The 56,633-nt window shown below is 61.7% G+C and carries 51 protein-coding genes and 1 pseudogene (2 of these 52 running past the window's edge); 32 read left to right on the forward strand and 20 right to left on the reverse strand.

Features of this window, described 5'->3' with window-relative positions; translation table 11 throughout:
* Positions 1–132: pseudogene (locus PDMSB3_RS03380) on the forward strand (GTP 3',8-cyclase MoaA); its annotated part reaches 84 nt to the left of the window's first position; the annotation flags it as partial.
* A gap of 91 nt (positions 133–223) precedes the next feature.
* Here the strand turns inward: PDMSB3_RS03380 and PDMSB3_RS03385 are convergent.
* Positions 224–1,648 (reverse strand): aminotransferase-like domain-containing protein, encoded by a 1,425-nt coding sequence (locus PDMSB3_RS03385; protein ID WP_165184625.1) that lies wholly within the window; start codon positions 1,646–1,648, stop codon positions 224–226.
* Between the two features lie 268 nt (positions 1,649–1,916).
* Here PDMSB3_RS03385 and PDMSB3_RS03390 point away from each other — a divergent pair, with 268 nt between their 5' ends.
* A complete protein-coding gene (locus tag PDMSB3_RS03390; RefSeq protein ID WP_165184628.1) occupies positions 1,917–2,906 on the forward strand; it encodes a LysR family transcriptional regulator in 990 nt (329 codons plus the stop codon).
* A gap of 101 nt (positions 2,907–3,007) precedes the next feature.
* Here PDMSB3_RS03390 and PDMSB3_RS03395 read toward each other — a convergent pair whose 3' ends face one another.
* Both PDMSB3_RS03395 and PDMSB3_RS03400 read right to left on the reverse strand, forming a co-directional pair.
* Positions 3,008–3,811, reverse strand: a complete 804-nt coding sequence (locus PDMSB3_RS03395; protein WP_165184630.1) for a family 1 encapsulin nanocompartment shell protein — start codon at positions 3,809–3,811, stop codon at positions 3,008–3,010.
* A complete protein-coding gene (locus PDMSB3_RS03400; RefSeq protein ID WP_165184632.1) occupies positions 3,804–4,862 on the reverse strand; it encodes a Dyp-type peroxidase in 1,059 nt (352 codons plus the stop codon). The genes PDMSB3_RS03395 and PDMSB3_RS03400 overlap by 8 nt, the downstream gene beginning before the upstream one ends.
* Positions 4,863–5,378: 516 nt before the next feature.
* Here PDMSB3_RS03400 and PDMSB3_RS03405 point away from each other — a divergent pair.
* Positions 5,379–5,819, forward strand: a complete 441-nt coding sequence (locus tag PDMSB3_RS03405) for an ester cyclase (protein WP_165184635.1) — start codon at positions 5,379–5,381, stop codon at positions 5,817–5,819.
* 227 nt (positions 5,820–6,046) lie between these two features.
* Here PDMSB3_RS03405 and PDMSB3_RS03410 read toward each other — a convergent pair whose 3' ends face one another.
* A complete protein-coding gene (locus tag PDMSB3_RS03410; RefSeq protein ID WP_007179027.1) occupies positions 6,047–6,256 on the reverse strand; it encodes a hypothetical protein in 210 nt (69 codons plus the stop codon).
* A gap of 85 nt (positions 6,257–6,341) precedes the next feature.
* On the reverse strand, positions 6,342–6,491 hold the full coding sequence (locus PDMSB3_RS03415; protein ID WP_007179026.1) for a hypothetical protein: 150 nt from the start codon (positions 6,489–6,491) through the stop codon (positions 6,342–6,344).
* 504 nt (positions 6,492–6,995) lie between these two features.
* On the opposite strand from PDMSB3_RS03415, the gene PDMSB3_RS03420 reads away from it, so the two are divergent.
* Positions 6,996–9,371, forward strand: a complete 2,376-nt coding sequence (locus PDMSB3_RS03420; RefSeq protein WP_165184638.1) for an HAD-IC family P-type ATPase — start codon at positions 6,996–6,998, stop codon at positions 9,369–9,371.
* A gap of 81 nt (positions 9,372–9,452) precedes the next feature.
* Here the strand turns inward: PDMSB3_RS03420 and PDMSB3_RS03425 are convergent, their stop codons facing one another.
* Positions 9,453–10,538 (reverse strand): lysylphosphatidylglycerol synthase transmembrane domain-containing protein, encoded by a 1,086-nt coding sequence (locus PDMSB3_RS03425; protein ID WP_165184640.1) that lies wholly within the window; start codon positions 10,536–10,538, stop codon positions 9,453–9,455.
* Positions 10,539–10,687: 149 nt separating this feature from the next.
* On the reverse strand, positions 10,688–11,251 hold the full coding sequence (locus tag PDMSB3_RS03430; RefSeq protein WP_165184643.1) for a universal stress protein: 564 nt from the start codon (positions 11,249–11,251) through the stop codon (positions 10,688–10,690).
* A gap of 394 nt (positions 11,252–11,645) precedes the next feature.
* Between PDMSB3_RS03430 and PDMSB3_RS03435 the strand changes: the two genes are divergently transcribed.
* Both PDMSB3_RS03435 and PDMSB3_RS03440 read left to right on the forward strand, forming a co-directional pair.
* Positions 11,646–13,031, forward strand: coding sequence for a glutamate decarboxylase (locus tag PDMSB3_RS03435; protein WP_197740202.1), 1,386 nt, complete (start codon positions 11,646–11,648; stop codon positions 13,029–13,031).
* A 27-nt stretch (positions 13,032–13,058) separates the two neighbouring features.
* Complete coding sequence (locus PDMSB3_RS03440) at positions 13,059–14,579, forward strand: amino acid permease (protein ID WP_165184646.1); 1,521 nt, start codon at positions 13,059–13,061, stop codon at positions 14,577–14,579.
* Between the two features lie 112 nt (positions 14,580–14,691).
* Here PDMSB3_RS03440 and PDMSB3_RS03445 read toward each other — a convergent pair whose 3' ends face one another.
* The 5 genes from PDMSB3_RS03445 to PDMSB3_RS03465 form a co-directional block, all read right to left on the reverse strand.
* On the reverse strand, positions 14,692–15,243 hold the full coding sequence (locus tag PDMSB3_RS03445; protein WP_165184650.1) for a general stress protein: 552 nt from the start codon (positions 15,241–15,243) through the stop codon (positions 14,692–14,694).
* A 77-nt stretch (positions 15,244–15,320) separates the two neighbouring features.
* Complete coding sequence (locus PDMSB3_RS03450) at positions 15,321–15,494, reverse strand: hypothetical protein (RefSeq protein ID WP_165184653.1); 174 nt, start codon at positions 15,492–15,494, stop codon at positions 15,321–15,323.
* Between the two features lie 149 nt (positions 15,495–15,643).
* Positions 15,644–15,877: a hypothetical protein gene (locus tag PDMSB3_RS03455; protein WP_165184656.1), complete on the reverse strand. Its 234-nt coding sequence runs from the start codon at positions 15,875–15,877 to the stop codon at positions 15,644–15,646.
* A gap of 94 nt (positions 15,878–15,971) precedes the next feature.
* Complete coding sequence (locus tag PDMSB3_RS03460; RefSeq protein ID WP_165184660.1) at positions 15,972–16,778, reverse strand: PRC-barrel domain-containing protein; 807 nt, start codon at positions 16,776–16,778, stop codon at positions 15,972–15,974.
* 75 nt (positions 16,779–16,853) lie between these two features.
* Positions 16,854–17,444: a BPSL1445 family SYLF domain-containing lipoprotein gene (locus PDMSB3_RS03465; protein WP_165184664.1), complete on the reverse strand. Its 591-nt coding sequence runs from the start codon at positions 17,442–17,444 to the stop codon at positions 16,854–16,856.
* Positions 17,445–17,902: 458 nt separating this feature from the next.
* On the opposite strand from PDMSB3_RS03465, the gene PDMSB3_RS03470 reads away from it, so the two are divergent.
* The gene (locus PDMSB3_RS03470) at positions 17,903–18,742 is read left to right on the forward strand and encodes a sensor histidine kinase (protein ID WP_165184668.1); all 840 of its coding nucleotides are present in this window, start codon (positions 17,903–17,905) and stop codon (positions 18,740–18,742) included.
* A gap of 360 nt (positions 18,743–19,102) precedes the next feature.
* Positions 19,103–19,822, forward strand: a complete 720-nt coding sequence (locus tag PDMSB3_RS03475; RefSeq protein ID WP_165184672.1) for a Crp/Fnr family transcriptional regulator — start codon at positions 19,103–19,105, stop codon at positions 19,820–19,822.
* A 146-nt stretch (positions 19,823–19,968) separates the two neighbouring features.
* Here the strand turns inward: PDMSB3_RS03475 and PDMSB3_RS03480 are convergent, their stop codons facing one another.
* Positions 19,969–20,373, reverse strand: a complete 405-nt coding sequence (locus PDMSB3_RS03480) for a DUF2471 domain-containing protein (protein WP_165184674.1) — start codon at positions 20,371–20,373, stop codon at positions 19,969–19,971.
* A gap of 38 nt (positions 20,374–20,411) precedes the next feature.
* The gene (locus tag PDMSB3_RS03485) at positions 20,412–20,693 is read right to left on the reverse strand and encodes a hypothetical protein (RefSeq protein WP_165184677.1); all 282 of its coding nucleotides are present in this window, start codon (positions 20,691–20,693) and stop codon (positions 20,412–20,414) included.
* 97 nt (positions 20,694–20,790) lie between these two features.
* Here PDMSB3_RS03485 and PDMSB3_RS03490 point away from each other — a divergent pair, with 97 nt between their 5' ends.
* From PDMSB3_RS03490 to groL, 3 genes are all read left to right on the forward strand, one after another.
* On the forward strand, positions 20,791–20,931 hold the full coding sequence (locus PDMSB3_RS03490; RefSeq protein ID WP_165184680.1) for a hypothetical protein: 141 nt from the start codon (positions 20,791–20,793) through the stop codon (positions 20,929–20,931).
* An 820-nt stretch (positions 20,932–21,751) separates the two neighbouring features.
* The gene (gene groES / locus PDMSB3_RS03495) at positions 21,752–22,042 is read left to right on the forward strand and encodes a co-chaperone GroES (protein WP_007178996.1); all 291 of its coding nucleotides are present in this window, start codon (positions 21,752–21,754) and stop codon (positions 22,040–22,042) included.
* A 54-nt stretch (positions 22,043–22,096) separates the two neighbouring features.
* Complete coding sequence (gene groL, locus PDMSB3_RS03500; RefSeq protein WP_165184682.1) at positions 22,097–23,737, forward strand: chaperonin GroEL; 1,641 nt, start codon at positions 22,097–22,099, stop codon at positions 23,735–23,737.
* 187 nt (positions 23,738–23,924) lie between these two features.
* On the opposite strand, the gene PDMSB3_RS03505 is transcribed toward groL, so the two are convergent.
* Positions 23,925–24,785: a hydroxymethylpyrimidine/phosphomethylpyrimidine kinase gene (locus tag PDMSB3_RS03505; RefSeq protein ID WP_165184685.1), complete on the reverse strand. Its 861-nt coding sequence runs from the start codon at positions 24,783–24,785 to the stop codon at positions 23,925–23,927.
* A gap of 290 nt (positions 24,786–25,075) precedes the next feature.
* Between PDMSB3_RS03505 and PDMSB3_RS03510 the strand changes: the two genes are divergently transcribed.
* The 8 genes from PDMSB3_RS03510 (at position 25,076) to PDMSB3_RS03545 (ending at position 32,381) form a co-directional block, all read left to right on the forward strand.
* Positions 25,076–25,246 (forward strand): rubredoxin, encoded by a 171-nt coding sequence (locus tag PDMSB3_RS03510; protein ID WP_007178992.1) that lies wholly within the window; start codon positions 25,076–25,078, stop codon positions 25,244–25,246.
* A 269-nt stretch (positions 25,247–25,515) separates the two neighbouring features.
* The gene (locus PDMSB3_RS03515) at positions 25,516–26,928 is read left to right on the forward strand and encodes a hypothetical protein (RefSeq protein ID WP_165184688.1); all 1,413 of its coding nucleotides are present in this window, start codon (positions 25,516–25,518) and stop codon (positions 26,926–26,928) included.
* 299 nt (positions 26,929–27,227) lie between these two features.
* Complete coding sequence (locus PDMSB3_RS03520) at positions 27,228–27,806, forward strand: YqgE/AlgH family protein (RefSeq protein ID WP_007178990.1); 579 nt, start codon at positions 27,228–27,230, stop codon at positions 27,804–27,806.
* Complete coding sequence (gene ruvX / locus PDMSB3_RS03525) at positions 27,803–28,243, forward strand: Holliday junction resolvase RuvX (RefSeq protein WP_165184691.1); 441 nt, start codon at positions 27,803–27,805, stop codon at positions 28,241–28,243. The genes PDMSB3_RS03520 and ruvX overlap by 4 nt, the downstream gene beginning before the upstream one ends.
* A complete protein-coding gene (pyrR, locus tag PDMSB3_RS03530; protein WP_165184693.1) occupies positions 28,230–28,784 on the forward strand; it encodes a bifunctional pyr operon transcriptional regulator/uracil phosphoribosyltransferase PyrR in 555 nt (184 codons plus the stop codon). The genes ruvX and pyrR overlap by 14 nt, the downstream gene beginning before the upstream one ends.
* Before the next feature lie 207 nt (positions 28,785–28,991).
* Complete coding sequence (locus tag PDMSB3_RS03535; protein WP_134456999.1) at positions 28,992–30,017, forward strand: aspartate carbamoyltransferase catalytic subunit; 1,026 nt, start codon at positions 28,992–28,994, stop codon at positions 30,015–30,017.
* A gap of 122 nt (positions 30,018–30,139) precedes the next feature.
* Positions 30,140–31,420 (forward strand): dihydroorotase, encoded by a 1,281-nt coding sequence (locus PDMSB3_RS03540; protein ID WP_165184696.1) that lies wholly within the window; start codon positions 30,140–30,142, stop codon positions 31,418–31,420.
* A 73-nt stretch (positions 31,421–31,493) separates the two neighbouring features.
* A complete protein-coding gene (locus tag PDMSB3_RS03545) occupies positions 31,494–32,381 on the forward strand; it encodes a lysophospholipid acyltransferase family protein (RefSeq protein ID WP_165184699.1) in 888 nt (295 codons plus the stop codon).
* A 21-nt stretch (positions 32,382–32,402) separates the two neighbouring features.
* Here the strand turns inward: PDMSB3_RS03545 and PDMSB3_RS03550 are convergent, their stop codons facing one another.
* Entirely contained in the window at positions 32,403–33,281 is an 879-nt protein-coding gene (locus tag PDMSB3_RS03550) for a symmetrical bis(5'-nucleosyl)-tetraphosphatase (protein ID WP_165184701.1), read from the reverse strand.
* Positions 33,282–33,485: 204 nt separating this feature from the next.
* On the opposite strand from PDMSB3_RS03550, the gene PDMSB3_RS03555 reads away from it, so the two are divergent.
* From PDMSB3_RS03555 to wecB, 12 genes are all read left to right on the forward strand, one after another.
* A complete protein-coding gene (locus PDMSB3_RS03555) occupies positions 33,486–34,397 on the forward strand; it encodes a GDP-mannose 4,6-dehydratase (RefSeq protein ID WP_165184704.1) in 912 nt (303 codons plus the stop codon).
* Between the two features lie 462 nt (positions 34,398–34,859).
* Entirely contained in the window at positions 34,860–35,921 is a 1,062-nt protein-coding gene (gene rfbB / locus PDMSB3_RS03560) for a dTDP-glucose 4,6-dehydratase (RefSeq protein WP_165184707.1), read from the forward strand.
* Positions 35,922–35,931: 10 nt separating this feature from the next.
* Entirely contained in the window at positions 35,932–36,825 is an 894-nt protein-coding gene (rfbA, locus tag PDMSB3_RS03565; RefSeq protein ID WP_007176994.1) for a glucose-1-phosphate thymidylyltransferase RfbA, read from the forward strand.
* Positions 36,810–37,361: a dTDP-4-dehydrorhamnose 3,5-epimerase gene (rfbC, locus tag PDMSB3_RS03570; protein WP_165184710.1), complete on the forward strand. Its 552-nt coding sequence runs from the start codon at positions 36,810–36,812 to the stop codon at positions 37,359–37,361. The genes rfbA and rfbC overlap by 16 nt, the downstream gene beginning before the upstream one ends.
* Positions 37,362–37,372: 11 nt before the next feature.
* The gene (rfbD, locus tag PDMSB3_RS03575) at positions 37,373–38,269 is read left to right on the forward strand and encodes a dTDP-4-dehydrorhamnose reductase (protein WP_165184712.1); all 897 of its coding nucleotides are present in this window, start codon (positions 37,373–37,375) and stop codon (positions 38,267–38,269) included.
* On the forward strand, positions 38,266–39,162 hold the full coding sequence (locus tag PDMSB3_RS03580) for a glycosyltransferase family 2 protein (RefSeq protein WP_165184715.1): 897 nt from the start codon (positions 38,266–38,268) through the stop codon (positions 39,160–39,162). Before rfbD ends, PDMSB3_RS03580 begins: the two co-directional genes overlap by 4 nt.
* Positions 39,163–39,248: 86 nt before the next feature.
* Positions 39,249–41,420 carry a glycosyltransferase family 2 protein gene (locus tag PDMSB3_RS03585; protein ID WP_232064097.1) on the forward strand — a complete coding sequence of 724 codons (2,172 nt, stop codon included), beginning with the start codon at positions 39,249–39,251 and terminating at the stop codon, positions 41,418–41,420.
* Between the two features lie 195 nt (positions 41,421–41,615).
* Positions 41,616–42,404 (forward strand): ABC transporter permease, encoded by a 789-nt coding sequence (locus PDMSB3_RS03590; RefSeq protein WP_165184718.1) that lies wholly within the window; start codon positions 41,616–41,618, stop codon positions 42,402–42,404.
* A gap of 59 nt (positions 42,405–42,463) precedes the next feature.
* Positions 42,464–44,917, forward strand: coding sequence for a glycosyltransferase (locus PDMSB3_RS03595; RefSeq protein ID WP_165184721.1), 2,454 nt, complete (start codon positions 42,464–42,466; stop codon positions 44,915–44,917).
* A gap of 85 nt (positions 44,918–45,002) precedes the next feature.
* Positions 45,003–46,478 (forward strand): ABC transporter ATP-binding protein, encoded by a 1,476-nt coding sequence (locus tag PDMSB3_RS03600; protein ID WP_407670522.1) that lies wholly within the window; start codon positions 45,003–45,005, stop codon positions 46,476–46,478.
* Positions 46,479–46,563: 85 nt separating this feature from the next.
* Entirely contained in the window at positions 46,564–50,631 is a 4,068-nt protein-coding gene (locus PDMSB3_RS03605; protein ID WP_165184724.1) for a glycosyltransferase, read from the forward strand.
* A 27-nt stretch (positions 50,632–50,658) separates the two neighbouring features.
* Complete coding sequence (gene wecB / locus PDMSB3_RS03610) at positions 50,659–51,795, forward strand: non-hydrolyzing UDP-N-acetylglucosamine 2-epimerase (protein ID WP_165184726.1); 1,137 nt, start codon at positions 50,659–50,661, stop codon at positions 51,793–51,795.
* A gap of 30 nt (positions 51,796–51,825) precedes the next feature.
* On the opposite strand, the gene PDMSB3_RS03615 is transcribed toward wecB, so the two are convergent.
* A complete protein-coding gene (locus PDMSB3_RS03615) occupies positions 51,826–52,935 on the reverse strand; it encodes an acyltransferase family protein (RefSeq protein WP_165184729.1) in 1,110 nt (369 codons plus the stop codon).
* A gap of 247 nt (positions 52,936–53,182) precedes the next feature.
* Here PDMSB3_RS03615 and PDMSB3_RS03620 point away from each other — a divergent pair, with 247 nt between their 5' ends.
* Positions 53,183–54,343 carry an acyltransferase family protein gene (locus tag PDMSB3_RS03620; RefSeq protein ID WP_165184731.1) on the forward strand — a complete coding sequence of 387 codons (1,161 nt, stop codon included), beginning with the start codon at positions 53,183–53,185 and terminating at the stop codon, positions 54,341–54,343.
* A gap of 183 nt (positions 54,344–54,526) precedes the next feature.
* Here PDMSB3_RS03620 and PDMSB3_RS03625 read toward each other — a convergent pair whose 3' ends face one another.
* The 3 genes in view from PDMSB3_RS03625 to PDMSB3_RS03635 are tightly spaced (at most 13 nt apart) and all read right to left on the reverse strand, a layout consistent with a single transcriptional unit that may run on beyond the window.
* Positions 54,527–54,952: a GtrA family protein gene (locus tag PDMSB3_RS03625; protein ID WP_165184734.1), complete on the reverse strand. Its 426-nt coding sequence runs from the start codon at positions 54,950–54,952 to the stop codon at positions 54,527–54,529.
* A complete protein-coding gene (locus tag PDMSB3_RS03630) occupies positions 54,949–56,232 on the reverse strand; it encodes an NAD(P)/FAD-dependent oxidoreductase (protein ID WP_165184737.1) in 1,284 nt (427 codons plus the stop codon). The genes PDMSB3_RS03625 and PDMSB3_RS03630 overlap by 4 nt, the downstream gene beginning before the upstream one ends.
* 13 nt (positions 56,233–56,245) lie before the next feature.
* A protein-coding gene (locus tag PDMSB3_RS03635; protein ID WP_165184740.1) for an NAD-dependent epimerase/dehydratase family protein crosses the window boundary here: on the reverse strand, positions 56,246–56,633 show its 3' end. The gene runs 551 nt beyond the window's last position; only the last 388 of its 939 coding nucleotides appear in the window; the start codon falls outside the window, past its right edge — the gene reads right to left on this strand; the stop codon is at positions 56,246–56,248.

The raw sequence follows: 56,633 nt of genomic DNA on the forward strand, positions 1-56,633 counted from the left end.
CAGCTGGCGGAGCGCGTGCGCAGCCGGTGGATGCAACGCGACGACCGCTACTCGGAACTTCGCTCGACACAGCGCAAGCCGGCATCGGGAAAAGTCTATCCCACGGTGCGCATGTTGCTGGTCGGCGGCTGAGGGCTCGTCAATCGTTGTGAAAAAACGCAGGGCACAACGTGGAGAGTGGCGAGTCGCCATGACCGCGCCGCAGCCCACGGCCTGCGTGCCACTAGCGCGCGCACATCGAGACGAGCTTGCCGACGGTGATCACGGCCTGCTCGATTTCGCTCGACCACGGGCTGCTGTAATTGAGGCGGATGAAATTCCGGTAGGTCGTCTCCGAAACCGAGAACATATAGCCCGGTCCGATCGTGATGCCCTGGTCGAGAGCGAGTTTATAGAGCCGCATTGCGTCGACCTTCGGCGGCAATTCGACCCACAGCACGTACCCGCCCGCGGGGTTGGACATGCGTGTGCCCTCGGGAAAGAAGCGCGAGACGATCGCCTTCATGAGATTGGCCTGCTGCGCATACGCTTTGCGCACCTTGCGCAGATGATGTTCGAAGCCATCGCGTTCGAGGAATTCCGCGATCGCCAGTTGCGGGATAGACGGAGAGGTCAACGTGTTCAGAAACTTGAGCTTCTCGACCTGATCGCGATAGCGCCCCGGCAACGCCCAGCCGATCCGGTACGCGGAGGTCAGGCTCTTCGAGAAAGAGGAGCAATGAAGCACGAGCCCCTTCGTATCGAACGACTTCAACGAGCTCGGGTGCGAACTGCCAAAGTGCAGTTCATTGTAGACACCGTTCTCGATGACCGGAATGTCCCGCTTCGTCAGGAGTTCGACCAGTTCGCGCTTGCGTTCGTCGGGCATCAGAAAGCCCAGCGGATTCTGGAAGTTCGGCATGACCATGCAGGCGGCGATGGGTTGCGATTCCACGATCGCGGCAAGCGCGCCAATATCGATGCCGTGTTCCGGATGAGTCGACACCTCGATCGCTTTCATGCCCATCCGTTCGATCGCGTGGAGCATCGCGTAGAACGTCGGTGACTCGACAGCGATCACGTCGCCGGGTTTCGCGACCGCCTGAAGGCAGAGATTGATCGCCTCTGTCGCGCCGACCGTGATGACGATCTCGTTCGGATCGACGGCCATGCCATTCTCGAGGTAGCGACGCGCGATCTGGCGCACGAGCTTCGCATTGCCGGGGGGCAGCGCGTCCGTCACGCCCCATTGCGCCTTGCCGCGCCCCGCATCGTAGGCGTACCGGTTGATCCTTTCGAATGGAAACAGACTGGGGTCGGGGTAGGGCGAACCGAGCGGCACCGCGTCGTCCACCCCGATCGAGCGCAGCGTCGAGAGCACCAGCCGGCTGACGTCGACAGGCGACGAAATCGGGATCGGTTTCGACGGACGGAGTTCCAGCGCCTTACGCTCGCCCTCGTCGCGGCGATTGACGAAATAGCCCGACTGGGGCCGGCTTGTCACAAGGCCACGGCTTTCGAGCAGCAGATACGCACGGATCGCCGTGGTGACACTGATCCGATGCTGCCGGCTGATCTGCCGCACTGACGGCAGGCGTTCGCCATGACGGTACACGCCTTGCCGGATCGATGTTTCGATGTCGTCTGCAAGCTTCTCATAGAGATTCATCGGACGATTCCTTTGGTACTTTGCCGCGGCATAGTGGCGCGCCCAGTGCGAGGCTTCCGGCCAACTGTACTGGCGCGAGCCGGGCCGATGTGTGCACTCTGCGATCGACGGCATCCCCTTACTCTGTCCTCCATCGAATGCACGTCGCCGGATCCCGAGGTTGGGATTCCGTGACACGTCAGGATTGGAGCCCAAGCATGGAAGACGCAAAACGGAAGCGAAGAACCCAAGCCTACCGGCAGATCGCCGCCAAGGCAGGACAGACACCATGAATCTGCTGGAAGCCATGCGTATCTACGTCAGGGTGGTTGAGCGAGGGAGTATCTCCAGCGCGGCAAGAGACCTCGATATCGGTCAACCTGCCGCGAGCGAGCGTATCGATCGGCTCGAGAAGTACCTTGGCTGCCGGTTGCTGCTCCGCAGCGCGCGCGCACTCAATTGCACGCCCGATGGCGTGACCTTCTACGAGCGCAGCAAGAGGATTCTGAACGCGGTGGAGCAGGCGGTCGCCGAAGTGTCGAATGAAGAACAGGCCCTCAGGGGAACGGTTCGCATCGCGGCGCCTCACTGCTTTGGCGAGACGGTCGTGCCGCACGCGTTGACCCTGGTTCGCGCGGCCTATCCCCAACTGGATCTCGAACTGATCCTGAACGACAGGACCGTCGACCTCGTCACCGAAGGTGTGGACGTTTCCTTTCGTCTTGGGCAACTCGGAGAAGGAGCGTTCATTGCCTGTCAGCTCGGTCAGGTTGGGCGCGTTCTCGTGGCGGCGCCGGAGTATCTGAGCCGGCATGGTCCGGTTGCCGAACCGTCCGACCTGGTCAAGCACCCGTTCATCCGGCTCCAGGGCATGTTCGGCACGGACCAGTTGCCGCTCAGGCGCATGGAGAATGTCGTGGAGAGCGCGCCGATTCATACCGTGGTCAAAACCAGTCATTGGCGGCCCGTGTATGAAATGATCGTCTCGGGCGCCGGCATTGGGCTGCTGGAAGAACCCGCCTGCGTCGATGCGCTTGCAGACGGCCGCCTCGTGCGCATACTGCCGCGATTCGATGCGCTCCCTTTCGATCTGCATGTGCTGACCCAGGCGCAACGTCCTGTGCCGGCACGGGTACGGACGGTTGTGACGATGCTGAAGACGTGCATTCAGGAAATCCTGCTGGGCGTACACGTCGATAGCAGAAGAGTGGCGAGCCGCTTTGAAGTACTGCCGGAGGATGAGGCGTCCGCGCTCCTCAAGTCATCGTTGCGAGCGTGAGCCCGCAACGATGACGGGCGCTCAGCTGCCGGTTCTGGCCAGCAGCGCTTGACCGGCAGAGCACGCGGTCGAGCGAGGCCATTACCGGCGCATTGAGCGGCTTATTCCGCTTGCGTCACCGAAACCGATGCTTCGCTCGTCAGCATCAGGAACGTCAGCGTTTCGCGCAGATAGAGACGCACCACAGTGTCGGTATGGCTCGTGTAGCCGATCGACAGATCTTCGCCGAGGTGTAGCTCGAAGTCGCCGCCGCGCGTGGACAGCACGCTGCCGCCGGCGAGCGCCGGTGCCCAGATGATGTCGCCATTCACGATCCGCTTGATGTGCTCGATAACCGGATAGCCCTGGTCGCGTGCCTCACCCAATGCGGTGTACGCATCGGCGCCGAGCAGGACGGAATACGGGCCGTCCACGCCGGCGAGCCGCAGTTGTTCGAGCGCGTTGCTGATGGCGTTCGGATAGTCGCTGACGTCGGCCGGCAGCGCAAGCGGCGGGTTCGACGAGCCGTCGCGAATCCCGCCGATGCCGGCAGCCTGATAGCCGTCGAAGATCGCGCGATCTTCGGCGTAGGCGAGTTGCTTCGCTGCTTCTTTCGCGGGCTGCCAGTCGGCATCTTTCGCGCCGCGCACCACACTGTCTATCGCCTCGCGCTGCAATTCGAACGGCACGGTCAACTCGACGAGGCTCTTTACCTCGGACAGTTTCGCCACGACGCCCTGCTGCGGCGCCGTGATCGCGGTCTGATGCCCGGTGCCGACGCCGGAGAGTTCCGTGCCGCCAGGGCCCTTGACGTCGACCACGCGACGGCCGGCGACGCTGCGCCTGAAGGTGCGCGCCACTTCATCTTCGATCTGCGACCAGGCCGCACGGGAGATGGGGGCGAGCTCGCGATGCAGGTTATTCATATTGGGAGATTCCCTTGAGAGAGCCAATGTTCAACGAGCCGCCTTCCTGCGGCTCTGCGGACGAAGACGTATCGGACTGTTGCCCGCCATCGGCAGCGGTCGCTTGCGGATCGCGGTCTGCGAGTGCCTCGAGCAGGGTAGCCGATGGGACGAAGAAGAGGCCGCCGGTAACCGCGCGGCTATAGTCGAGCAGCCGGTCGTAGTTGCCCGGCGGGCGCCCGACGAACATGTTTTCCAGCATCTGCTCGGTCGGTGCGGGCGAGCGGGCATAACCGATGAAGTAGGTGCCGAACTCGCCTGCGCCGGGCCTGCCGAACGGCATGTTGTCGCGCAGTATCTTCACTTCCTCGCCGTTCTCGGTGAGGGTGGTGAGCGAACTGTGCGAGCAGGACGGCTTCACCGCTTCATCGAGTTCGATGTCGGACAATTTGGTGCGGCCGATAATGCGCTCCTGAGTCTCGACGGAGAGCGCATTCCAGCCGGCCATGTCGTGCAGGTACTTCTGCACGATAACGTAACTGCCGCCCTCGAACTCGGGATCCTCATCGGCAATCAGCGTGAATTCTTCAGCGGTGCGACCCACCGGATTTTCCGTGCCGTCGACGAAGCCCACCATCGCGCGCATGTCGAAGTTGCGAAAGCCGTGAACTTCGTCGACTACCGTGACTGCGTCGCCGAGCGCTCCCAGCAGTTGCGTGGCGAGCTCGAAACAGAGATCCATGTGCTCGGCGCGAATATGCAGCAGGATGTCGCCGGGGGTCGCTACAGCCAGGCGCTCGCCCGAGCCGAATTCCCGGAACGGGTGCAGGCCTGCGGGGCGCGGGGCACCGAATAGCGTATCCCATGCGCCGGAGCCGAAGCCGCATACGCACGACAGATCGCCGGAGGGGACCCGCCTGCCGACCGAGCGCACGAGGGCGGCAACGTCGCCGCACCATGCACGCACCTTGTCTGCGTGATCGCGGCCGGCTTCGATCGTCGCGACAATGAAGATCGCGCTACGGGTGACGTCATTACAAATGGCTTGCGGCTCTGGGATGTCTTTGGGCATCGGGTTGGGTATGGGTAGGTCGTTGCGAATTCCGACAGCAGTACTGCGAATGCGTTTCCGACTGCGCGATCACCTGCCCGAGGCAGCCAGGAATGGTTCGTTCGATTGACTGAAGCAGGTTTGCCGCGGTGTCCGTCTCAGGCATCCGTATAGCGTTGGCTTACCGCTATGAGGAGCGTAGCTGCGCAACGTGACTGCACGACGAAGTTGGCGTTCACGATTTTCACAGATCTTATACCGCCGCGGCACTTTATGGAAACTCCATAAAGGCATTGGCGTTCAATTTCTATAAGCGTGTCTTGTCGGTACCGCATGGCGATACCACTACTGCTTTCCGATACTTGATATCGGAATCCGCGGCTTCTTATTTTCTGTCACATGGTTATTCGAATGCATTGCGCCGGACAGCAGGTCCCAACGCGGGGCGCGTTGCTGGATTCCACACGGAAAACGTGTAGTATTGTTCGGTCCACGCCTTGCCGTGCGCATTCGTCCATTCGCCAGGAGTATTGGATTATGACCCTGCCCGCCGACGAACATCTCACTCGTCAAACGATCGAAGGGTTCTATCGCGCCATCGAGCAGAAGAGCGTCGCATTGCTGCGGCAGGTCGTCACCCCGGATTGGGAATATATTCCCGAGCCCGTCGGGGCTGCCGCGGGACCTGACCAGATGGTGCAGTTCTTCGAGAACATCGCTAAAGCAATTCCCGACATGAAAATCACTATTCTCGACGTCCTCGTTCATGGCGATCGGGTCGGCGTGCGCGCGGAAATCAGCGGCACTCAAACAGGGACATTACTTGGCATTGCCGCGAGTTCCAAACACATCAGATTCGCGATTCACTCTTTCCACCAGATGCGCGGAAATCTGATTGCGAAAACATGGCATCTGGAGGACTGGCTGTCTGTGTTCCGGCAACTTGGAGCGTTACCCCAGACTCTCGAGCGGCCTTGAGCGCGCAGACTGCACAGACCCGCGCAGACCCGTGTAGACCAAAGGGGACGTCATGTCACAGATAAGTCGCGACAACCGGAAAGCATCTCGTCAGAGCGTGCTCTGGTTCGTTGCATTGTGGGTGCTCGGAGTCGCTGGCGCCGCGCTGCTCGCGCTACCGTTTCATCTTCTTGTCGCTGCGGCGCTGCATCGGTAATCGCGCCGGATGGCGGTTACCCGGTCTGCCTTTACGGCAGGCGGATCGCGTCGTCGATCTGGTCGATCATCGACAACAGGCGTGTGACTCGCCGGGCACCATCAGGAAGCGATCCCTGCTCTGTTTCGAGCGCTGTAATGCGCTGCCGCCAATAGCCTAGTCCAAGCGCACTGTTGGCAACGAGTTGCGGGAATATGTGTTCTAGGTGAGCGAGATCCTGTTCCAGCTGATGATGCGACACGTCGGTCCTTGCTATGGAGGTGAATCCGGAGCGCCCCACCTGGCGGCGTTCGTCTTTTCCCGCCCAATGAATCTTCCTGTCCGACTCAACTTCCTTCCAGCGCCACTGAATAGCGCCACTTGCTGGCGTTGGAATCAATGCGGGCATCGTTGACGCGCCGCTGTTCCGCCCGTGCCTGGTCCGCCTGTTCGAGCATGAGTGCTTGTGCCTGACGCGACAGGGCATACTCGCTCATGCCGCCGCTCGTACGTGGTGCAACTTTGGTTTGTGATCGCATGGTCATTCCGAGAACAAAGGGGCGCTGAACGCGTCCCGTACTCCGACTGTATACCCTTCGGTCGCTGCAAGCACGCTTTCCTTTGCAACGGTTGCAACCATTGGCACCGGAACGGCCATTTCCCATTCGCCGCGAACGCGAAACGCAGGTGTCATCGGCGTTGCCAACAATTCGTAGCCCGAAGTGCGCATCCCGGGTATGACCGCAGATGCAAACTGTCATGAGGACGCCAAGGCAGGCAGGGCGATGAGCAAGACGGATTTCAGCCGGGTACGCCACCGTACCGACTTCCGGTCGCTGTACGGGCACCGTTGGCCGGCAGGCCCGGCCTCGCGCAGGTGGCTATAGCAAACCAGCTATAGCAAAGGGAACGCGCTCGCGTGTGAAGCATTCGCCCGGCACGCTCAAATGCGTGCGAGAAACGCTCAACGTCAACTACCGCTTCGACCCGGGAGAATCAACGTGACATCCGCTGTCGTGCCGGCGCCGATCCCTGAAGCGGCAAGCCAGCCGGACGCCGTGCCCGGCACCGGTTTGAGCAGCACTGAAGCACGCCGTCGGCTTGCCGAGTCGGGCGCTAACACGCTCCCCGATACGGCGGCGAGCACGTGGCGCATGATGCTTGGGAAATTCTGGGCGCCCGTGCCGTGGATGCTGGAAGCGGCCGTGGTTTTGCAATGCGTGCTCGGCCGTTTCGTCGAAGCCGGAATCATTGCCGGACTGCTGGTATTCAACGCCATTCTGGGTGTTTTCCAGGAAAGCCGGGCACAGGCCACACTGGCCGCATTGAAGTCGCGCCTCGCCATGAATGCCTCCGTGCTGCGCGACGGGGCATGGTCGATCGTCCCGGCAGCGGATCTGGTCAAGGGCGATGTCGTCAAGCTCTCGCTCGGCGGCGTGGTGGCGGCGGATATGCGGATCGTCTCCGGCAATGCGCTGCTCGACCATTCGATGCTGACCGGCGAATCCGTACCTATCGAAGCCACGTCCGGCACTCAGACGTTTGCCGGCGCGCTGGTGCGGCGCGGAGAGGCATTGGCACTCGTGATGGCCACCGGTACGCACACGCGTTTTGGCCGGACCGCGGAACTGGTCCGTACCGCGCATATAGCGAGTTCTCAGCAAACAGCCGTGCTGCTGGTGGTCCGCAATCTCGCCGCATTCAGCGTGGCCGTGATCGCGTTGCTGGTGGGCTACGCGTTATATCTGCACATGCCGCTCGCCGACATCGTGCCGTTGATCCTGACAGCGGTGCTGGCGTCGATTCCCGTTGCGCTGCCCGCTACCTTCACGCTGTCGGCCGCGCTCGGCGCGCGTGCGCTCGCGGCGCAGGGTGTGCTGTCGACCCGGCTGTCCGCCGTCGATGAGGCCGGCACGATGGACGTGCTGTGCGCCGACAAAACCGGCACGCTGACCTGCAATGCGCTGACCGTGAGCACCGTTGCGCCGATGCCGGGCTTCGACATGAACCGCGTGCTGATACTGGCGGCACTGGCGAGCGCTGCCGGCAGCCAGGATCCCGTCGACAAAGCGATTCTCGATGCGGCGGCGCGCGTTGCGCCTACTCCCGAGGACAGCGTGCTGAAACTGGTCGCGCTCAAGCCATTCGATCCGTCGACCAGGACGTCCGAAGCGAGCGTCAGCGATCCTTCGCATGCGATCCAGCGGATCGTCAAAGGGGCATCCGCAGCCGTGATCTCGCTTTCGCAAGCTTCGCCGGAGGCCGCGGCGCGGACGGCGGAACTTGAAGGGCAGGGCCTGCGCGTGCTGGCGGTAGCGGCGGGCACGGCCGATGCCTTGCAGGTGGTTGGACTCGTCGCGCTGAGCGACCCGCCGCGCGCCGATTCGGCTGCATTCATCGAGGAATTGCACGGGCTCGGCGTGCGCGTGGTGATGGTATCGGGCGATGCCCCGGCCACGGCCGCGAGCGTCGCGCAGGCAATCGGACTCACCGGTCCGGTTTGCCCGCCGGGCAGCATGCCCGATCGGGCCGACCCGCAGTCGTTTGCCGTGTTCGCCGGTGTCCTGCCGGAAGACAAATACAAGCTCGTGAAGGCGTTCCAGCAGACCGGCCATACCGTAGGCATGTGCGGTGACGGCGCCAACGACGCGCCCGCGCTGCGCCAGGCTCAGATCGGCATCGCGGTTTCGACCGCCACGGATGTTGCCCGCTCTGCCGCCGGCATGGTGCTCACCGAAGCCGGGCTGGGCGGCATCGTCACGGCGGTCACGGAGGGCCGCCTCACGTTCCAGCGCATCCTCACCTACATGCTGAATTCGGTCCTCAAGAAGATCGCCACCGCGTTCATGCTGGTGATCGGCCTGCTGGTTACCGGGCACGCCATTCTGACTCCGCTGCTGATGGTGATTCTGATGATCGCGGGTGACTTTCTCGCGATGTCGCTCACCACCGATCGCGTCGAGCCGTCTCCGTCGCCGAATGTCTGGCGCATTTCGAATCTGACCGTGGTCGGTGTGTTCGTCGGGTTCGCGCTCGTGGCGTTCTGCAGCGGTGTGCTCGCGCTCGGCAAGTTTGCGATGGGCCTGAATCTCGACGCCTTGCGCACACTGACCTTCGTGCTCCTCGTGTTCGGTGGGCAGGCCACGTTATACGCGATCCGGCACCGGCGGCACATGTGGGGTACGCGGCCGAGTGTGTGGGTGATGGCGTCGTCGGTTGCGGATGTGCTGATTGCCGCCGGCCTTGCGATCGGCGGAATCGCGATGACGGCGCTGCCGCCGATGCTGATTGGCGGGGTGTTGGCGGCCACAGTGGTTTTCGCTTTCGTGCTCGCGGCCGCCAAAATCCCGCTGTTTGCGCGGCTGAAGATCAGTTAGACGTTGCATGAATCCGCGCCGCGTGTGGTGTCGTGTCGCGTCGTGAATGGACCCGATCACCTCGAATGCGATCCGCGCCGCCTAATGAAGCCGAATCTCCCGGCGAGCCAGCCAGATGCCGGGCAGCATCGGTAGCCAGAAGGTCAGCGCGCGCAACAGAAGCGTGGCGGCGAGCGCCGCCTCCACCGACACGCCGAGCAGATTCAGCATTCCCACGGAGGTGGCTTCGAAGGTCCCCAGGCCGACCGGAATCGGACCGATGGTGGCCACCATCGACGCAATGATGAAGCTCACGAACACGACCCAAAGCGGCGGCACTTCGCCGATCGCATTGAACGCGAGCCAGAGCGTCAGGGCATCGCAGACGAAGATGGCCAGTTGCAGCCCGACAGTTTGCAGTAGCAGGCGCGGGCTGCGTAGAAGATGAGTGGGCGCGTCGGTCAATTGTCGAAGCAGGGTGGTGACGCCCAGCCACTTGCTGAGCCACGCGATCGGCGCACGTTGGCCCCATTGTTTGAGTCCCAGCACGGCGGCCGGCACCGCTACGGTGACCACTACGAAGACCGCCACGCCGATGACCAATGCCGTGTTCAGCCGGTGCTGCCACCACAGCATGCCGGCGCTTGCGAGCACCACGAGCAGATAGGCGATGTCGTAGGACACCATGCCGACCAGCATGGCCGCCATCGCTATTCCGGCCGGGACGTGCCGGCCGGTCAGGCCACGCACCATCAGCATCGTGCCGCTGATGCCGCCGCTCGGCAACACCTGATCCGTGAATACCTTGGCGATGCCGAGTGGTGTCAAGGTGCGCAGGGACAGAGGATGTCCGGCCTCGCGCAAAGTCTGGCGCCATACGAACGCCGCGCTGACATACGTGCCGCATTGAACGGCGAGTGCGACCAGCATCCAGCCGGGGCGCGCCGAGCGTATCAGTTCGGCCATCTTCTGCAGTGAGCCGAGGTGCAGCACCACCAGGATGACGGCGATACAGCCCATCACTCCGACGACCCAGACCATGACTGAGCGCAGCCGCGATGTTTTGCCGAGCAGGCCAGGCGCGATACGCACGAGGCCGGTCTCGACGCCAGGCTTCGCCGGGGGCGGCAACGCGCCGCTTTCCGGCATGAGCGGGGTGCTGGCGGAGCGGCGCTGCGGAGTGCTCATGGGTCGGGACGCGTCGGGACGCAATAGAAGGTGCTGCAGGAGTGCGAGCCCGGACGCGCAGCCGCGCTTCGCTCCAGCGCCGAAATGATTCTAAAGCAGGTTGCTCGCGGGATGGCGTACGGGACGACTGGCGAGCGCGCTCGAGTCGATCATTGCGGCTGGGCGTCGCCACCATGCATGTGGCCGCCGCTAACGGGCAATTCGTACATCGCCGCGGCGACGTCGGCGTGTCCCGGTCGCGCGGCCTGCGCGACCGGGGTCTGCGCTTGCCGGCTCGGCACCAGCAATACCGGCAGGCTCGCACTGCGCACCACGCGCTCGGCCACGCTGCCTAGAAACAGTCGCTTGAAACCTCGTCGGCCATGTGTGCCGAGCACCAGCAGGTCCGCATTGAATTCGTTGGCCGAAATGCGGATCCGCTCCGAGATGTCTTCGCCGATCGGCGCGACCTCGACGATGCGCGGCTCGCCGGCCACGTTCTCATGTTTCATGCGCGCCAGTGCATCCGCCAGCAACTGCTGGCCTTCCTGCATGGAGGCGTCGCGCAAGGCGGTCGGATCGTAGCCGGACGCGTCGTACGCCATCAACGGGTTGTCGATGACATAGAGCGGCCGCAATTGTGCGCCATTGTCGCGAGCGAGTTGCAACGCGGTGTCGAACGCATGTCCAGACGTCTCGCTGCCATCGATCGCTACCAGAATGCGTTTATACATATTGGCCTCCAGGAATTCGTGCGGACCGCGAGCATCGTCGCCGGGACTGGATTGCCCGCGCCCGGCGCGCCGCAGTCCGAACCTTGCCGTCGACGACGACGGGCTTCTGCAGACAGTTTACTCCGCCGGTCACGGACTTCGACAGCGTAACAGCCGGTCGGAAACAGCGCGGTGAGTGGCGCTACCTTGCGCTCAATGACGGCGTAACGCAATGAACGCATGGCCGCGACGCCGCAATGCGGTACGGCACCGTACCGACTTCGATCGCCGTGGCGCGCACCGTGGGCGTGGAAGTTTTTCTGCCGACCTGACATCTTCATTTCATTCGCTCCGGTATTCGTCACGGGATCGTCACGAGCCGGGCGCGCTCACTTCAAATCAGGAGCTTCACGCCATGACTTTTCTCAAATCACCACCGCCCACGCCCGAGGACGTCGCCGATGAATACGCCGCGACGATCTCGGGTTCATCGCTGCCCAAGTACCGGATTCCGGAGGCGTCGTCCGATCGCCGCGCGGTATTCGATCTGGTGCGCGACGAACTGTTCATGGACGGCAATTCACGGCAGAACGTCGCGACGTTCTGCACCACGTATGCCGACGACGAAGTGCGTCACCTGATGGATCTGTCCATCGACAAGAACATGATCGACAAGGACGAGTATCCGCAAACGGCGGAGATCGAAATGCGCTGCGTGCACATGCTCGCGGATCTGTGGCATGCCAGCAAGGCATGGAAGACCACCGGATGTTCGACCACGGGTTCGAGCGAAGCTTGCATGCTCGGCGGTCTCGCGCTCAAGTGGCAATGGAAAAAGCGCAGGGAGGCGCAGGGCAAGCCGACCGACAAGCCGAACTTCGTGTGCGGCCCGGTGCAGGTGTGCTGGGCCAAATTCGCCCGCTACTTCGACGTCGAGATGCGCCAGGTGCCATTGCGCGGCGACGCGACCGGGCTAACGCCGGAAGATCTGGCCGAGTATTGCGACGAGAACACGATCGGCGTCGTAGCCACACTCGGCATCACCTTCACCTGCGTCTACGAACCGGTAAAGGCGCTGGCAGGCGCACTCGACGCGTTGCAAGCCAATGTCGGACTGGATATTCCGATTCACGTCGACGCTGCCAGCGGCGGCTTCGTCGCGCCGTTCATCCAGCCGGACCTCGAATGGGACTTCAGCGTGCCGCGCGTGAAATCCATCAACGCGTCGGGCCACAAATACGGACTCGCGCCGCTCGGGGTCGGCTGGATAGTCTGGCGCAGCACTCAGGATCTGCCCGACGAACTGATTTTCCGCGTCGATTATCTGGGCGGCGACATGCCGACGTTCGCATTGAATTTCTCCCGTCCGGCCGGACAGATCATCGCGCAGTACTACATGCTGCTGCGCCTGGGCCGTGAAGGCTACCGACGGATCCAGCAGGAATGCGCCGACACCGCGCAGGCGCTGGCCGACGGGCTGGCGAAGATCGACCAGCTGGAAATGATCTACGACGGGCGCGGCGCGCTGCCGGCTGTCTGCTACAAGCTGAAGCATCCGGAAACAGCGGGCTTCACGCTATTCGACCTGTCCGATCAGGTACGCATGCGCGGCTGGCAGATCGCCTCGTACGAACTGCCGGCAGGGCGCGAGGACACCATCGTGCAACGCGTGTTGATCCGGCGTGGTGTGACGCGCGACATGGCGGCGATGCTGCTTGAGGACATCAGGCACGCCATCGGGCATCTGACGAAGAATCCGGTGCTGCATTCGAGCGCCGGTCCGACCTTCCACCACAATTGATATCGCCTGTTCACAGGGGCACACGAAATGGACAACACAGTCACCGCCGCGGCCGCACCGCCGGCAGCGGATGCCGCAAAACGCGGCAAATATCTGAGCGTGACGGCGATCGGTCTGATGACGGCCGCTGCCGTGGTCACGAGTCTGCGCGGACTTCCTTTGCTGGCGAAGGAGGAGATGACGATGTTCGTCTATCTCGCCTTCACCGTCGTTTTCTATCTGATTCCCGCGTCGCTGATTTCCGCCGAACTGGGCGGCGCGTTCGCCGACCGGCCCGGCGGCATCTACACGTGGGTCGCGGAGGCGTTCGGCACGCGCTGGGGTTTTCTCGCGATCTGGCTGCAATGGATCCAGAACGTCGTATGGTATCCGGTTGCGCTGACCTTCGGCGCGGCGGCGCTCGCCTATACGATCGGCCGGCCGGAACTGGCGAAGAACGGCGCCTATGTCGGCATCTTCTGCATCGTCGCATATTGGCTCGCGACGTGGGTCGTGCTGCAAGGCGTCGAAGTCTTCGCGAGGATCGCCAACTGGACCTTCGTGATCGGCACCATCGTGCCGGGCCTCGTGCTGCTCGCGCTGCTGGGCTACTGGATCAGCAGTGGACACCCGCTCGGCTGGCAACACCTGAACGATGCGGCTCTCTCGCAAGACGGTCACGCGCGCTTCTGGCCCGCGATTCACGGCTTCGGCACGATCTCGTTTCTGGCCGGCATCATGTTACTGTTTGCCGGTGTGGAGGTGCAGGCGGTTCATGTGATCGACATGCGCAGCCCGAGTCGCGGTTATCCCGCGGCGATCGGACTGGGTGCGCTGATTTCGGTGCTGATTTTCGCACTCGGCGCGCTGCCGATTGCAGCGATCTTGCCGTACGAGAAGATATCGCTGCAATCCGGCGTGTTCGACGCATTCAGCGCGGTGCTGGTGGACATCTGGCACATGAACTGGGCTGTGTCGGCGTTGTCGCTGCTGGTCGGCGTCGGAGCGATCAGTGGTGTGCTGGCCTGGCTCGGCAGTCCGTCGCGCGGCCTGCTTGAAACCGCGCACGAAGGCGAATTGCCGCCGATCCTTCAGGCGAAGAATCGCAAGGGTATGCCCACTCATATTCTGCTGGTGCAAGGTCTGATCGTGACGGTCATTTCGTGCTTCTACTTCGTGATCCGTGATGTGTCGGTCGCATTCTTTCTGATCTCCGCCATGACGATCGCGCTCTACCTGATCGCCTACATGCTGATGTACGCGGCGGCGATCCGGCTGCGCTATTCGGCACCGGCTTTGCCGCGCCCGTTCACGGTGCCCGGCGGTTTTGCCGGCATGTGGCTGACCGCCGGCATCGGCTTTGCCGGGGTGCTGTTCAGCTTCGTCGTGTCGTTCTTCCCGCCGGATCAGTTGCCGGTCGGTTCGCCCTGGCTTTATACGGGACTGGTCGTCATCGGCATTGTGGTGTTCGCGGGGATTCCCCTGATCATCCACCACGTGCGCCGCAGCGATTGGGCGAGCGTGCATGACGCGCCGCGCGTTCCTCCGGCCGTGATCCCGGTGGAATAGGTGCGCGCGGGCGTCGCCATGTCGGGTGAGCCAGGTGAAGCTGCCTGACTGGACCTCGGGTCAGCGTGTCCATGAGTGTCCATAAGCAAGGCCTCTCCTGGCTGCCGGGCCGTCAGGCGGTTTCGTGAGTGGTGGGTGCGGTGGGCGTGAGTCCTTCGTGCGAATCGAGGCGCGTGGGTTGATGGAGCGCGAGAACGGCCTTTGCGCGCGCCATTTCATCAGGCGTGCCGTGACCCATCACGATGAATCCGTCGGCCTTGATGGCGGCCTCGTAATGGATCACGCTGTCCTTGGGCAGCCCCATATGCACGAGCGTCGCACCCAAAGCACTGAGGGCGCCGACAACGACCGCCCCTTCGACAGCCGACACGATCATGACGGCGAGATGACCCAGCACGACGACCGGGCCGAGCACCGGAATAGTCAGGAATACGCCGCCCATCAGCAAGCCCCACAGGCCGCCCCAGAACGCGCCGTATTTGCCCCACATTTTCATGCGGTCGCCGACCGTGTAGAGACCGACGATCTTTTCCTCGGTGTGATAACCCTTGCCGATCACACTGAAATTCTTCATGTCGAAGCCGCCGTCTATCAGCTTGCGCACGGCGGCGTCGGCATTATGGTGGTCATCGAAGACCGCGATTACGACATCATAGGGAGTCATGCGGGTTGTCCTTGAAAGATGAGCGGTACGCAGACCATTGCGTCATGCACAATGGGGATTGAAAGTGCGGTGGTGTGCTATTTCAGACTGTTGAGCTCGGCACGCGCAAGCGCTTCGACCGATTCCCATGCGAGATCTTCGCGTTCGAAAACGGCGTCGAGTTTGATGAGTTCGTTGCCCTTGGGTGCGCCCTTTGGAACGATACACACGCTTGCCATCCATCCATCGGCAATATGATCCTCGACGCTCATGTGAGCGTCGTGTGTCGTGCTTGAAATGATTCGGTCTGCCATAGCGCCGTCCGTCTGATTGAACGACAGCCAGACGGGCGTCGTCACTGCCGGGTAAAGTTTGTGTCTGTTCGCGTTTGCTTGCGTTTCGTCAATGACCGTCGGTGTTGCTACATCCCGAACTTATGTTCCGCAATGTATTTGTCGCCGTACGCAAGGGCAGCCGCATAGCCTTCCTCGCTTGTCGAAAAAACGCCGACCTCGTAGTGCCTGTCAGTCGAAGGAAGCGTGCCCTCCACCGCATGCCGAAGGTGAAAATCGAATGTACCGTCCTGCAGTTCCTGACATTCGGGGGTAAATGTATGAATACGGGCCTGGTATAACTTCTGAATGTTTTGTCTCATGACCTGCTCCCGCGTTTAATGCTTCCGGATACTTTCGTTTTCGATCGATCCGGCACTGTCCGGATTGGACGAGGACCGTGGTCCGCGCGGCGCCTCATTGCGATGGGATTTTCTCGTCGCCGGCACCCGGCCAATATCCCTGCTTGTCATAAAACCGATGCAGATCGACTTCGTAGCGCCGGCCGACCGGCATCGAGTCGTCATAAGCCGGGCTATTCCTGATGACGTCGCGCGTCAATGCTGTCGATACGGTCGAATCGAGCCAGTCTACTCCGTCTATCCAGCGAGTCGCGATCAGCACCGCTTTGCCGCCGGGCCACCAGTTGCGCGTCTCCACGACCAGGTAGCGAATCGCCCAGTCGGTGTCGTCATAGATGAAATCGGATACGTGACCGATGCTGCCGTCGGCGGTTTTGAGGTGATAGCCCTTGACCTCGTTCGTGCTGCGCAGATGAACGTCGGGTTGCGTGTCGTTCGCTGGCAAGGTTGGATCTGGCTGCTCGTCGGGCAGGGCGTCCGGCGCTACACCTGTTGGATCATAGGCCGGGTAGGCGCCCATGCCCCACAGGTTAGGACCGCCCCAATAAGTCGGATAGCTGTAGTAGTGCAGATATTCGATCTCGTGCTGCCGCGACACCGGCTTGTGGGTGTCCAGTATCGGGCTGTCGCTCACCTGCTGTCGCGACAGGCTGACATGCACGATATCCGATCCAGGGTCGGTATGTTCCACCGAATACGGCGAAACCAGCACTTGCCGGTCATTGAGCCAGTCGCCCGTGTCGACCACCAGATAACGCACACCCCATGACTCGTCGTCGAAATAAGCCTGAATGACTGAGCCGATGTCGCCGTCCAGCGCGCTGACGGTGCTGCCGTGCAAGTCTTGTATGCTTCGCAACATGGTTTTTCCACTCTGTGTGTCGACGATGTGTGTCAACGACGAGGGGCGCGCATCGCGCGCTCCCCGGTTTGAATGTCAAAGCGACGCGAGCCGCGTGACTTTGGTGCCTTGCAGCGACGCACCCGCCATCAGGCCGGTGTTGGTCAGCACGAAGGCGTCGACCTGTCCGGTCGCCGTGCTGGTGTCGAGATCGCCGTTCGCACCGACTTTCAGCACGGCTACGGAGGCATCGCCGCCGGCCGACCAGCCGTCTCTGCTCCGGAAGCGGTTGAGCGAATCGTCGGTCATGAACAGGAATACGATCGCGCGCGATTGCGCGCCGATCTGCCAGCCGATCGAACCAGTCGCCGTACTGTAGTAGCCGACCGTGCGTCCGCCGACCCGCAAGGACCCTTCGCCATACTGGCCGCCGACCACGAAGCCGGCGTCGATCACGGAGGGGAACGTCAATACGCCGTGGGCCTTGCCGACCAGTTCGCGCGCGCCGCCCGCGAGCCCATAGACGCGCGTGAGAGTCGAGTCGACACCTGCATCGATAGAGCGACGCTTGTCCCTCTGCTCGCTACGGCTCACGTCGGATGAAGGAGTGGTGGTACAGCCTGAGAGCACAGTGCCGAGTGCCAGAAGCGATCCAGGCGTGCCCCAGATAAAGGTTCGTCTAAGCATGATTTTCTCCCCGCTGGTCGACAATAAGAGACACGCTACGCGCCCGCGCGGGAGAATGCGGTACGACAACGTACAGACCGCTGTCTATGTTCGAACGCACAATCCACGTTGATCGTCGTGGCACGTGCCGGCTGTCGGACAGGTACTCGATCCGCTCGCGCCTGCACGGATCATCAGATCGGATGTCTTTGAAAGTCTTTGAAACCCGCGCGGTTTTGGCGTAATTCGGTCGCTCTTGCCGATCTGAACGCCACCGTACAGACTTACCGAACCGCATTTGCGACGCTGTCATTGCAATCTGTCCGCCATTCTTGGATTCCTGATCGCGTCAGGGCAGGTGTTGGCGAATCGTGCGGTGCCGGTGCTTTGCAAGCAGCCTGCTACCTTCTTGAATATCGGCCCGTGACACGCTTTTCTTTGCTCTTCGTCGTCCAGCGAGCCGCGAAATGGGGATCGAAATGTCAGCATATCTGACGTCCACCGAGTCGGCTTCGGGTGATTCTGTGTTGAGCGGTCTGGTGGTGACCGATGCAATGATGAAGCGTGGTTGCCGGGCATCCGCAGACGGTTTTCTGGCGGATGCGTGCGCGGCGGATCATTGCGTCGAAGCGCCACCGCTGAGCAACCAGGTTCTGGCTATGGTGGCACACGAGTTGCGCGGTCCGTTGACGCCGTTGCGGATGGCCAGCCAACTGATTCGCAACGCGTCCGCCGAGCGTCCGGAGATACTCCGGCTGATCGATATGATCGATCGGCAGGTCAACGGGATCGCACGGCTCGCGCAGGATCTGATGGATGCGACCCGCGTCGATCAGGGCGCACTCCGCCTCAACAAGGTCGACGTCGAGATCGCGACCCTCCTTGCCGACAGTTGCGAGATTACGGCCGCCGCCGCCGCTGCGAAGAATCAGGTTTTTACCGTGTCGATTCCAGACAGGACGTTGCGCGTTGAAGGAGATCCGCTCCGTTTGACGCAGGCCGTCAGCAATCTGCTGCACAACGCGGTGAAATACACGCCGACGCGGGGCAATATACGCATGACCGTGCTTGCCGAAGGCAACAATGTTGTCATCAAGATCAAGGACGATGGATCGGGAATCTCGCCTGTCCTGCTGCCGCATATTTTCGAGTTGTTCGCGCAATCCAGCAGAACGATCGGTTCCAGTGCGGGCGGCCTTGGCATTGGCCTCGCGGTCGTCAATGCGATTGCTCAGTCTCACGGCGGTACGGTTTCGGCCGCAAGTGCGGGCGCCGGTGAAGGCAGCGAATTCACGCTCAAGCTGCCGATCATCGTGTAGCCACATCTGCCTGCGCGTCTTTTTGGCAGCGTGCAGGCGAAGCGGACAATTGCCTTTCAGCCGATGAACCGCGTGGGACGGGCGAACCGGGCAAAGAATCTCGAAGTTCGCGCGATGCGCAATCCACATTGGGCCGTAACGCGATGCCATGCCAGGGCGCGAATCTGCGTCGAATACCGGCGCGACTTATAATCGACTATATAACGGCCAGACTTTGGGTCGCGCGAAGATTGCCGCCTCGCGTCGTGCTGCGGTATAGCCCGTCAAGGCCTTGGAGTATTCCTCCTTCTATCCATCTTTATCGTCAGGAAATCGTCGGCGAAAGCGGCGCGGTTCCGGGCGAGTTGCTGAGAGGGTGAAATGGCTCAAGGTCATCAAGAAAACGAAAATCATCTGCTGGCCGTGCTGCCTGAGCTGGAGTGGGAGCGCCTGGCGCCACATCTGGTGCTCATGGATATGCCGTTGGGCAACGTCGTCTACGAATCGGGCGATCGCCTCAATTACGTTTATTTCCCGACCACCTGTATCGTGTCGCTGCTGTATGTGATGGAGGACGGTGCGTCCGCCGAAATCGCGATTGTCGGCAACGAAGGGCTCATCGGCATCGCGCTGTTCATGGGGGGCGAGACCACGCCCAGCCGGGCGGTCGTGCAGAGCGCCGGCAAGGCGTATCGGCTCGATGCTCAAATCCTGAAAGAAGAATTTCATCGCGCCGGCCCCGTGCAGCGCCTTCTGCTTCGCTATACGCAGGCGCTGATCACGCAGATGGCGCAGACCGCCGTGTGCAATCGACACCATTCGATCGACCAGCAGTTGTGCAGGTGGCTTCTGCTCAGCATCGACCGCCTCTCTTCAAACGAATTGAAGATGACCCAGGAACTGATCGCCAACATGCTGGGCGTGCGCCGCTCCGGGGTAACCGAGGCCGCGCTTAAATTGCAGGACGCGGGGTTGATTCGCTACAGTCATGGCCACATCGAGGTACTGGACAGACCGGGGCTCGAAAAACGTGTGTGCGAATGTTATGGCGTGGTGAAGCGCGAATTCGACCGGCTGTTGCCTGCTTTGAAAGCGCTATAAGGATCTCGCGAGGATCTCGCGTCAACCGGCTTGAAAAGCCTGCTTCCTACGTACCAACGGATTTCCTGGTGCGGCGGTCGTCATTTAACTTCGAACTTTCTGGAGCGCATCCAAAAATATAACGGCCAACAACCGATCCTGGCGCATTAGTCCTGAGTGGCCATATCGGTAGCGTCGGCCTGTACCAGTGCACGCACGAGCAGGTACACGGCTGGCAGGTCGTCGTCGTCACGTTTCCAGTCGACGGGTTCGTCGAGATCCATCCCGGACAAACGACTGTCGCCAAACCGGACGAACGTTGAGCGCACAGTCTCGTTGTGCCTCGCCCGGAAGCCCCGATTCTCAAAGACCTGTTCGTCGATTGTCAGCAGTGTGCGCCACGTGGGCAATCGCGCGCCACTTGAGTAACGGCGACGGCCACTGTCGAGGTAACGAGCTGCAACCGTGGCGATGATCTGCTGGAGGTCGAGCGACGCGCTGCGGAGTGCGCGTTCGAGGGCGACGGGATTGATGTCGTGGACATCCATATCAAGAGCAGCGTTGTTAATCATACTGTTGTCTTCCTGAAGACTCGCGGCAACTCGCAGCATCAAAGTTGATGTTTCAACAACGGTTGGTTTCGCTGCGCCAACAGCTGGCGGATCTGGGCAAGATAGTCATCGCCGACCGTGCAGTCTTCAACAGGCCGGCTATGCTGACGAGGCGGTGGTGGACGTACGCCGAGATAGCGGCACACCGCGGACAGGTACGGTTTGCCGTTGCCTCCCAGATGTCGCGCAGCAGCGGCCACGCGCACGTCTCCGACATGCTTGCGCAACCACTCAAGCGTTTCGCGGTCACCGTCGTTCAAGATGCGGATGAGCTGGTTCATGGCCGATCCTGTATATAAAAACAGTACTGTTAATTTATACAGTATTTAGCCGGGATGCAAGTCAATTCGCAGAATGTTGGACCTGTGGAGAGAGAAGATGGCGATCAAGGTCGATGCGCAATTGGTGGTGGGGCAAGCAGTGGCGGCTGACGCTGGTGGCGCCGGTGGTGGCGATCTGGTTGCTGCGCTTCGTTTTATGCAATTTGTTATTCGTGCAGCGGCGAATTGTGGGCGGTGACTCTCGAGAGCGCGTCTCAGTGAGGGCGGCGAGACACTAGGCAACTCATGGTCCGGTCGATACTGCGGCTAACCATGCGATCAACACGTAAAGTGTCAAGCCAGCACCAAGTGCGGCAAACTTTGCAGCGCGCATTAGGGATTTCTCGTGAGTCGTTGAGCCGATTGCCATTAAACCGGGAAGACAGCCTACGCGACCTGCAGAAAGAGCAATTGCCTCGGTGGCAAAATGCGCGCTTCGCCGAAGGCTGGTCGAGCCCCAGGCTCAGCAACGACGAGTTGAGCGTAATCGCGCGTCGTATGGCCGAATGACCTCGTCGCAGGGTGCTCGTCAATCGCCTTCATGATTGTTATTACGGCGAGCAACGTCGACAAGTTTCGCGTAGTTACCTTCGGTCGGCCGTCGCGTCGACTGGCGAACAATTTGAGTAAGGGGTTTCCCTGGGTGGCGGGAACCACTGCACCGGGCGAACGAATGCAGCCAGATAGGGCGTTGCGTCGCATTGTGCTGCAGTCGTACTGTGCATACGATGCCGTGAATAGGTGGATTTTTCTGTAAGTAGTTGTTTTTTATATAAATAGTCTGCCGAGGTTGTGGCCGGGCACGGCTCGCGAGTTCGAACTTAAGTGAACAAAGTTCAAAACCAGGCGAATCTCGGCACGAAGTTAAGTGAATCCCCGCCGCCATCCCTTCTTGAATTTGTCACCACCCGTCCATATAATTAGCACTCGCTGCACGAGAGTGCTAACAACATCGCCGGCTGGCTCAGCCAGCCGGGTTTTCTCAGCGTTCTTCAGTCTCAATCAAGAGAGGAGTATGTATGAACCTTCGTCCTTTGCATGATCGCGTGATCGTCAAACGTCTGGATCAAGAAACCAAGACTGCGTCGGGCATCGTGATCCCCGAAGCCGCAGCAGAAAAGCCGGATCAAGGCGAAATTCTGGCAGTCGGCCCGGGCAAGCGTGACGACAAGGGCGCTCAGATCGCGCTCGACGTGAAGGTTGGTGACCGCGTCCTGTTCGGCAAGTACGCAGGCCAGACCGTCAAGGTCGACGGCAACGAACTGCTCGTGATGCGCGAAGAAGACATCATGGCCGTGGTGCAGAAGTAAGCGCAAGCCGCTACTTTTCCCGGTCATATCCCAGAGAATTCAAGGAGTTAGAAGATGGCAGCTAAAGACGTCGTATTCGGTGATTCCGCCCGTGCCAAGATGGTTGAAGGCGTGAACATTCTCGCGAACGCTGTGAAGGTCACGCTGGGCCCGAAGGGTCGCAACGTTGTGCTGGAACGCAGCTTCGGCGGCCCGACGGTCACCAAGGACGGTGTGTCGGTCGCGAAAGAGATCGAACTGAAAGACAAGCTCCAGAACATGGGCGCGCAAATGGTCAAGGAAGTCGCTTCCAAGACCAGCGACAACGCAGGTGACGGCACCACGACCGCAACGGTCCTGGCTCAGTCGATCGTCCGCGAAGGCATGAAGTACGTCGCATCGGGCATGAACCCGATGGACCTGAAGCGCGGTATCGACAAGGCTGTATTCGCAGCGATCGAAGAACTGCGCAAGATCAGCAAGCCATGCACGACCAACAAGGAAATCGCACAAGTCGGCGCGATTTCGGCAAACAGCGACTCGTCGATCGGCGATCGTATCGCTGAAGCCATGGACAAGGTCGGCAAGGAAGGCGTCATCACCGTCGAAGACGGCAAGTCGCTGCAAGACGAGCTGGACGTTGTCGAAGGTATGCAATTCGACCGCGGCTACCTGTCGCCGTACTTCATCAACAACCCGGACAAGCAGGTTGCCGTGTTGGAGAACCCGTTCGTGCTGCTGCACGACAAGAAGGTGTCGAACATCCGTGATCTGCTGCCGGTTCTGGAACAGGTCGCCAAGGCTGGCCGTCCGCTGCTGATCATCGCGGAAGACGTCGAAGGCGAAGCGCTGGCTACGCTGGTGGTGAACAACATCCGCGGCATTCTGAAGACCGTTGCTGTCAAGGCTCCGGGCTTCGGCGATCGTCGTAAGGCCATGCTGGAAGACATCGCGATCCTGACCGGCGGTCAGGTCATCGCTGAAGAAACCGGCCTGACGCTCGAAAAGGCAACGCTGGCCGAACTGGGTCAAGCAAAGCGTATCGAAGTGGCCAAGGAAAACACCACGATCATCGACGGCGCAGGCGAAGCGGCCAACATCGAAGCACGTGTGAAGCAGGTTCGCACGCAAATCGAAGAAGCTACGTCGGACTACGACCGTGAAAAGCTGCAGGAACGCGTTGCCAAGCTGGCAGGCGGTGTTGCAGTGATCAAGGTCGGCGCTGCCACCGAAGTTGAAATGAAGGAAAAGAAGGCACGTGTCGAAGACGCACTGCACGCAACGCGCGCAGCTGTGGAAGAAGGCATCGTTGCTGGCGGCGGCGTCGCGCTGATCCGCGCACGTACGGCTATCGCTGGTCTGAAGGGCGCTAACGCCGATCAGGACGCAGGTATCAAGATCGTGCTGCGCGCAATGGAAGAGCCGCTGCGTCAGATCGTCACGAACGGTGGCGAAGAAGCCAGCGTCGTGGTGGCAGCAGTTGCTGCTGGTCAGGGCAACTACGGCTACAACGCAGCAACCGGCGAGTACGTCGACCTGGTCGACGCTGGTGTTGTCGACCCGACGAAGGTGACGCGCACGGCGCTGCAAAACGCAGCTTCGGTGGCAGGTCTCCTGCTGACGACCGACGCAGCTGTTTGCGAACTGCCGAAGGAAGATGCACCGATGGCCGGCGGCATGCCCGGCGGCATGGGCGGCATGGGCATGGACATGTAATTCCGGGTTGGGCCTCATTGCGAGGCTCGCGAGGGAAGACATGGGGAAGTGCGCTGAAAGGCGTGCTTCCCAAAGAAAAAACCCGCAGACATTGCGGGTTTTTTTGTGGGCGCTCGCCGCAGGCTGAAGCGCCCGGATCAGAAGGCGCGGCCGGCACTCCTGCGGCCGGCGCACCTCGTGCAAGCTCTCAGTGCCGCGCTTCGCCTGGCGCTGCGTCCTTGCCCGCCGCCGGCGGCGTTTCGTCGTCGCTGCTGCGCGCCCAGAAGAACCGGTCTGGCATATACGCGCCCATGCCCGGCCGGAACGCGTTACGCACGGCCTGATACAGATATTCCTGCGCCTCGCGCACGGCTTCAGCCGGATCCTGGCCGTTGGCCAGCAACGCGGCGATAGCCGACCCCAGCGTATCCGTCAGCCCCATGATCCGATGGCTGCCACGGTCCCACATGTCCTGGCGCAACTGGCCGTCTTCGCTGAACAGCGTGTTGACATGCCGGTGCGTGCCGGTTTCCGTTGACAGAATATATTCGCAGCCTTGCGACAGCAGATGCGAGATGGCGGCGTCGAGGCTCGGCGCTTCGGCGTCGCCGTCCGGTTGGGCGAGCGCGAGCAGCGTGGTCGCGTCGGCGACCAGCAGGGTGGTTTGCGGCGCGAGCAGATCGGCGATCGCTTCGCGCAGTTCGTCGGCGGAGAGCACGTGCTCGTCGTCGAGCGTGAAGTCGGGGGCGAGAATCAACGGGATGTCGTCGTAATCGGCCACGACCTCGGCAATCGCACTCACGACTTCCGCGCGCGTGCAGGCGCCCACTTTGAACGCGGCGATCGGCATGTCTTCGAGCAGCATCCGGGCCTGGGTCGCGACCACTTCGGGGTCGAGGCCGGTGACTTCGTCGCAGCTCGCCGAGTCTCGCACGGTGTAGCCCGTGAGCACGGAAACCCCGTGGCAGCCCATGCTGGCAAGGGTCATCAGGTCGGCTTGCAGGCCGGAGCCGCCGGTGGGATCGGAAAGGCCGAAGGTGAGGACGATCGGAGGCGTGTCGCTGGGCATGAAGATTGACTAAAAGAGGCTGAATTTGGGCGCAGAGGGTGCGCAATCGGCTCAATTATGCGGCCTAAACTGCCGCTGGGGCGTTTTTTTCGCATCCCGCCACGCATTGCGGTGGACAGGCGGCGGCCGGGCGCGGCATCGCGCCGCGATCGCTGTGACGGCCGCCGCAAACGGCATGGCCAAAGGCCGTCGCAGGCTACGATTGCGCGTTTCTGACTGCTAGGCATTAGGGCGGCAACACGGTACCATCATGGCTCCCGTTTCCACGGACTCTACGACGCGACACAAGAATGGAATATCAAAGCTGGATGTGCCTGATTTGCGGCTGGATTTACGACGAAGAAGCCGGTTTGCCGGAGGAGGGCATTGCGCCGGGCACCCGCTGGGAAGACGTTCCCATCAACTGGACCTGTCCGGAGTGCGGCGCGCGTAAGGAAGACTTCGAGATGGTCCAGATCTGAAGCGCGGAGGGCGGCCGGCATGCCGGTCCGGGGCTCGTGCCGCGTACCCAGGCGCGGCGTCGGCACGGTGTTTCGCGGCCGGCGTGGCGCGCCGGACCGAATGCGCCGGGTACGCTCCGGGTTCTGCCCCGATGTGTCCACGCGGAACATCCTCGCTCGCGCTGTGTCGCAACGTTAGTCTGTCATTGTCCTGTCGCCGGTTCGCGCGTTAGCCGATCAGTTGGCGCGCGTCGCGAAGCGACGGCCCGTCAGCTTCGTGTCGTCTGCCCATGACCCTTCGATCCGCTGCACCCGTTTCCTTCGATGCCTTGCCGAATCCGCGCGGCGGCGCTGTCCGTCCCGCCGAACTCGCGTTGGCCGAGGCGTTGCTGGCGTTCGAACAGCACAGTGAGAGCACCTCGGCGCTGCTGCGTGCGTCACATGCATTGCGCGGAGCCGGCTGGCTGAGCGCGCAGCGCTTTGCCGACGCGCTGGTGCGGCTCTCGCCGCTCGCGGCGGGCGACCCGGCCGAGGCGGCAAGCGCGCGGCCTGTGTTCGGCGCGGCTTTGCGCGACTTCCGCGCCGCGCTCGAGCGTCACAATCTGCGCGAGCTGTCCTGCTCGCCCGTGCTGTTCGATCATTACCGGGCGCTCTGCGGGCATTTGTCCGAGCACACACCCGGTTCCACCGTCGCGTTCGAAGATCTCGCGCTGACCGCGCGGCCGGTGCCGCCGGTGTCGCTGCATGCGAGGTCCGCCGACCAGTTGGCTCATCTGCGCGCACGCTATGAGCGTGCATTGTTGCCGGTGCTGCGCTCGCAGGCCGATACCGGCAGCGCGGTGGCGCTCGCCGTCACCAACGCGGCGCTTGACGAACTGGACGCCGTTTCCAGCGAACTTGCCGGCCCGGATCCCTACGATTTCTGGCGCCTCGCCAAGGCCTGCGGCAAGGCTTTGCGGGCCGGCGGCCGCGCCGCGGGTGAAACCGACGCGCGGCGTTTCTATGCCCGTTGCAACCTCGCGCTGGCCGACCACGCGCGCGGGATCGAGCTTGCGCCGCGCTCTCTCGTGCGTGCAACGTTGGCGCTGCTGTGGCGCGATTACGCCCTGTTCGGCGCCGCCGCGGAAGATGCCGATCAGGTGGAACTGCTGCACGACTACGGCTTGACGGTCGACTGGCACGTTGCGGGTACCCAGGCATCGGAAATGCTTTGGGAAGCGGGAGCGTTGCAGGCCCAGGCCGTCAGCGCTACTCGCGGCGCACTGACGCGCGAATTGGGCGTGCTGACCGTCAATGCGAACGCGTACGAAGATTTCCTGCAGACGGCGGACGCCTCGATCGGCGCGTTGACCGAGCATGCCCGTGCGGCCGACCAGCCTGAGAAAGCCGATCCCAGCGAAGCACTGCAAGCGGGCGACGCCGCCTACCGGCTCGGCTCCGCCGCGTGCGCGCTGGGCCTCGGCCACGTTGCGCTGCTGGCCGACGCGCTGGGCCTCGCGTGGCGGCGTCGCGCGCATGCCGGCGTGTCGACGCCGGCGGTGCGCGCGCATGTGATCGTGGGCGCACCGGCGGCGAGCACGCTCGAACAGGCCGCAGAGGCCTTGCGTGCCACGCTGCACAAAGTCGCCGCGGGCGTCGCGCCGCCCGGCGGCAACGCCGCGCTGGCAGCGTTGACCCGTTCGATCGAACAGGGCGGCGCATAAGCGGCATTCGCGCGAGGCGGCCGTTCGCCGAACCCTGCGTGGGCCGCGGGTGGGCCGCGTATGAGCCGCACGTGACCCGTATCTGAGCCGGCGGCAACGGACTGCCATCACACAACCCGGGCGGCCCGCAACAGCCGTGCCGCAAAACAGCGCGAACCCGCACGGTGGCGAGCGCCCGCGTGCGTGATAGAGTGCAACTTGATTCGCCGTCGATGGCTCGCGGCTCGCTTCATGGCACACATCGCGGTTCCACGCTCAAAGCCCCGCCATCCTGCATCGTCTTTGCTAAAATCCGAACTATGTCCAAGAGTACCGATCGCATCAATCTGACCAACCAGTTCCTGATCGCCATGCCGAACATGGCGGATCCGACGTTTTCAGGAACGGTGGTCTACCTTTGCGATCACAGTGAGCGCGGCGCGCTCGGCCTCGTGATCAACCGGCCGACCGATATCGACCTGCAAGCGCTCTTCAGTCGCATCGATCTCAAGCTCGAGATCGAACCCCTTCTCCATGTGCCCGTATATTTCGGCGGCCCGGTGCAAACCGAGCGCGGCTTCGTGCTGCACGATCCGAAAGACGGCAACGCGTACACCTCGTCCATGTCGGTGCCGGGCGGTCTCGAAATGACCACGTCGAAAGACGTGCTCGAAGCCGTGGCGAGCGGCACGGGGCCCGAACGTTTCCTGCTCACGCTCGGCCATGCCGGTTGGGGCGCGGGGCAGCTCGAAGAAGAAATCTCGAAAAACGGCTGGCTGACGGTCGAAGCCGACCCGAAAATCGTTTTCGACGTGCCAGCCGAAGAGCGTCTCGAAGCGGCCTTGGCGCTTCTCGGCATCAACCTGTCGATGCTCTCGGGCGAAGCAGGTCACGCATGAGCCTGGCGGCCGGACGTGAGGCGACGCTGCTTGCGTTCGACTATGGTGAAAAACGCATTGGTGTGGCGGTCGGCAATTCGCTGACGCGTAGCGCGCGGCCGCTCGTGATCGTGCAGAACCGCAGCCGCGAATACCGGTTCGAGGCGGTCGGCAAGCTGATCGTCGAGTGGAAACCGAACGCGCTGGTGGTCGGCTTGCCGATGCATCCGGACGGCACGCCGCACGAAATGACGCAACTCGCGAAGCGCTTCGGCAATCAGCTGAACGGCCGCTTCAATCTCCCGGTCACGTGGATCGACGAACGCTATTCGTCGGTCGAGGCGAAGGCGGAGATCCGCGCCGGCAACGGCCGCGCCGACATGCTCGACGCCGAAGCCGCCAGCATCATCCTCCAGCAATATCTAGACGGACTTTCCGACGATCATGAGTTCCATTGACGCCGAAGCGCTCTATCGCGCGTTGTTCGACCAGATTCGCGCGGTATATGGCGACAGGCTCGGCGCCGCGCAGGACGGCAACGAAGGCGCCGTGCTGGCCGGCATCTACAGCGGCGGCGCGTGGCTCGCCGAACGGCTGGCGCGCGACCTGAACCTGCCGGGCTTCGGCGTGGTGAACGTGGCGCTGCATCGTGACGACTACGCGAAGAAAGGTCTGCACTCGCAGGCGAGCCCGACCTCGCTGCCGTTTTCGGTCGACGGCCGCCGTATCGTGCTGGTCGACGACGTGCTGTACACCGGCCGCACGATTCGCGCGGCGGTGAACGAACTGTACGACTACGGCCGCCCGGCATCGGTCGATCTGGCGGTGCTCGCCGATCGCGGCGGGCGCGAATTGCCGGTGGCGGCACGCTTTGTCGGCGGCGTGGTGGACATTCCCGCTGACGCCACGCTCGTGCTGGCCCGCACCGGAAGCAGTGAGGCGGACGGCACGCCCGGTTCGCAGCGTTTCACTTTTCACACTGAAGCACGCGTCGATTGAGCGCGGCGATATGCGCGAGGCGCATATCGCGCCCGCTCCGCGATTGGCGCGTCGGCATCGGCATCACATCGAGCCGTCAAGCGCCGCGCGAAAAAGATTGGTCGAGCCGGTCACCGCAACGTCGCGCGAATGCCGGCCCGGCATCGTCACACGCCGTCAGCATCGACACCGGTCACGTTGAAGCCCGTATTTGAAGCAGGTACATCCATGAACACCGCCACCCAGGCTCCCAAGGATTCCGCCGATAGCGCCGCCGAGCGCTTCCGTTATGGCTTCCTGAAGGGCAACCCGCAGCTCACGAAAAACGGCGAGCTGAAACATCTGTTGTCGATCGAGGGTTTGCCGAAGGCGATCGTCAATCACATTCTCGACACCGCCGACCAGTTCGTCAGCGTGACCGATCGCGAAGTGAAGAAGGTGCCGCTGCTGCGCGGCAAGTCGGTATTCAACCTGTTCTTCGAGAACTCGACGCGCACCCGCACCACTTTCGAGATTGCCGCGACGCGTTTGTCTGCGGACGTGCTCAATCTGAACATCAACGCGTCGTCGACCAGCAAGGGCGAATCGCTGCTCGACACGATCAACAACCTCTCGGCGATGCACGCCGACATGTTCGTCGTGCGCCATGCATCGAGCGGGGCGCCTTATCTGATCGCCCAGCATTGCGCGCCGCACGTGCACGTGATCAATGCCGGCGACGGCCGTCATGCGCACCCCACGCAGGGGCTGCTCGACATGTACACGATCCGCCACTACAAGAAGGACTTCACGAAGCTGCGCGTGGCGATCGTCGGCGATATTCTGCATTCGCGGGTCGCGCGCTCGGACATCCATGCGCTGACCACGCTCGGCGTGCCGGAAGTGCGCGCGATCGGTCCGCGCACGCTGCTGCCGGGCGGCCTCGAACAGATGGGCGTACGCGTGTTCCACAATCTCGACGAAGGCCTGAAGGACGTCGACGTGATCATCATGCTGCGTCTGCAGAACGAACGGATGAGCGGCGCGTTGCTGCCGTCGGCGCAGGAGTACTTCAAGAGCTGGGGCTTGACGCCTGAGCGTCTCGCGCTCGCCGCGCCCGATGCGATCGTGATGCACCCAGGCCCGATGAATCGCGGCGTCGAAATCGATTCGCAGGTGGCCGATGGTCCGCAGTCGGTGATTCTGAACCAGGTGACGTTCGGTATCGCGGTGCGCATGGCGGTGATGGGGATCGTGGCGGGCAATCACGACTGATCTCTCAGGCAGCAGAGCGGCGTCACGCGACAAGCGGCACACGGCGCCGCGAAAGCACAGTACGAACGCGCGGCATGGCACGCGCAACGTAGCTGAACACTAGGCTGAACATAAGGCAGCGCATGAAGATTCATATTCAAGGCGGCACGCTGATCGATCCGGCAGCGGGCACCGAACAGCAGCAGGACATTTTTATCGCAGCGGGCAAGATTGCGGCCATCGGCAACGCGCCTGCGGATTTCAACGCGGCGAAGACCATCGACGCCCAAGGCCTCTGTGTCATGCCGGGTCTGGTCGATCTGTCCGCGCGTTTGCGCGAGCCGGGCTATGAACACAAGGCGACGCTCGAGTCCGAAATGGCCGCGGCGCTCGCCGGCGGCGTGACGAGCCTCGTCTGTCCGCCGGACACCGATCCGACGCTCGATGAACCCGGCCTCGTCGAGATGCTCAAGTTCCGCGCGCGCAATCTGAACCAGGCGCATGTGTATCCGCTCGGCGCGCTGACGGTCGGCCTCAAAGGGCAGGTCATCACCGAGATGGTCGAGTTGACCGAGGCGGGTTGCATCGGCTTTTCGCAGGCCGACGTGCCGGTGGTCGATACACAGGTGCTGCTGCGCGCGCTGCAATACGCGAAGACCTATGGCTATACCGTGTGGCTGCGTCCGGTGGACGCGTATCTCGGCAAGGGTGGCGTGGCCGCGAGCGGCGCGCTGGCGTCGCGGCTCGGGCTGTCGGGCGTGCCGGTGTCGGCGGAAACCATCGCACTGCACACCATCTTCGAACTGGTGCGCGTGACCGGCGCGCGGGTGCATCTGTCGCACGTTTCGTCGGCGGCGGGCATTGCGCTGATGCGCGCGGCGAAGGCCGAGGGCCTGCCGGTATCGTGCGACGTCACCGTGAATCACGTGCACCTGATCGACCTGGACATCGGCTACTTCGACGCGCAGTTCCGGCTCGATCCGCCGCTGCGCCAGCAGCGCGATCGCGAAGCGATCCGCGCGGGTCTCGTCGACGGCACGATCGACGCGATCTGCTCCGACCACACGCCGGTGGACGACGACGAAAAGCTGCTGCCGTTCGCCGAAGCGACGCCCGGCGCGACCGGGCTGGAGCTGTTCCTGTCCTTGACGGTGAAGTGGGCGGACGAAGCGCGCGTGCCGCTCGCCAAGGCGTTGAACCGCATCACCACGGCGCCTGCCGACGTGCTCGAACTGGACGCGGCGGGCCGTATCGCGGTGGACGGCGTGGCCGATCTCTGCGTCTTCGATCGCAACGCGCATTGGCGCGTCGAGCCGCGTGCGCTGAAGAGCCAGGGGCACAACACGCCGTTCCTCGGCTACGAACTGCCGGCGCGTGTGCGTGCGACGATCGTGTCCGGTCACGTTGCATTCGAACAGCGCTGATGGACGCGGCGTTGCCGCGCCTGTTGTCCAGTAAATTGGCCGGCTTGCTGGCCAGCCAGGGAACGCTCCGACCATGAAGCTCGCGTTACGCAAGGCCCGTCTCGTCGTTCATCTGCTGCACGGCATGTGGACCGTGGCGACGCGCTTTCCCAAAGCCAGCGCGGACGTGCGTCACACGCTCAACCGCGAATGGTCGCTGAAAATGCTGCGCCTGTGCGGCATGCGGCTTGTCGTGCATAACGACAGCGCGCGGCTCGATCGCGGCGCGCTGGTGGTCGCCAACCACATCTCGTGGATCGACATCTACGTGATCAACGCGTGGCGTCCCACGCCGTTTGTCTCGAAGGCCGAGATCCGGCAATGGCCGGTGGTCGGCTGGCTCGCGCAGCAACTGGACACGGTGTTCATTCAGCGCGAGAAGCGCAGCGACGCGAAGCGGATCATGCATGAACTGTCCGACCGCCTGGGCGCGGGCGAGTTGATGTGCGTGTTTCCCGAGGGCACCACGTCCAACGGTCTCGCGGTGCTGCCGTTTCACGCGAACATGTTTCAGGCGGCCGTGTCGGCGTCCGTGCCGGTGCAGCCGCTGTGCATCATGTATGAGGACGCGCAGGGCCGGCAATCTACCGCGCCGGCTTATATCGACGATCTGTCGCTCGCCGATTCGCTGAATCTGCTGCTGCGCGGCGGCCCGCTGACCGCGCATGTCTATGTCGGTGCGCCGCTGGCGCCGGGCGCGGACCGGCGTACGCTGGCGGCGGAAGCGGAAGGCGTGATCGTGGCCGCGTTACGGCAGATGCAAAGCGGCACGGCGATTAGCGGTTCGGTCATGGCGGAGCGGGTCGCTACACCCGCGCCTGCGGCGACGCGGAGCGAACCAGCCGAGCAGGTCAACCAGGCCAACCAGGCGGGTCAGGTCGATGAGGTCGATCAGATCGATCAGTCAGGGCGTTCGGCCTAGCGGCCGGCTGGCTTGTTGCGCCTAGTTGCCGCCGCCCGGTGCGCGGCAGTTTTCGCAACCCACCTGCGTCAGCGTGCGTTCCGCGGGGTTTTGCGCAAGACGCACGGCGGACAGTTTTTCGCCCCACACGCAGCCCGAATCGAGGCCGATCAAATTGTCGCGCAAGGTCAAGCCGAGCGCGGCCCAATGGCCGAATACGACCGTGACGTCGGCGGTCTTGCGTGACGGCACATCGAACCACGGCATGCAACCGGGCGGCGCCGCGTTCAGGCCGCCGCTGCTGCTGAAATCCATCACGCCTTCGGCGGTGCAGAAGCGCATTCGAGTCAGCGCGCTGCAGGTCAGGCGCAGGCGCTCGATACCCTTCAGGCCCGGCTTCCAGCGGTTCGGCTCGTTGCCGTACAAACCGGCGAGCGTCTCTTTCCAGTTCGGCGCGCGCAGGGCGCGGTGCAATTCGTCGGCGAGTTCGAGCGTCATGGTCACATCCCACTGCGGCAGAACGCCCGCATGCACCATCAGCATGCCGTTGTCGAAATGCGCGAGCGGACGGTGGCGGACCCAGTCGAGCAGGTCGGCGGCATCCGGCGCGGCGAGAATCTCGTCGATCGTGTCGCCTTTCTTCGACTTGCGAATCCCCGCCGACACCGACAGCAGATGCAGGTCGTGATTGCCCAGCACCGGCACCGCGCGCTCGCCCAGCGCGATCACGTCGCGCAGCGTGGCGAGCGATTCGGCGCCGCGGTTGATCAGGTCGCCCGCGAACCACAGCGGCGTGCCGGCCGGCGGCGCGGCCTTGGCGAGCAGTTGCTGGAACGGCGTGCGGCAGCCTTGCAGATCGCCGAAAGCGAGCGGGACGAGGTGCTGACCGGAAAGAGCGGAAGACGAAGTGGCGGGTGTCATCAAGGAAGTGAGTGCGGTTTGATACACGCTGTTACGCACGAGGCGTGCCGCGTTGGGCGGTGCAGCATACTAGCGTGACATAATAGCCCGTTTGAAGTGCTCATATCGCGTCAGGCGGCGTAAGGCGCCACCGGCAAGCGCCACGGCGAGCGGCGCGCGTGATATTGCGGCACAACACGATGACCCTCGTGAACGGAGAACAGCATGTCGTCTCTTCATGCAAAGCAGCCTATCCGTACGCTCGTTACCGGCGCAAGCGGCTTTACCGGCCGCTATCTGGTCGATAACCTGGTCGGCCGGGGCCACACTGTGATCGAAACGGTCGCCGGGCGCGACGAGCCTGAAACGCCAACCCGCGTGAGGCTCGACATCACGTCGCCGGATGCCTGCCGGCGCGCGATCGAAATCGCGCGCCCCGACTATATTGTCCATCTGGCAGCGATCAGCTTTGTGGGGCATAACGACCCGCTCGACTTTTACCGCGTCAACGTGATCGGCACGCTGAATCTGCTGGAGGCCTGCGCCGCCGTCGGGCATACGCCGCGCAAGCTGCTGATCGCGAGCAGCGCGAACGTCTACGGCAACGTGACGAGCAACGCCATCGACGAGAGCTTTCCGGTCACTCCGGTCAACCATTACGCCGCCAGCAAGGCGGCGATGGAAACGATGGTGCGGACCTGGTTCGACCGGCTGCCGATCCTGATCGTGCGGCCGTTCAACTATACCGGCCGCGGCCAGGCGTCGAACTTCCTCGTGCCGAAGATCGTCGAGCACTTCGCGCGTCGTGAACCGTCGATAGAACTCGGCAATATCGACGTCGCACGCGATTTCTCCGACGTGCGGTATGTGGCGAGTGCTTATGAAGCGCTGCTCGACTCGGAGGCCGCGGCCGAAACCGTCAATGTCTGCACCGGCACGCCTTTCACGTTGCGCGAAATTCTCGCGGCGGCGAGCGATCTGACCGGACATGAACTGAAGATTCAGATCAATCCCGCCTTCGTGCGGCAAACCGACGTGAAAATGCTGGCCGGCTCGCCCGCCAAACTGCGCACGCTCGTGCCGGCCGTCGAGGCGATTCCGTTCATGGATACGCTGCGCTGGATGCTTGCGGCATAAACCCGCATCGGCGGCGATCTGCTGTTCTTTTTGAGCCGTGATGACGCGCGACTTTCGTTCGCGTATAAACAATCGTGTTGCGCCGCGCGCGGGCTACTGGTTTGTTCAGACGTGTGCGGCGTCCGACTCCCGTTCCCCAGGCGCATCGCGCTGATTCAAGCCGCCAGCCGTTCCATCGGTACGACGATTCGTCATGCTTGCGGTCGCTTGTTGCGACATTCGTCGTGAAAGTGACCGTTGAATTACGAGATCGAAACCAAATTTGTCAAGCTGTTTCAAGTTGTTAGGGTTCTAGTTTTTAACCTGGCTCCCTTTATAATCGGGGCTTCATAAGATTGGCGTTTGAGTGTCCGCCTGCTGTGCAAGGGGTGGCGGCGGGCGTCGACAAGATTCCGCACCACAACGCGCGGTAGCAGGTCAGCGGACTATCCGACCTGCGGCCACCATCTAGAAGGGAATTTCATGATTCTGGTAACGGGCGGCGCCGGTTTTATCGGCGCCAATTTCGTGCTCGACTGGCTCAATGCCTCGGACGAAGCGGTACTGAACGTGGACAAGCTGACGTATGCCGGCAATCTGGGTACGCTCAAGTCGCAACAGGGCAACCCGAAACACGTTTTCGTGCGCGCGGACATCTGCGATCGCAGCGCACTCGACGCGTTGTTTGCTGAGCATAAGCCGCGTGCCGTGCTGCACTTTGCCGCGGAAAGCCACGTGGACCGTTCGATTCATGGACCGGCTGATTTCGTGCAAACGAACGTGGTCGGCACCTTCACGCTACTCGAAGCAACCCGTCAGTACTGGAACGCGCTCGGCGAGGCCGACAAGGCCGCGTTCCGCTTCCTGCACGTCTCGACCGACGAAGTATTCGGCTCGCTGTCCTCTACCGACCCGCAGTTCTCCGAAACCACGCCTTATGCGCCGAACAGTCCTTACTCGGCCACCAAGGCGGGTTCCGACCACCTCGTGCGCGCTTACCATCATACGTATGGGCTGCCGGTGCTGACCACGAACTGCTCGAACAACTACGGTCCGTACCAGTTCCCCGAAAAACTGATCCCGCTGATGATCGCCAGCGCGCTCGCCGGCAAGCCGCTGCCGGTCTACGGCGACGGCCAGAACGTGCGCGACTGGCTGTACGTGGGTGACCACTGCAGCGCGATCCGCGAAGTGCTCGCGCGCGGCACGCCGGGCGAGACGTACAACGTGGGCGGCTGGAACGAGAAGAAGAACCTCGAAGTGGTCCACACGCTGTGCGACCTGCTCGACCAGTTGCGTCCGAAGGCGGGCGCGTCGTACCACGACCAGATCACGTATGTGAAGGATCGTCCGGGCCACGACCGCCGCTATGCGATCGACGCGCGCAAGCTCGAACGTGAGCTTGGATGGAAGCCTGCGGAAACGTTCGAAACGGGTCTGGCGAAGACGGTCCGGTGGTATCTGGACAATCAGGCGTGGTCGGACGAAGTCGCCTCGGGCGAGTACCGCAAGTGGGTTGAGACCAACTACGCGCAGCGCGCGTAAGGGCACGGCAATGGCGCGTAAAGGCATTATTCTCGCGGGCGGTTCGGGCACGCGCCTGTATCCGATCACGCACGTCGTCTCGAAGCAGCTGCTGCCGGTGTACGACAAGCCGATGATCTACTACCCGCTGTCCACGCTGATGGTGGCGGGCATTCGCGACGTGCTGATCATTTCGACGCCGCAGGACACGCCGCGCTTCGAGGCGATGCTCGGCGACGGCAGCCAGTGGGGGATGAATATCCGGTATGCGGTCCAGCCTTCGCCGGATGGTCTTGCGCAGGCGTTTATTATCGGTCGCGACTTTGTGGGCAACGATCCGTCGGCGCTGATTCTGGGCGACAACATCTTCTACGGTCACGATCTGGCGAAGCAGCTGGAAAACGCCAACGGGAAAACGGAAGGCGCGACCGTCTTTGCGTACCACGTGCAGGACCCGGAACGGTATGGCGTGGTCGAATTCGACCGGCAGTTCCGCGCGCTGTCGATCGAGGAGAAGCCTGTGAAGCCGCGTTCGAACTACGCGGTCACGGGTCTGTACTTCTACGACAACCAGGTGTGCGATATCGCCGCCGACATCAAGCCATCGCCGCGCGGCGAGCTTGAAATCACCGACGTCAACTCGCGCTATCTCGCCAATGCGGCGCTCACTGTCGAAATCATGGGCCGCGGTTATGCGTGGCTCGACACCGGCACGCATGATTCGCTGATCGAGGCGGCCACGTTCATCGCCACGCTGCAGAAGCGTCAGGGGCTCGTGGTCGCGTGTCCCGAGGAAATCGCTTATCGGCAACAATGGATCGACGGCGAGCAACTGCAGGCACTCGCCAAACCGCTCGCCAAGAACGCCTACGGCAAGTACCTGCAAAACCTTCTTACGGATCAAGTGGCATGGCCATCCAAGTAACCGCTACCGCACTGCCTGAAGTCAAGATCATCGAGCCGAAAGTGTTTGGAGACGCGAGAGGCTTTTTCTTCGAGAGCTTCAATGCGAAGGAGTTTGCCGAGCAGGTCGAGCCGGGGGCCGAGTTCGTGCAGGACAACCATTCGCGCTCCGCGAAGGGCGTGCTGCGCGGGCTGCACTATCAGATCCAGAATGCGCAGGGCAAACTCGTGCGGGTCGTCGAGGGTGAAGTGTTCGACGTCGCTGTCGACATCCGCAAAAGCTCGCCGAATTTCGGCAAATGGGCGGGCGTGGTGCTGTCGGTCGACAACCATCGGCAACTGTGGGTGCCGCCCGGATTTGCGCATGGCTTCGTGGTGTTGTCCGAGTCCGCGCAGTTCCTCTACAAAACCACGGACTACTGGTTTCCCGAGCACGAGCGCAGCATTCTCTGGAACGATCCGGCTATCGGCATCGAGTGGCCCATCGACTGCGAGCCGCTGCTGGCTGCGAAAGACGCGGCGGCCAGCCGTCTTGCCGATGCTGAAGTCTTTGCATAAGGGGTTGTTGCATGAGCGCACATGATGCCAGGCGGACCATCCTTATCACCGGCGTAAACGGCCAGGTGGGCTTCGAGCTCGCGCGTACGCTGCAAGGGCTCGGCACGGTGGTCGCGGTCGACCGCGCCGCGCTGGATCTGTCCGATCTGGATCAGGTTCGTGCCGTGGTCCGGAAAATCCGGCCGGCGCTGATCGTCAATCCCGCGGCCTACACCGCGGTCGACAAGGCGGAAGAGGAATTCGATCTCGCCATGCGCGTGAACGGCGAAGTGCCGGGCGTGCTCGCTGAAGAAGCGAAAAAGCTGGGCGCGGCGCTGGTTCACTATTCGACCGACTACGTATTCAATGGCGGGAAAGACGGCGCTTACGTCGAAGACGATCCGACCGATCCGCAAAACGCATACGGGCGGACCAAGCTCGCCGGCGAGCAGGCGATTGCCGCCAGCGGTTGCGCGCACCTGATTTTTCGCACGAGCTGGGTGTACGGCACGCGCGGCAAGAACTTCCTGCTGACGATGCTGCGCCTCGGCGCGGAGCGGGACGAACTGAGCGTGGTTGCCGACCAGGTCGGTGCGCCCACCTGGTCAAAGACGATTGCCGCGCTCAGTGCGAACGTGCTGGCGCAGGCAGCGGCGCCGGGGCAGAACGACTGGTGGCACGCGCATACGGGCGTGTACCACTTGACCGCGACGGGCGCGGCGTCATGGCATGGTTTTGCACAGGCCATTTTCGAATTGTCAGGCTTCGCGAAAACACCCACGGTCAAGCCGATCCCGGCGGCTTCCTATCCTACGCCGGCCAAGCGCCCCGGCAATTCGCGCATGTCGAACGACAAGCTTGCGCGGACGTTCGGCATACAGGCGCCGGATTGGCGCGACGCCCTGCAACTTTGTCTGGCCGAGCGTTGAGCGATATACCGCTGACATCGCGCGCGGGGGCCGTCGTCGTTTTTTATAACCCCGATGCGGCCTGTATCGAGCGGGCCAACCGGCTCGCGGCGAGGATGCACTGTGTGGTGGTCGACAACACGCCCGGCGTTCGCGCGGCGAGCGAGCTGGGATTGTCCAGCGCGATCGAGTATCTGGCCAACGGCGAGAATGCGGGCATCGCCACGGCGATCAATCAGGGCGTCGAAGCGTTGCTTCGCGGCGGCTTCGATATGGCGATTCTCTTCGATCAGGACAGCGAGCCGCCCGCGGCGCTGTTCACGGAATTGCCGAAGGTGATCGCCGAGGCCAACGCATCGGGCGAGCGCGTCGCGCTCGCGGGCCCCGCCTACGAAGACGCGCGCCTGCGTGGTCTCGCGCCGTTCGTGCGCTTCAAGTGGGGCACGCTGGAGCGAATCGTGCCGCAGGGCGATCGGCCCATCGAGGTCGACTTCCTGATTTCGTCGGGCTCGTGCATCAATCTGCGCTGGTGGTCGAGCATCGGTCCGATGGACGACGCGCTTTTCATCGATTTTGTCGACCTGGAATGGTGTGTGCGTGCCAAGCAGAAGGGGTATCGGGTGCTCGGCGTGCCGTGGGTTCACATGAGCCATGAACTGGGGGGTGAACCGGTTCGCGTACTGGGGCGCGCCTATCCCATGCACAGCCCGTTGCGTCACTACTACTTGTTCCGCAACGCCGTTGTGTTGATTGGCCGCTCGTATGTGCCCTGGACCTGGAAGTCGTCCGAACTGGTCAAGTTTCCCGTGAGGCTCGTGATCTATTCGCTCATGCCCTCGCAGCGCATGGCCCATTTAAGAATGGCGTTGCTGGGACTTTGGGATGGCATGCGCGGGCGCTTGGGCAGGCTTTAGAAGCGCGGTGCGGCAGCAGCCGGTGCCATTGGAAGCACCCTCTATGGGTGGCAGTCATCCGCGTCGGATGCGCAGGAAGGAAATGCATGAACACAAAATTTGATGAGCACGGCAAGGATGGAGTCCGTCAGAACCTCTTGCAAGGCGAGACGGTACCGAATGACCTTGCCGATGTGCGCCGCCTCCAGGGGCGCGTGGCATTGCTCGAGAGACTGCTTGACGATGCGTTGCGCGACGGTGACTCGATCGCGAAATTGAACAACCGGATTTTGCAACTGGAAGTTGAAAATACGGCGTTGCGCAGTTCGACCTCGTGGCGGGTCACGGCGCCGCTGCGCTCCGTTTCCCGTGTCGTGCTCGCGGTGCGCCTCGCCTTCAGTACCATCGGCCGTCAAGCCGAGGTCAGAGGCGGGCTGGGCAGCGCGTTGAGCTATTACGCGTCGGTGATCCGGCGTGAAGGTTTGCCCGGCGTCACGGCGCGCGTACGCCGGCTGAAGAGCGGCCGCGGATTCGCCGACGGCCCACCGCGCGACGAGGTCTACCACGAGTGGATCAACACGTACGACACCGTCACGCCTGCGAGGCGACATGAAATCGAAGTGGAAATCGCCCGGTTGGCGCGCAAGCCGCTGATCTCGGTCGTCGTGCCTGTGTTCAACAGCGACGAACGTCTGCTGCGCGAAATGATCGCCTCGGTTCAGGCGCAGATCTATCCGCACTGGGAGCTGTGCATCGCCGACGACGCCTCGACCCAGCCGCACGTCAAGGCCGTGCTGCAGGAGTTCGCCGCCGCCGACAGCCGCATCAAGGTGGTATTTCGCGAGACGAACGGTCACATATCCGAAGCGAGCAATAGCGCGCTCGCGCTTGCAACGGGCGAATACGTGGCCTTGCTGGATCACGACGACCTGCTGCCGCCGCACGCGCTGTATATGGTGGCGCGATACGTCAATCGGCATCCGCAAGGCCGGATGTTTTACAGCGACGAAGACAAGCTCACCCTGGAGGGCAAGCGAACCACGCCTTATTTCAAGTGCGACTGGAATCCGCAAATGTTCCTCACGCAGAACATGTTTTCGCATCTGGGCGTGTTCGAGACGAAGCTGGTTCGAGAGGCGGGAGGGTTCAGGAAGGGCTTCGAAGGCAGCCAGGATTACGACCTCGCATTGCGTTGTGTGGAGCTTGCCGGCGACGACAGTGTGATCCACATTCCGCATGTGCTGTATCACTGGCGTATCGTGCCCGGCAGCACGGCGGGCAGCGGCAGCGAGAAGCCTTATGCGCTGGTTGCCGCCATTCGCGCGCTGGAAGAGCACTTGAAGCGCGCGAACATCAGCGCGACGGTCGAGCATCCGATCGAAACACTCGGCGTGCTGCGCGTGCGCTATACGTTGCCGAGTCCGCAACCCAAAGTGTCGATCATCATTCCCACCCGCGACGGACTCGCGCTGCTCAAGCAATGTGTGGACAGTATTTTCACGAGCACGCTTTACCAGAATTTCGAAATCATCATCGTCGACAACGGAAGCGTGAGGCCGGAGACGCTGAGATATTTCGATGAGATAACGCAGCGTTCCAATGTGCGCGTTTTGCGCGATGAATCGCCGTTCAATTTCTCCGCGCTGAATAATCATGCGGCCCGCGTGGCGACCGGCGAATATCTGTGTCTGCTGAATAACGATATCGAGGTTATCGCGCCGGACTGGTTGAATGAAATGGTCAGCCTTGCCGCGCTGCCGCGCGCCGGGGCCGTGGGCGCTTGCCTGTGGTATCCGAATGATGCATTGCAGCACGGCGGCGTGGTGATCGGTCTTGGCGGCATTGCCGGCCACATGCATCACATGATGAAGCGTGGGCATTACGGTTATTTCGGCCGCGCGGTCGCGACGCAGAATCTGTCGGCCGTGACTGCTGCGTGCCTCGTCGTGAAAAAGTCTGTCTACGACGAAGTTGGCGGTCTGGAAGAAGAGCTGGCGGTCGCCTTCAACGACGTGGACTTCTGCATGAAGCTGCTCAAGGCGGGCTACCGCAACATCTGGACGCCGTATGCGGAGTTGTACCACCACGAATCGGCATCTCGCGGCTCGGATCTCGACCCTGAAAGATACGAACGTTTCGTGAGCGAAATTCGCCGCATGGAGGCACGTTGGGAGGGCTGGTTCGAACGGGATCCTGCCTACAATCCTAATCTGTCGCTCAGTTGCGAAGTCCTGCCGTTCACGCTTGCGTCCCCGCCGCGTATCGGTCAGTTCGAATAGCGGTGCGGCGCGCGGCCAGAGCCTGATTTGACTGGGTTCAGTCCGCTACGGCAGAATGCCGGGTTAAGATGACGGCGGCTGTATCCAGAAATATTCATTACGTTCCGGCGCACAGGCAGACACGCCGCCGGAATTTTTAGCACCGTTTGCATCGATTTGACAATCGAAGCGCGAACGGTTTGTCGGAATCTATCAATGCAAATTTCAGTTTTGCGGCACCGGTCGCTTTTGTGGGATTTTGTCCGGCGTGACCTTGCGACTAAATTCCGCGGTTCGGCGCTTGGCTCCGTCTGGATGCTCGTTACGCCAATCCTCACTTTGCTGGTCTATTTCTTCGTTTTTAGCGTGGTGTTTAAGGCGCGCTGGTCGGGCGGCGGCTTAAACAGTAAGGCCTCCGCACTGATTCTTTTCAGCGGGCTGATTACTTACACGTTCTTTTCCGAGTGCTTTCTGCGCGCGCCGATGCTGATGCGGGAGAATCCGAACTTTATCAAAAAGGTCGTGTTCCCGCTCGAAGTATTGCCGCTTGCCATCACTTTGTCCGCGGTCGTGAACGCTGCGATCGGCTACGGTCTTCTGCTTCTGTTCAACCTGGTGTTCGTCGGTTTGCCGCCGCTTTCCGCCATCGCGCTGCCAGTCGTTCTGCTGCCGATGTTTTTCGCCGTGCTGGGTGTGACTTATCTGCTGGCGTCGCTCGGCGTGTATCTGCCCGATATCAAGCTGCTGGTCCCGCCAGTCTCGATGGCGATCATGTATCTGAGCCCGGTCTTCTATCCGCTCGATATGGTGCCGCAAATCCTGCGATTCGCGGTCGCGATGAATCCTTTTACGCCGGTACTGGAAAACGTTCGGCACGTATTTTTCTTCGGCGAATGGCCGGATCCGCTGGGAATGATTATTCAGCTCGCGGTGTCGATTGCTTTTTTAAGCGCATGCTACTGGTTTTTCATGAAATCAAAAAAGGGATTTCCTGATGTGCTTTAAGCGTTTCGTCAAAAAGGTATAAGTCGAATTAACATCGGCAGGCATTGGATTAAATATAAATGAATAGCAAGAAGGCGCGTGTTGGTATCGTTGTCGTAACCTTCAACTCATCGGAGGTGTTCGCGCTTGCGATCGAGAGTCTCATCAAGACCCGAAGCGATACGGAATTCGTCGTGGCCGCGATCGACAACGCATCCCGGCCGGCCGAGCGTGCCGCCGTGCAAGCCACGTTCGATAACGCCGTCGCACAGCATGGCTTGCAAGGTCAGTTTTTTCAGCAGGATAAAAACCTCGGATTCTCCGGGGGAAATAACATTGGTATCGAGTACTGTCTGTCGGACCCGGCAATTACGCATATCTGCCTGCTCAACAGCGACGTGATTGTCACCGACCATTGGCTCGATTACCTCGTCGCGGCCGATAAGGATGCGATTGGGCCGCTGACCAATGCGTCGAATAATGAGCAGGGAATCCCCATTCCTTATCAGCTCGGCGACCGCAACAGGCTGGCCGAGGGCAGCGCCGTGCTCGATATGCCGGCGCTCACCGAGTTTGCGATTCGCCGGCGTGAAGGCTGGCTGGGTTTGACGGTCGACAGCGACTTCCTGAGCTACTACTGTGTCCTGTTTTCCCGCAAGCTGATCGAACGCGTGGGCACGCTCGACGAGCGCTTCTTTCCGGGCGCGTACGAAGACGACGATCATTGCGTGCGCATTCTCGAAAGCGGCTTCACGATGCATGTGGCTCGCGACGTCTATATCCACCACTGGGGATCGGCGTCGTTCGGCAAGCTGGATGTCGTCGAGGCGCAAGGATTCGCGGCGCAGAACCGCAAACGTTTCGAAGAGAAGCATGGCCGCGCATGGCAGGACCGCACGCGCTTGTCCGTGACTGCCTGGATGCAGGATTCGTTGTTTGCGATTGCCTCGCCGAAGCGCTTTCCGATTCACCTTGAAACGCATCGCCTGTACGCCACGCAAATGCGCATGCTCGTGGAAGGCCTCGAGGCCCATTCCGCGTACCTCGGCGGCGAACTTGCGCGCAAGCAGGCCGAGCAGTTTTCCGACCTGCGCTCACTGGTGATGGGGCGTTATGTCGACGAGCCCGCGTCGGGGCACTCCTTGCTCCCCGCGATCAGCAGCATCGCCGCGGACATCGAGCAATACCTGTCGGTGGATGGCGAAGGGGTCGCGCCGGCGATCACGCAACGTATGGCGGTTCGCTTCGAATCGCTGGCTCGTGAACTGGACGCGCTCGTGGCAAGGACGTCGGAAATGGCTCACGCGCTGGCAGGATTGCAGGCCGCCCGCGCGCAGGACAAGCCGCCCGGGCTCATGCAACGCGTAATTAACCGGCTGGCGCGCGCCGCGCAGTTTCCCACTTCGAAAGTGAGCCGGCTGGTGCGCGGATACGAATTGTTGCAACTGGTGATCGCCGGCAACGGAATTCTTTTCTTCGCGCCGTATCCGACCAGGGAGCGTGAACGGGACGGCTACTTCCAGCGCGTCAAGGCGATCGACTCGCTGTTTCCTTCGAAGCACCGGGTGTATTGCGATGTTCGCGGCCATGTGGAGGCGAGGCCCTTTATCGAAAGGGCGGCACATAACGCATGGATCCTGAATATCTCGCTGATGTCGGCCAATCAACGCCGGGTCGTGGCGCTCCTCGCTCGCCGCTTCAAGCGCGCTTACTTCCACAGCGTGTTGCGCATGCCGAATCCCGTGGCGGAAGCGGTGCTTCGCGTACCGGGCCTGAAATGGGTGCTCGACGTACACGGTGTCGTGCCCGAAGAGTTTCGGATGCACAATGATTTCTTCTCCGCGCGCATTCATGACGATTGTGAGCGGTTGGCTGCGGAGAAGGCGAGCCGCGTGATCGTCGTGTCTCAGGCAATGGGCGACTATCTCGCGCACAAGTATCGCGAATTGCTGCGGGCCAAGGTGATCGTATTGCCGATCTTCGCGCTGGAGGAGGGCAGCGAAGCGGTGCGGCCATATAAGGACGGCCGGCCTACGGTCATTTATGCCGGCGGCACGCAGAAGTGGCAAAACGTACCGGCCATGCTGAATGTGGTTGCACGAGCATTGGAGCGCGCCGACTGGTGGATGTACACGCCGGATATCGACGTGATGCGAAACGCGGCGTCGTCCGAGGTTCAGGCGCACCCGAACTTCCACGTGGCCAGCGCGACCCGTGCGGAACTCAACGAGGTGTACCAGCATTGCCATTTCGGTTTCATTTTGCGGGACGACATGGTGGTGAACCACGTATCCTGCCCGACGAAGTTGATCGAGTATCTGGCGTTCGGCATCGTTCCTATCGTGGATACGCCCAATATCGGCGACTTCAACACCTACGGCATGCGTTTCGTGAACGTTGAGGATTTCGCCAGGGGGCTCATTCCGGACGCGGCGACGCGCATGGAAATGGCCGCGCATAACAAACTGATCTGCGAGCGGCTGGTCGAGCAGAAGGCCACAGGCGAGCAAGAACTCATCGAGGCGCTGACCTAGTCGGTGCAACCCGAGCCGCCGCGCACGCAGGCCGGCTCCCGATTACAGTTTGGTGTCAAGCTGTTCATCAACAAAGAGAGTGGTCTTGGACGATATAGCTATCCACGTTCGCGAACTGAGCAAGCGTTACGAACTTTATGCGAAGCCTCACCATCGGCTGGCGCAGATGCTCCTTCGTGGCCGCCGGCAGTTTTTCGGGGAATTCTGGCCGCTGCGCAACATCTCCTTCAATGTGAAGAAGGGTGAGGCGGTCGGTATCGTGGGCCGCAACGGCGCCGGTAAATCGACGCTTCTGCAGATCATTGCCGGCGTCCTGTCGCCCACGCAGGGCGAAGTGCAGGTGCATGGCCGCGTCGCGGCCCTGCTGGAATTGGGCAGCGGTTTCAATCCGGAGTTTACAGGCCGCGAGAATGCGTACCTGAACGGCGCGATTCTCGGCCTGACGCGCAAGGAGATGGACGCGGCCATGCCGGAGATCATCCGCTTCGCGGCTATCGGCGATTTCTTCGATCAACCCGTCAAGCACTACTCCAGCGGGATGATGGTGCGTGTCGCGTTTGCGGTGCAGGTGCAACTGAACCCGGATGTGCTGATCGTTGACGAGGCGCTGGCGGTGGGCGACGCGCTGTTCCAGAAGCGATGCTATCAGCGCATTCGCCAGCTTCGGGATCGTGGCGTCGCGATTCTCTTCGTGTCGCACGACATCGAGTCGGTGCGGACCTTTACCGACCGCGCCATTCTGCTTCACCACGGCGAGGTCATGGCGGCGGGGCCCTCGGGCGAAGTCGTACTGGCCTATCGCAAGCTGTTGCACGACGAGGAAAACCTCGCGAAGCAGAAGGAGATCGCCGAGCACAAGCAGGCGCTGAAGGCGGACACGGGCGCGAAGGTCGAAGCGCTCGCCGCGCCTGAAGCGTCGGCGGCGCCCGCGGCGTCGGCCGAACCGCTCGAGGTCGCGGCCTCGGAGGGACATCTCGCGCAGGCGGTATCGAATGTCGCGGACGCAGCCGATCAGATGGAAAGCGAGGCCCGCAACGAGGGAGGCAAATTCGAATTCGGCAGCCTGGAAGCGCTGATTACGGACGTCTCCATACTGGACGGCGCAGGTGAGCCATGCACCACGTTCTACACCGGCGACGCGATCAGGATCGTCGTGAAATTCTCGATCCGTGAGGACATGGACAAGCTCTATGTCAACCTGCGTATCCGCAATAAGGAAGGCATCAAGATGTATTCCTGGGGGACATTCAACCAGGACGCCGAGCTCATTGCGGCGAAGCAGGACGGCTTCATTTTCTGGAACCGGAAGTTTCGCGCGGGCGAAGAGCACTCCGTCGTCTTCACGATGGACCGCTGCTCGCTCGGCGAAAACTTCTACGAAGTGCAGGCGTCGCTGATTCATCAGGAGTCGATGAATTTCTCCGATCAGGCGATCCTGCACTGGATCGACGAGGCGGCATTCTTCATGGTCCGCGCGCGGGTCGACACGCATTTCTTCGGCGGCGTTTGCGATCTGCATATGCGCGCCGAACTTGAAGCACCCACCGGCGCATCCTCGTAAGGTCGACGCCTGTCAGTCGCAAGCACCGGAACGACTGGCGCCTTCGATAAAACGGCTCGCCGTACTAAACCTTGGTGTTGACAGTATGTCCGAGTTTACAAGCCACGATGTCCGAGCATTCCTGCGCCAATGCGTAACCTGCTTCGGGCACGGCAAAGTCCTGTACATCGGCCCTCGTGCGGCTGATGCGCTCGACTTCCTGCTGGCCGCGGGAACCGATCCGTACGTGCTCTCGTTCGACGCGGATGGCGGCGCGCGCGCCGCTCAGCGCTTCCTGTCCAACCGGATCGAAGCGGCCCCCGTTGCCGCGCCGGCGCTCGACATTGCGCAGCGCGAGTCTTTCGACTCGGCAATCGTTGTTTTTCCGCCAGATAGCAAGTCCTCCGATCTGGCGATCTGGCTCGGGTTGATTGCAGGCGCGGGTATCAGCCATGTCGCGCTGATGACTCCGGCCGGGCAAGATGTGAATGACCTCGCATCGGCTGGCCACGCTACAAAAAAGGCCTTCGAACTGGGTTTCCGGATTCACGCCCGCTTGCAGTTTGCGCGGCTGACTTATCCGGTACCGCCATTGGCCGGCTACCAGGTGTCTGCTTTCGAGCGTGCCGGAGACGCGTCGACGCAACGGAGCCCCGCAGCCGCCGGAGATGTCTTGCGGTCCACCGACTCCGCGTCGGGAACCGCAATCTCCGAGCTCACGCAGATCGGCAATCTCGTTCGGGTCGGCGACGCCGTTCTCGTGCTGGACGATACGCCGGGCAGCGGTGCGCACATCGTGGCGCAGAACTCGACCGCGAGTCGCGTGCTTGGCATCGTGACGGACGCGCGGCAGTCCGACTACGCGTCGAATCAGTATGGCGTTGCCGGCCGCGTCGATTTCAAGCCGTGGTCCGGTGGCGGACTGGATGGTCTCGCAAACCATTCGTTCGACGTACTGATTTGCCGTGATGTTCGCCGCTTCACATTGCTCGACTGGCCGCGACTCGCCGACCTCGTGCGGCCGGGCGGCCGCCTGATTCTCGGGTTTGCGGGGCGGGAAAGCCAAAGCGACGTTTCTGTCGCGCCGCAGTCTCCTGCCGAACTGCTGCGCTCCAGTACGGGTTCGACCGGTGCGCGCTGGCTGCCGGAATCCGCATTCATTTTGTCGGCCGGTGCGGCGTTGGACTTTGCGTGGCGCAAGATAGGGCTCGACGAACGCGCCGGGGCCGGTGGCGATCATCTGTTGGTGGTCGCGATGCTCGACCCTGTCGGCGCGAATGGAGCGGCTTTTGTCGATACGATGTACAGGCATGCCGATTCCCCGGTGTTCAATGTGCTGCCCGACAGCCGCAGCATGCTGAATCCGTGGCTTTTTCGGAGCATGGTGACCATCGGCACGCGCATGAGCGACGATACCGAATTGGGACGCCTGCAAGCGCGCGTCCTCGCGCAGGCGCCGCACGGCACCGCCGACTACGGCGCTGCGCTGTGCGGTCACGCCTATCGCGTTCTCGGCGTACGTGCCTCGGCGGAAACGGTGCGCACGTGCGTGGCGGAAATCCAGGCGTACATCGATACGGACAGGAAGGACGCACAACATCTGCGATGGTCGATCTCGCTCAGTTATGTGGCCGCGAAACTCCTGCAGGCGGTGGGCGATCTCGAAGGAGCCGAAGTCTGGGCATTGAAGTGCGCGTCGATGGACCCGGTTCCTTTCAGTCCGCTGCTGGCAACCAAGACGGTCGCCGCGCTCGACCTGGCGGCAAGCGTCGCCGTGGGCCGCCACGACTATGAGACCGCGCGCCAGTATCTGGAGCGGGCGGTGCGGGAAGTCCAGCGGGTTTTGTCGGGCGACTGGGTCAACATTCTCGGCGATCTGACCAGGCCGTTGAGTTTCGGTTTCCCGGAAGTTTCGCAACTGGCCGAGTTGGGCGCGCGATGTTGTTATCTTCTGAATTATCTGGCCGATGCCGGCTATCGGCCCGGGCTGGTTTGGCGTGAACACCGGGGCTTCTACGAGCGCGTCTTTGAAGGAAAGGACACGCAGATCGAGGTTTTGCTGGATCGCAATACTTTCCTGTATGGCGAGACACGACGTCTGGAGGATTTCATTCAAGGGTTGAGAAAAGAGACCCAGCGACTGGAAGGCGTCATTCAGCAAGGTAAAGACGAGGCGGCTCGCCTCGAAGGTGTGATTCATGCCATGACAGGCGAGATGGCTCGCCTTCGGAAGGTTACTAGAGAGAAGGACGGCGAAGTGGCAGTTCTCAAACAGACCGTTGCTATTGAGCAGGCAGATATGTCTCGTCTCGCAGCGACGATCGAGGAACAGCAGCGCGCAGCAGCGGCGCGAACGTGGAAAGGCCGGTTGCGTCGCCTGTTTCGGGCGCTTGCCAGGCGTACGGGTGTGGCAGGTAGGGGGCCGCTTCCTGTTTCGCTGGCGATTCCGGCTCCAGCGCTTGCGAAGCGCGTTCCAGGCGCGCCGTTGTTGCTCGACGAACGACGCGTTGCACAGTGGCTTGATCAGTTCGATCCGGACGCGCCGCGTTGGGCAGCCAGTCCGGCGCTCGCGTCGATCCTGCCGGGCGGCGCGCACGGCTCGAGCGACCTGAATACGGATGACGTACAACTGAAAATTATCGCCGCGGCCGATTTGCCGTCTTTGGCGCCGCAGTCGCCGGACGTGGTGATCGTGGTCGTATTCAAGGCTGGCGACAATCCATACGCGTTACGCAGCGACGTCTACGAACATGCGGACTTGTGCATCGCGCTCGATCACCATGTCTTCCTGGGCCTCGCGCTGCTTCATCCCTTGGTCGTCGAAGCCGCACCCGCGAATGTCGTTGAGTCCGCACAGCGTTTCTGGAAAGCAATCAATAGCGCGCAGCCGCTGATCGTGCCCGACGCTCCCGACTTCAACCCATTGGCGGCGCCGGCCGTCATGTTGCAGGTCGACAACTTTATGGTCGGCGGTCTCGAACGTGTTGTCTTCGACTTGCTGGAGCGGTTGGGCAAGGCGGGCTTTCAGCCCATGCTCGGCGTTACCGGCGAGATCGCGGCCGAGGCCGAGGCTGAACTCCGGCAACGACAGTTCAACTACGTGCGCCTGCCCCGCGATTCCGCCCAGCTTCGCGCAGCGCTGGTCGAGCGGAAGGTGGCGCTGGTCAATGCTCACTATTCGCTTTCGCTTGGCGAGGTGTGTGCCTCGCTCAACATTCCGTTCGTCCAGACCGTTCATAACATGTACATGTGGCTCGACGCCGCGGGTAAGGAACAGTGGCGTCGCACGGACGAGGTGACGGACGCCTATATCTGCGTGTCGGCCAATGTCGCGATGTTCGCCGACGTGAATCTCCATTTGAGCGCGCAGCGGATGATCGTCGTGCCGAACGGCTGCGATTCCGGCAGCGCGATGCCGCTGCTCGAACCGGAACGCGATCTCGCGCTGCGCGAGCAACTCGGATTTCCGGCGAATAGTCCGGTCTTTCTCAACGTTGCCTCGATCAATCCGGTGAAGGGTCAGGGCTTGCTGATCGATGCATTTGCGATTGCGCATGCGAAGCGGCCCGATATCCGCCTCGTGATACTCGGCAAGCACTCGGATGCCGCGTATGCCGCGCGGCTTCAGGAGCGCATTGCGCATCACGGTCTGCAAGGCGTGGTGTCGATGCCTGGCTACCGGTCCGATGTCTATCGCTTTGTCGATCTGGCGCGGGCGGTCGTGATGCCATCCTTTACCGAAGGCTGGAGTCTGGCGATCTCAGAAGCCCTTCAACGTAATGCGCCGGTGATTGCCACCGACGTCGGCGGCGCGCGCGAGCAACTGATCGACGAAGCGAGTACGGTGATTCGTGCCTATCGCGACGACTGGTCGACACTCGACGGTCCTCAGTTCTTCCAGGCAATCGCGAATGAGTGGGACTTGCATGCCGTTCGGGACGAACTGGCCAGAACCCTTCTCGAACACGCCGAACGGCCGGCGCGCCAGCCGCGCAAGGGTCTCCAGCAGTCGTTCCAGTCGATGACGCCGGCGGAAGCCTATACGCGGCACGCGGAGATTTTCGCTTCCATCCTGACGAGAACGAACGCCGATTGCGTTCGCTATGCGTCTTATCGCCCTCAGCGTCAAAGCCGTTACGTCAAGTTGACCGATGCACGACCCGAAGTGGTCTGAAGCGGCCGGTCTCATAGGATATTTACCATGGCAAAGAAAAAAGTAGTGGTGTTCGCCGGCACGCGGCCGGAAGCGATCAAGGTCATTTCGGTGGTGCAGGCGCTGCGCGCGGCGCAAGACGATTTCGACGTGTGCCTGTGTTCGGTCGGGCAGCATCGGGAAATGTTGATGCAGGCTTTCGCGGACTTCGGCATGACACCGGACGCGAGTCTGGACGTGATGTCGCAGAATCAGACGCTGGCGGGACTGAGTGCCCGGCTGTTCACCGCGATCGACGAATTCCTCGCCGCTCATTCACCCGATATCGTCCTCGTGCAAGGCGATACGATGACCGTTCAGGTGGCCGCCTTGACGGCGTTCTATCGGCGCATTCGCGTCGGCCATATCGAAGCCGGGCTGCGCAGTCATGACATGGCCGCGCCGTTTCCCGAAGAGCTCAATCGACGCGTGGCGTCGCTCGTGACCGACGTTCATTTCGCGCCGACGGAATTGTCGAAGAAGAACCTGCTTGCCGAACAGGTGCCTGCCGACCGAATATTCGTGACGGGCAATACCGTGGTCGATGCGTTGTATCTAATGCTCGAGCGCTTGAGGAACGAACAGGTCGCGTTGCCGGAGCGAGTCGAGGGCGCACTGGCGGAAGGGCGGCGGATCGTGCTGGTGACGGGGCATCGTCGCGAGAGCTTCGGCCCCGGGTTCGAGAACATCTGCACCGCGTTGCGGAAAATTGCCGAGGCGCATCCGGACGTGCGGATCGTCTATCCGGTGCATATGAATCCGAAGGTTCGGGAAGTGGTCAACCGCGTGTTGAGCGATCAGGCCGGCATCTATCTGGAAGAGCCGCTGACGTATAAGCCGTTCCTGCGGCTCATGGCGGCGAGCCACATTATCCTGACCGACTCGGGCGGCATTCAGGAAGAGGGTCCGGCATTGGGCAAGCCGGTTCTGGTGATGCGCGATGTGACCGAGCGGCCGGAAGGGGTCGAGTCGGGCGTCAATAAGCTGGTCGGTACGGATGTCGACACGATTGTCGGCGAGACCGCCCGTCTGCTCGATGACGAGGCTGCTTATCAGGCAATGTCCGCTGGGAAGAATCCGTTTGGCGACGGGACGGCGGGCAGGCAGATCGTCGAGGTTCTGAAGTCCATGTTTGCTTCGGAATAAGGCGTTCTGAGCCGGCGCGGCCCGCTGCTGTCAAGTTCCGGTGGCGGGCCGGTGCCAAAGTGTCTTGACCAGGTGGCCAAGCGGTTTCAGAACGTAGCGGTCGAGCGCGATCGGCACGGCGATGCCGGCAAGCACATAGACGTACCACATGTGCTCGGTATGCCACTGGAAGTAGTTGTTTTTCACGTCCGCCGGGTTGATCGCGCCAAGGCCGCAGAGCACCGCGTTGACGAGAAAGAACGCGAGCAGTTGATGGAACACGATCGGCAGTCCGTTTTCGCCGATGAAGGCCAGTATCTTCTTTGATATCTGGTTGTTCGAGATTATGCCGGCCACGCCATACATGAAGGCGATTCCAGTGAGACTTGTCACGATGGGCAGAACAGGATGCTCAAATTTCATGACCTGCATCCAGAAGTCCAGAGTCTTTCCGGTCGCCCATAGTTGTTGCTGAACTATGTATAAGGCCACGAGTAACAGCACGTTCGGCAGAAATCGCGTTGCTTTCCAGCGGGCCGCCAGATAGCCGGCATAGTAGAAGAAAGCGGCGAAGATGATTCGCAGTACAACGATTTCACTCGTAGTGACGCGGCCTTCAAAGTACATATGCCGGGAAGCATGCACGGCGAAGCCTGCTCCAAGCAGGTAAATCAAGGCCCAGAAGATTTGCAGGACCACTTCACGCCCCCGCGCCATACCCGCGAGAAGCGCGTTCAGTCGCGTGTGCACGAGTCCGAAATACACCCGGACAAAGAAGAGGCAGGGAATAAACCAGTACGGCGCGGTGAATCCGTATGCTGCCGCGTTACCGAACTGATTGAACAACACATTCGAGATTGAAAACGGTTGCCAGAGGTTCACGAAACCTGCTGCGCGTATCAGTTGGCAGAAGAGCGCATACACGAGGAAGAAAATCGTGGTGGGCAGCAACAGGGTGCGCGCATTTTTCAGTACGAAAGCGATCGGCGCCTCGATCCGCTCCTCTCTGAAAAAGAGGCCTGACAGGAAGAAGAACAGCGGCATATGAAACGAATAGGGTGAGAACGGCGGTAAGCCGGTGCCGCTCCACGCATGCCCCGCCACGACGGTGATGATGCCGAGCCCCCGAAGCACGTCGACCGTCTTGTCTCTCTCGCTCATCAAGTTGTCCAGTAGGCCACGATCTATCTTTCTTATTATTACAGATAGTTGCCAATTACTCCCACGGAAAGGTTTGGTAGCGAACTGGTCTGAACTGGTCGGTTACAACTCGGGCCGCGGATGATCTGAGCCCCCGTTACCCGCCCCGAGCGCGTCCGCGCCGAAATCCCAAACCGGGCCGAAAGCCGCGTGTGCGATAGCTGATAGAATCGTTGTCTTACAAATGAATGCGGTGGAGAGGCGGCATATGGCGGATTCGGCGCGCGCGGGAAATGACCGAGCCCCTTCGCTGGACATCTTGCGAGGCTATGCCGCGCTGATCGTGGTGTTCGCCCATACGACCGTAGCAGGCCTCTACAAGGTCGAACCTCTCTGGGGCTACCTCAAGTGGACGCCGCTGCGCGTGCTGTGGGGCGGACACCAGGCGGTGATCGTGTTCTTCATGCTCAGCGGCTACGCGCTCGCGCACATGTATGGCGAACTGCGTTCGCGCCGCTATGTGACGTTTGCTGCCGCGCGTATCGTGCGGCTGTATCCGCCGTTCATCGCGTCGCTCGTGGTCGCACTAGGCATCTATTGGCTCGTTGCCCGTGCCGGTTTCGTCTGGGAAAAGGGCTGGATGTATACGGCGCATCCGCATCCGGACAAGCAGATGATCCTCGATCATCTGAAGATGATCGGCAGCTACGATACGTCGGTCATCAATCCGCCCATGTGGTCGATCGTGCACGAGATGAGGTTGTCGCTGGCGTTTCCGGTGATTGCCTTTCTCGTGCAGCATCTTCGATTCAAGGCGGTCATTCTCGCGGTTATCAGCTCCACGCTGATCGGCATAGCCGCGCTGGCCGGGTCGCCAAGCCATATTCCGTGGCCGCTTCAGGATGCGCTGTTGACCACGCACTATGGTACTTTCTTCGTGATCGGAGCGTGGTTCTACTCGTGCCGGACGAGGATCCTGTCATGGGCGCATGCGTTGCAGCCGAGGTCGCGCGCCGTATTGTGGATCGTCGCGCTGGCGCTGGTCGCTTATCCGTTCGACAATCCCTGGAGCATGGGCGCTCGGATCTTCGGCGATCTGGGTTCTTCAACCGGAGCATTCCTGCTGATGGCACTGTCGTTTACGATCCAGCCGGGTTGGATCTACCGCGTGGGCCATTGGCTCGGCAAGATATCCTACAGCCTGTATCTCAACCACTATGTGGTGTTGAGCGTGTCGCTGGTTGTTCTCTATCCGCGATTCGGCGCAGTGCCGGTATGGTTCGCGACGGTGTTTGGGGCGCTTCTGCTCGGCTACGTGATGAACAGGTTAGTGGAAGTGCCGGCGCAGAATGGCGCGCGCGCTTTGCGCCGCAAGTTCTCGCCGAAGGTGGCGGGTTATTCGGCGAATGGTGTGAATATTCGTTCGTGAGGGAGAGGGTGGTGGGCGGCCGTAGGGAGGCAGATGCGTCGGCATCGTGATGCTTTCAGTATGTAATGACGGGCTGTGGATTACCGAGAGCTTGCGGCACGGTCACTCTTTGCTCCAGATACCGACGTATCCCGCTTACGCATCCATTTACTCTACGGAGCAGGCTGCGGCCGCACTTTCATTTCAGTGCCTGAAGCTCCACCTCTTATGGCCCACGTAGCTCGTAAACACGGGTACAGCGACACCAACGGCATGTGCGATATCGCGCGCATGCCAGGTCATCCCCATCCGCGGAAACAGGTAATACGCCAGGCAGACACTAACAGCCCAGGTCTGCACGACGGCAACCAGATTCACGAGCGTAAAGAAGAACACTGATCGCCCTGCCGACTGTGTGCTCTTCGTAAACACGAACAGCTTCGCCAGCACGAACGCCGTCACCATCCCAGTGATATACGCGACGACAATTGCCGCCGAGTACGGCATCCACCTGTTATAGACGATTCGGCTGCCCCAGTTGACCGCGGCGGCAAAACCGCCGGTCAACAGGAACAGTAGAAAGCTCTTCGAGACGAAGGTGCGCCTGACTACGGCGTGCGCCCGCGTCATATCATCCTCGCCATCTTGCGCGACAGCCCAATACTCTCGGAGATGCCACGGTCTTCGGGGTAGTAATAGGACGTGTCGGCCACGAGCAGGCCTTCCACCGGCAACTGGATCGGGGGTAGCCGATCGAGATAACCCGGTTCGCAAATTGGTTGCGCGAAGCGATACCGGCTCGCCCGTACGTCGATGAAATCGTCCGGCTTCAGTGCCGGGTTGATTTTCATCAGATAGCGCTTCACTTTGTCGATGAATGCCGAATCCGGTTCCTGATACTTCGGATGCTCACCCGGAATATAGAAAGGCACGTAGACGACGTGATGATCGAGCGGTCGCAGGTTCGTGTATTCAACGATGCCGGGAATATCCATCTCCGGATCGTTGGTGTTCAGCCAGAAGTTTTCGGTTACCGGTTTCTTTAGCTTCGCAATAATGCACACCACGGCCACGTTTTTGACGCTGCGGAACGCCTCAAGAATGTCGGTCGGCAAATCCGGCATTACGCGCGGCACGTAGGGAAGCGGAATTGTGCTGATAACCTTGTCGAACGGCAGGAACTCGCCGCCGGCTTCGATGCCGGTGACCTTGCCATTCTCGATTACGACCTTCTGCGCGGGTGTGCGAAGACGAAACTCGCCGCCGTTGGCCTCAATATAACGGCGCATACCTTCCAGCAACGTATCGGAACCGCCTTCCAGGTAGCCGAGCTTTTCGTGAAAGAGGTTATAGCGCGACCGGCCAATACGGCGGATACGGCTCCAGATCCACGCTGCGGAGAGGTTGTACGCGTAATCGTAGAACTTGTAGTCGAACAGGCGCCGCCACAACACCTCCCACGCTTCTTCACCAATCCAGCGGCGGATCCAGCCCGTCGCCTCAACATGATCGAGTGGCTTCCAGTCGTTGCGCTTCGTCGAGAGAAACGCATGCAGGCCGTAGCGGAATTTGGCTTGCAGGCTCAGCCCTTTGAACTTGAGCAGCGCGATCGGGTTGCCCCACGGTTGCACGCGACCTTGATAGAAATAACCCATCTTCGTTTCGTGCCACTGCAGTTTTTCTTCGAGGCCGAGCTCGCGCAGCACATCGAAAAAAGCGTGATCGGAAATGGCGTGGAAATGATAGTAACGTTCGATGGAGAGGCCGCCAAAGTCGAAGCACGCAGCCATTCCGCCGACCCGGTCGTCCGCTTCGAAAATAACCGGTTTGCGCCCGTCCTTGACGAGCTGGTAGGCGGCTCCGAGGCCCATTGGTCCGGCGCCGAGTACTGCAATGCGTTTTTCGCTCATGAGCTGGCCAGGTTCAGAATTCCAGTGCGATATGGCTGTACGTCGGATCGTTGAAGGTCTCGTCCATAGCCTTCGCGAATGGCGTAGCACGAATCCTGAAGATACCTTCCCAATCGATCACTTCGAATTCGTCGCCTGCTGTCAACGCTTTGAGCTGGTCTGCAGTGAAAGGCGGGTTGTTGTCGAACAGAGCATAAACCTTCAGCAGCACATAGAACAGACCGTACGGAATCCGCACGATCGCGCACCGTGCGCGAGTGGCGCGTTTGATCTGCCTGATGATGTCGATGTAGTCGACCCGTTCAAGACCGGTGATATTGAACGCCTGGCCCTTGATGCGCGACTCGACGCAACTGATGATCACATTGCAGAAGTCCCCGACATAGAGGGGCTGCCGCATA

It is taken from the genome of Paraburkholderia dioscoreae (assembly GCF_902459535.1).
Taxonomy (GTDB): domain Bacteria; phylum Pseudomonadota; class Gammaproteobacteria; order Burkholderiales; family Burkholderiaceae; genus Paraburkholderia; species Paraburkholderia dioscoreae.

Bases quoted from the DNA above. Each gene is read 5' to 3' on its own strand.
- PDMSB3_RS03385 (WP_165184625.1), bottom strand. From the start codon at position 1,648: ATGAATCTCTATGAGAAGCTTGCAGACGACATCGAAACATCGATCCGG.
- PDMSB3_RS03390 (WP_165184628.1), top strand. From the start codon at position 1,917: ATGAATCTGCTGGAAGCCATGCGTATCTACGTCAGGGTGGTTGAGCGA.
- PDMSB3_RS03395 (WP_165184630.1), bottom strand. From the start codon at position 3,811: ATGAATAACCTGCATCGCGAGCTCGCCCCCATCTCCCGTGCGGCCTGG.
- PDMSB3_RS03400 (WP_165184632.1), bottom strand. From the start codon at position 4,862: ATGCCCAAAGACATCCCAGAGCCGCAAGCCATTTGTAATGACGTCACC.
- PDMSB3_RS03405 (WP_165184635.1), top strand. From the start codon at position 5,379: ATGACCCTGCCCGCCGACGAACATCTCACTCGTCAAACGATCGAAGGG.
- PDMSB3_RS03415 (WP_007179026.1), bottom strand. From the start codon at position 6,491: ATGAGCGAGTATGCCCTGTCGCGTCAGGCACAAGCACTCATGCTCGAA.
- PDMSB3_RS03425 (WP_165184640.1), bottom strand. From the start codon at position 10,538: ATGAGCACTCCGCAGCGCCGCTCCGCCAGCACCCCGCTCATGCCGGAA.
- PDMSB3_RS03430 (WP_165184643.1), bottom strand. From the start codon at position 11,251: ATGTATAAACGCATTCTGGTAGCGATCGATGGCAGCGAGACGTCTGGA.
- PDMSB3_RS03435 (WP_197740202.1), top strand. From the start codon at position 11,646: ATGACTTTTCTCAAATCACCACCGCCCACGCCCGAGGACGTCGCCGAT.
- PDMSB3_RS03440 (WP_165184646.1), top strand. From the start codon at position 13,059: ATGGACAACACAGTCACCGCCGCGGCCGCACCGCCGGCAGCGGATGCC.
- PDMSB3_RS03445 (WP_165184650.1), bottom strand. From the start codon at position 15,243: ATGACTCCCTATGATGTCGTAATCGCGGTCTTCGATGACCACCATAAT.
- PDMSB3_RS03450 (WP_165184653.1), bottom strand. From the start codon at position 15,494: ATGAGCGTCGAGGATCATATTGCCGATGGATGGATGGCAAGCGTGTGT.
- PDMSB3_RS03455 (WP_165184656.1), bottom strand. From the start codon at position 15,877: ATGAGACAAAACATTCAGAAGTTATACCAGGCCCGTATTCATACATTT.
- PDMSB3_RS03460 (WP_165184660.1), bottom strand. From the start codon at position 16,778: ATGTTGCGAAGCATACAAGACTTGCACGGCAGCACCGTCAGCGCGCTG.
- PDMSB3_RS03465 (WP_165184664.1), bottom strand. From the start codon at position 17,444: ATGCTTAGACGAACCTTTATCTGGGGCACGCCTGGATCGCTTCTGGCA.
- PDMSB3_RS03470 (WP_165184668.1), top strand. From the start codon at position 17,903: ATGTCAGCATATCTGACGTCCACCGAGTCGGCTTCGGGTGATTCTGTG.
- PDMSB3_RS03475 (WP_165184672.1), top strand. From the start codon at position 19,103: ATGGCTCAAGGTCATCAAGAAAACGAAAATCATCTGCTGGCCGTGCTG.
- PDMSB3_RS03480 (WP_165184674.1), bottom strand. From the start codon at position 20,373: ATGATTAACAACGCTGCTCTTGATATGGATGTCCACGACATCAATCCC.
- PDMSB3_RS03485 (WP_165184677.1), bottom strand. From the start codon at position 20,693: ATGAACCAGCTCATCCGCATCTTGAACGACGGTGACCGCGAAACGCTT.
- PDMSB3_RS03490 (WP_165184680.1), top strand. From the start codon at position 20,791: ATGGCGATCAAGGTCGATGCGCAATTGGTGGTGGGGCAAGCAGTGGCG.
- groES (WP_007178996.1), top strand. From the start codon at position 21,752: ATGAACCTTCGTCCTTTGCATGATCGCGTGATCGTCAAACGTCTGGAT.
- groL (WP_165184682.1), top strand. From the start codon at position 22,097: ATGGCAGCTAAAGACGTCGTATTCGGTGATTCCGCCCGTGCCAAGATG.
- PDMSB3_RS03505 (WP_165184685.1), bottom strand. From the start codon at position 24,785: ATGCCCAGCGACACGCCTCCGATCGTCCTCACCTTCGGCCTTTCCGAT.
- PDMSB3_RS03510 (WP_007178992.1), top strand. From the start codon at position 25,076: ATGGAATATCAAAGCTGGATGTGCCTGATTTGCGGCTGGATTTACGAC.
- PDMSB3_RS03515 (WP_165184688.1), top strand. From the start codon at position 25,516: ATGACCCTTCGATCCGCTGCACCCGTTTCCTTCGATGCCTTGCCGAAT.
- PDMSB3_RS03520 (WP_007178990.1), top strand. From the start codon at position 27,228: ATGTCCAAGAGTACCGATCGCATCAATCTGACCAACCAGTTCCTGATC.
- ruvX (WP_165184691.1), top strand. From the start codon at position 27,803: ATGAGCCTGGCGGCCGGACGTGAGGCGACGCTGCTTGCGTTCGACTAT.
- pyrR (WP_165184693.1), top strand. From the start codon at position 28,230: ATGAGTTCCATTGACGCCGAAGCGCTCTATCGCGCGTTGTTCGACCAG.
- PDMSB3_RS03535 (WP_134456999.1), top strand. From the start codon at position 28,992: ATGAACACCGCCACCCAGGCTCCCAAGGATTCCGCCGATAGCGCCGCC.
- PDMSB3_RS03540 (WP_165184696.1), top strand. From the start codon at position 30,140: ATGAAGATTCATATTCAAGGCGGCACGCTGATCGATCCGGCAGCGGGC.
- PDMSB3_RS03545 (WP_165184699.1), top strand. From the start codon at position 31,494: ATGAAGCTCGCGTTACGCAAGGCCCGTCTCGTCGTTCATCTGCTGCAC.
- PDMSB3_RS03550 (WP_165184701.1), bottom strand. From the start codon at position 33,281: ATGACACCCGCCACTTCGTCTTCCGCTCTTTCCGGTCAGCACCTCGTC.
- PDMSB3_RS03555 (WP_165184704.1), top strand. From the start codon at position 33,486: ATGTCGTCTCTTCATGCAAAGCAGCCTATCCGTACGCTCGTTACCGGC.
- rfbB (WP_165184707.1), top strand. From the start codon at position 34,860: ATGATTCTGGTAACGGGCGGCGCCGGTTTTATCGGCGCCAATTTCGTG.
- rfbA (WP_007176994.1), top strand. From the start codon at position 35,932: ATGGCGCGTAAAGGCATTATTCTCGCGGGCGGTTCGGGCACGCGCCTG.
- rfbC (WP_165184710.1), top strand. From the start codon at position 36,810: ATGGCCATCCAAGTAACCGCTACCGCACTGCCTGAAGTCAAGATCATC.
- rfbD (WP_165184712.1), top strand. From the start codon at position 37,373: ATGAGCGCACATGATGCCAGGCGGACCATCCTTATCACCGGCGTAAAC.
- PDMSB3_RS03585 (WP_232064097.1), top strand. From the start codon at position 39,249: ATGAACACAAAATTTGATGAGCACGGCAAGGATGGAGTCCGTCAGAAC.
- PDMSB3_RS03590 (WP_165184718.1), top strand. From the start codon at position 41,616: ATGCAAATTTCAGTTTTGCGGCACCGGTCGCTTTTGTGGGATTTTGTC.
- PDMSB3_RS03595 (WP_165184721.1), top strand. From the start codon at position 42,464: ATGAATAGCAAGAAGGCGCGTGTTGGTATCGTTGTCGTAACCTTCAAC.
- PDMSB3_RS03605 (WP_165184724.1), top strand. From the start codon at position 46,564: ATGTCCGAGTTTACAAGCCACGATGTCCGAGCATTCCTGCGCCAATGC.
- wecB (WP_165184726.1), top strand. From the start codon at position 50,659: ATGGCAAAGAAAAAAGTAGTGGTGTTCGCCGGCACGCGGCCGGAAGCG.
- PDMSB3_RS03615 (WP_165184729.1), bottom strand. From the start codon at position 52,935: ATGAGCGAGAGAGACAAGACGGTCGACGTGCTTCGGGGGCTCGGCATC.
- PDMSB3_RS03620 (WP_165184731.1), top strand. From the start codon at position 53,183: ATGGCGGATTCGGCGCGCGCGGGAAATGACCGAGCCCCTTCGCTGGAC.
- PDMSB3_RS03625 (WP_165184734.1), bottom strand. From the start codon at position 54,952: ATGACGCGGGCGCACGCCGTAGTCAGGCGCACCTTCGTCTCGAAGAGC.
- PDMSB3_RS03630 (WP_165184737.1), bottom strand. From the start codon at position 56,232: ATGAGCGAAAAACGCATTGCAGTACTCGGCGCCGGACCAATGGGCCTC.